Below are 42,405 nucleotides of genomic sequence, written 5' to 3'. Positions count from 1 at the left end.
CTCCGCGATGAACAGCGCGCAGAGCTTCTCAGATCTGCTGCACATGTCGAAGCAGGGGCTGTTCGACCAGCTCACCTCCGAGTATGCGGATCAGTTCTCCGACGAGGCCGCGCAGTACGCCGTGGACAACGTCGACGCGGACTGGAATGCGAACGCGCTGGCCTCCGCCGAGTGCTACTCCGAGACCCTGCACATGTCCAAGGCAGGCATCTATGACCAGCTCACCTCGGAGTACGGCGAGCAGTTCCTGGCCGAGGAGGCGCAGTACGCCATCGACACGATCGAGGCGGACTGGAACGACAACGCTCTGCAGAGCGCCCGCTCGTACCGGGACTCGATGGACATGTCCCCGGAGGCGATCCGCGATCAGCTGACCTCCGAGTACGGGGAGCAGTTCACGCAGGAACAGGCCGACTACGCCGTCGAGCACCTCGACGAGTGATCCGCGGCGGCCCCGGGCCGCACCGAGAACGCGGAGTCCCTGCCACGGCAGAGGCTCCGCGTTCTCGTGTGTCAGCCGAAGGAGTCGACGAACGCCTCGACCTCGGCGCTGACCTCCGTGTCCATCTCCTCGTCGGAGATGCTCGCCGTGCCGTCGCCGTCCTGCGGCCCGTCGTCACCGAAGCTCGCATGGCCCGCGCCCTCAATCTCGACCATGGTCGCCGTCTCGGGCAGCAGGTAGCGTGCGTCGGCGATCTTCTCCGGGGTCGATAAGCGGTCCTCGCTGCCGGCGAGGCTCAGCACGGGCAGTTCCCTCTCGGAGAGATCGTTCGCGCAGTAGGAGCCCAGCAGCAGGAGGGCATCGGCGTCCGGCGCGACCTGGCAGGCGCGCACCCCGCCCGGGGAGTGCCCGCCCACGATCCAGGTGCCCACCTCGGGCAGGTCGGCGGTGAACGTGTCCAGACCGCGCCGATCGAACAGCGACAGGTGCAGCCACGGCTTCACGACCACCACGGTCATGTTCTGTTCGGTCCGGAGGACCCGGTCCCCGCGGGCTGCAGGATCAGTGAGGCACTCGACTCGGTGACTCTGATCCCGGAGTCCTCGAGGACCTGCCCGACCGGCTCCGGCTCCGCCTCCATGATCTCGAACCGGCTCCACACCAGGAGCGCTGCGACGGCGAGCACCACGAGTGCGAGCAGCACGACGAGCAGGCGGAGCGCCCAGCGGCGGGCCGGACGGGCGGTGGTCATGGACCCACGGTAGGGCACCCGCGTCTCGACCACGTTCTCGATCTCGTCCTCGCCGGGCCGGCCCGCCGGATGCCGTCAGCCATCGCTCCCGGAACCCGCGGGCAACGACGGGTCCGGCAGGTACACGGTGCCGCCCGCCTCGCGGAACTCGCGAGCCTTCGCCTCCATACCGGCCCGGGCGATCTCCGCCTGCTCCGCGGCGTCGCCGTAGGTGTCGCGGATGTCCTGGGACAGCCGCATCGAACAGAACTTCGGGCCGCACATCGAGCAGAAGTGCGCGGTCTTCGCGGGTTCCGCCGGCAGGGTCTCGTCGTGGTACTCCTGCGCGAGCTGCGGATCCAGGGACAGCCCGAACTGGTCGCGCCACCGGAACTCGAAACGCGCCTTCGACAGGGCGTCGTCCCGGGCGATCGCCCCGGGATGCCCCTTGGCGACGTCGGCCGCATGGGCCGCGATCTTGTAGGTGATCACCCCGGTCTTCACGTCATCGCGATCCGGCAGCCCCAGATGCTCCTTGGGAGTGACGTAGCAGAGCATCGCGGTGCCATAGCGGGCGATCTCCGTGGCGCCGATCGCCGAGGTGATGTGGTCGTACGCCGGGGCGATGTCGGTGACCAGCGGACCCAGCGTGTAGAACGGCGCGCCGTGGCACAGCTCCTGCTGCCGCTCCACGTTCTCGCGCACCAGGTGCAGCGGGATGTGTCCGGGCCCCTCGACCATCACCTGCACATCGTGCTCCCAGGCCCGCTCGGTGAGCTCGGCGAGGGTGTCGAGCTCTGCGAACTGGGCGGCATCGTTCGCGTCGGCGAGGGAGCCCGGCCGCAGCCCGTCGCCCAGCGAGAAGGACACGTCGTAGCGGGCGAAGATCTCGCACAGCTCGTCGAAGTGCTCGTACAGGAAGTTCTCGCGGTGATGGGCCAGGCACCAGCCGGCCAGGATGGACCCGCCACGCGAGACGATCCCGGTGACCCTGTTCGCGGTCAGCGGCACGTACCGCAGCAGCACCCCGGCGTGGATGGTCATGTAGTCCACGCCCTGCTCGCACTGCTCGATCACGGTGTCGCGGAAGATCTCCCAGGTCAGCGCATTCGCCTCCCCGTCGACCTTCTCGAGCGCCTGGTAGATCGGCACCGTCCCGATGGGCACCGGAGAATTGCGCAGCAGCCACTCGCGGGTGGTGTGGATGTCGTCCCCGGTGGACAGGTCCATGACCGTGTCCGCGCCCCAGCGGGTGGCCCATTCGAGCTTGGAGACCTCCTCGGCGATCGACGAGGTCACCGCCGAGTTGCCGATGTTCGCGTTGATCTTCACCAGGAAGGCCTTCCCGATGATCATCGGCTCCGCCTCCGGATGGTTCACGTTCGCCGGGAGGATCGCGCGGCCTGCGGCGAGCTCGCTGCGCACCAGCTCGACGTCGCAGTTCTCCCGCAGGGCGACGTAGCGCATCTCCGGGGTGATCTCGCCGCGCCGGGCATAGTGCATCTGCGTGACCCGGGTGCCGACGGGGGAGCGCAGCGGGGCGCGACGGGCACCGCGCCATTCGGCGCTAGCCTCGCCCCGACGCACGGCGCCGCGGCCGTCATCGGCGAGGGCGCGGTCTCGGCCCGCGTATGCCTGGACGTCACCGCGCTCGGCGATCCAGGTCTCCCGCATCGGCGGCAGCCCCACCTCCGGTACGCAGCCGGGACCGGCAGTGCGGTACACCGCCAGAGGAGGGTTCGCCGTGCCGTCGGGGGCATCGTCCTGGAGGACCCGGGTGATGGGCACACGGATGCCATGGGCAGGATCCTCGAGCACGTCGAGGCGGTGGGTGGGGTAGTTCTCGGGTCGTGCGAACTTCTCAGGGCGTGCGGACATAGCGCTGCGCTCTCCTTCTTCCTTCGCCGGCATTATCCGGGGCAGGTTCATTCGGTACTCGGACAGCGACAGTCCGATCTCAGCCCGTTGCATCGGGCACCCGAGGGATCGGCGACGATAGTAGCACCCGTCTCGACCGTGAGGATGCTCGAGCGGCTCGCCGCTGCCTCCCCTCGCGGTCGCCGGCCGCGAGGGGAGGCAGTGGATCTGGTGTGGCGCGTGCGAACGGTCCGGACTGCGATCCCGGAGTGGGGGAGGTGGGCCTGGTCGGCGACGAGGTGCCCTGCCCGTCGGCCTGGAGCGTCAGGACGGTCGAGCGTCCGCGCAGGCAGTGTTGGCTACGCTGGGAGTCGCGGCGCTGCCACCCCGGCGCGACCCTCCGTGGAAGGCGGCCCCATGACCCTCACCGACCTGCTGGACGCCCTCGATTCCGGCCAGGCCATCCCGGCGAACTCCCCGTTGCACGCGGTCATGCACGCCACCAGCCAGGAGGCGCTGAAGGTCACCGGAGAGCTCAACGGCGGCTATCACGAACCCTCCCGGGTGCGAGAGCTGCTCGCCGAGCTCACCGGCCGTGAGATCGACGAGAGCGTCACCCTGTTCCCGCCCTTCACCTCCGACTTCGGCAAGAACATCCACCTGGGCAAGCGCGTGTTCCTCAACGCCGGCTGCCGCTTCCAGGACCAGGGCGGGCTGCACATCGGCGACGACTGCCTCATCGGGCACAACACCGTGATCGCCACCCTGAACCACGATCTCGCCCCGAGCCGCCGCGGCGACCTCCACCCGGCCCCCGTGACGATCGGGAACAACGTGTGGATCGGCGCGAACGTGACGATCCTGCCCGGCGTCACCATCGGGGACGACGCCGTCATCGCCGCCGCCTCCGTCGTCACCAAGGACGTGCCGGCGAAAGCGCTCGTCGTCGGTTCGCCGGCCCGGGTGATCAGGACCGTCGAGGACTGAGAGCTACGCGCCGAAGGCCGTCGCCTCGCAGCGACGGGATGGCACCCATCAATTGGCGGGTGCCCCGCTACCTTGGGGCTTATGGCTCTTGAATTCCAGCGTTCGACGATCGCGGCTGTGCGCGCCGCGCTGCCCGAGCACCAGGTGATCGAGAAGCCACCCACACCGGCGTGGCTGAACCGGCCCGGATCGACCGACTGCGGAGACGCGTGGCCCCTGGTGAGAACGATCTACCGCCAATTGGCTGCGGCGGACCTCCCGGAAGTCATGCCCCCACGGGAACGGCGCAGCCTCGATGCAGTCATTCTCGGCCCCGACGGGCACAGCCGCATTCTCGAGGTCGACGAGACACAGCATTTCAATGAATTCCGTGCGCTCACCCTTCAGCCCTACCCGGCCTCTGCACGGACCGCGTTCGATCGACAGGACTGGATCGATCGCTCGCGGGCCAAGACGCGGCTCGAGGGCGGCGGTTTCGGGGCGCGGAAGCCTCCGCTCTTTCCTGGCCAGCACGGCCGTCATCGGCAGCGGGCGTTCCGTGATGCGCTTGCTGATCTGCTTCCGCCCCTCCATGGCTGGGAGCCGACGCTGCGCATCCACCACGGCGAAGCACAGAGCTGGATAGACGACGTGGACGCCCCGGGGCGGATGCGAGAGCTGCTCGCCGAGAAGCTGCCTCGGGAACAGAACTCCTAGGAAGCACCCCGGGCGTTGACTGCGGCGTCGCCATCGGTGGACGACACTGAGGGAACCCACCGCCTGCCACCGAGAGAAGGACCGCACCATGCCCGTCGAAATGGGACTCTGGCGAATCGATGGAGATCGACCCCGTCGACTTCCGGCTGCGACCCTGCCCAGCGAGGCGACCCTCGAGGACTTCCTGGAACATGACCCATCCCTGCTCGGAACACCGCTGCTGGTCATCGGCCGACAGGTGCGCACCCCGTACGGAAAGTTCATCGATCTGCTCGCGATCGACGTCGACGGCAACCTGCACGTCCTGGAGCTGAAAAGGGACAGGAGCCCGCGGGACGTCGTCGCCCAGGTTCTCGACTACGGATCCTGGGTGACCACCTTGACCCGAGAGGAGGTCATCGATCTTGCGAACGATCACCTCGAGGCTCCGTTCGAAGCGGCATTCGCCGACACTTTCGGCGACTCGCTCCCGGACGAGGTCAACGTCGAGCTGCAACTCACCGTGGTTGCGACAGAACTGGATTCCAGCTCCGAGCGGATCGTGAACTACCTGCGCGACTTCGGCGTCCCGATCAACGCGGTGTTCTTCTCCTACCTCCAGGACGAGGATCGCCACTATCTCGCCCGCTCCTGGCTGGTCAGCCGCGAGGAGGGCCCATCGCTCGCTGTCGGTAGCGGACGAAAGAGCAAGCGGGCGGACTGGAATGGTCTGGACTGGTTCGTCGCTTTCGGAGAGGAGTCCGGGAGCCGCAACTGGGAAGACGCACGCCACTATGGATTCATCTCTGCGGGAGGCGGCGTCTGGTACTCGCGAACACTGCGGGCGCTTCCGCTCGGAGCGCGGGTCAACGTGCATATACCCGAATCCGGGTATGTCGGCATCGGAACCGTCATCGGGGAGGCGGAAAGATTCGACCGCGCGAAGACCACGATCGAAGGAGAGCAGGTGCTCCTCTCTGATCTCCAGCTCGCAGGCCGCTACTCCCATGGCCCAGGTACGGAGCAGGACGACGACATGGCCGAATGGGTCGTGCCCGTGCGCTGGCAGACCGCGGTGCCCCGTGAACAGGCCTACTGGACCAAGGGCATGTTCGCCAACCAGAACAGCGCCTGCAAGCTCCGCCAGGAGTTCACACTGGAGCGCCTCGCCGAGCACTTCGGCGTGGAGGACGCATAACGGCTGCCATCTGCGACATGGATCGGGTACGCCGAGACGACGTGGGCTCACGTCCATCGGGGCGGGCCGACAGCGCGGCGTGCACTCCTTATCGCCCCGCCTGCCCTGCCTGCTGCCGGTACTGCCGCGGCGGCATACCGCACGCGGCGGTCACGTGGGCGTAGAAGCTGCTGAGCGACCCGAATCCACTGCGCTCGGCGATGTCGGCGGTGGGCAGCGCGGTGGTGATCAGCAGGCGCTGCGCCTCCGCGACGCGGCACATCGTGAGGTACTCGCCGATGGTGGCGCCGACGGTGTCCCGGAAGACGGTCATCGCATGCGAGGGCGTCAGATTGGCGGCGCGCGCCACGTCCTCCACACTGAGCGCGGAGCGGTAGTTCTCGATCACGAACTGCGCCATCGCCATCATGTGGTCGATGCGCTCCGGCGGCACCCGACGGGAGCCGCCCTCACGGAACGCGCTGGCCACGGGACTGATCTGGGTGCCGGGCGAATCCGGATCGTCGGAGGAGCACGGGATCCCTGGGGAGCGAGGCCCCTCGTCGGCCCCTGCGCCGTCCCGCGCCGGTGCCGCCTGCAGGATCCTGCGCAGCATCGCCTGGATCTCCAGCAGCGCGACCGCGGAGCCGCCTGCCGTCTCGTACTCTGCGAGCCAGGAGGGGATCATCGATTCCATCCGCGCCCGCACCAGCGCCGAATCGGTGACCACCGGCCAGGGCTGCAGCAGCGCGCCGAGCTCCGCCTCCGGCAGGTTCCAGCCCATCACCGTGCTCACCGGGACGTGCACCCAGCACACGTCCCCGGCGCGGGAGTCGACCAGGCCGTGAGGCTGCGCCGCCCAGAACATCGCGACCTGCCCCTCGCGCACCACGAACGGCCGGCCCGCGAACACATAGCGCAGCTCGCCGCGCAGCACCACGTTGATCTCGACGTCGTTGTGACGATGCATCGACTGCATCGTGGGCGGATCGCCACGACGGCACCACAGGGCGGGCGCCATCGTCTCGACAACGGGTTCGGTGAGGGAATGGGCGGGCATGGGCCCACAGTAGGCGCAGATCGAAGGATCCTGGAAGAACATCGCAGAATCAGGCGAGACGTCCTGGTGCCTGGCTACCTAGCGTGGACCCATGACCCAGAGCGCCTTCCTCACCCACCCCAAGATCACGATCATCGGAGCCGGCGGCTTCGTGTTCCCGTTCCGCCTGATCGGCGACATCCTCAGCTTCCCCGCCCTGCGCGACGCGACACTCACCCTGATGGACGTGCGCCCCGAGAAGCTCGGCCCTGTCGCCGCCGCCACCCGTGAGCTGATCGCCCACCACGGTTTCGGCGCGACCGTCGAGGAGACCGGCGACCGCCGCGCGGCGCTGGACGGCGCCGACATCGTCATCATCACCTTCCAGGTGGGCGGCCTGGAGTCCTACGAGCACGACGTGATGATCCCGCGGAAGTACGGCATCGACCAGGCCGTCGGTGACACCGTGGGCCCCGGCGGGGTGTTCCGCTTCCTGCGCTCCGTGGGCGCCTACGACGCGATCATCGACGACGCTCTCGAGGTGTGCCCGGAGGCCACCTTCATCAACTACGCCAACCCCATGGCGATGGCCACCAGCTATCTCAACGCCCGGGGTCTGCACGCCGTGGGTCTGTGCCACAGCGTGCAGGGCACCACCCGCATGCTCGCCCGCACCCTCGATGTGCCCTATGACGAGGTGCGCTACCGCTGCGCCGGCATCAACCACCAGGCCTGGGTGCTGGAGTTCTCCCGCGGCCGCGAGGATCTCTACCCGCAGCTCCGCGAGGCGATGAACGCACGCCACCTCCGAGGCCGCGGCGCCGCGGACCTCGCAGGGGACGACGGCGACCACAGCGAGGCCGCCGAGCAGTCCAACGTCTACGAGGGCGGCAACGAGCAGGTGCGCACCACTCTCATGAACGCCTTCGGCTACTTCGAGACCGAGTCCAGCCACCACGCCTCGGAGTACCTGCCCTACTTCCGTAGGACCCCCGAGCTCACCGAGTCCTACATCCCCGAGCGCTGGGACTACTTCGAGATCTGCTCCGCGCACGACGACCAGGGGGACATCGACACGCAGCTGCAGCAGCTGAAGGCCGAGCTCGCCCCGTCGGTCGAGTACGGCGCCAGCATCATCAACTCGATCGTCACCGGGGTGCCCAGCGTGGTGCACGGCAACGTGCCCAACAACGGTTCCCTGATCACGAACCTCCCGGCCGACGCCTGTGTGGAGGTGCCCTGCCTGGTCGACGCCAACGGCGTGCAGCCCACCGCGGTCGGCGAGCTGCCGCTGCAGCTGGCCGCACTGAACCGCACCAACGTCAACGTGCAGACCCTCGCCGTGCAGGCCGCGCTGACCGGGAACCTCGAGAACGTCTATCACGCCGTCGCGATGGACCCGCTGACCGCCGCCCAGGTGACCCTCGAGGACGCTCGCGCCATGACCGACGAGCTGCTCGCCGCCCACGCGGATCTGCTGCCGGAGTCCTTGCGGGCCTGAGCACCCGCAGTCGCACGGTGCGATCAACTGCGGACTGACCGTCATAGCCAGCTGGACGGCTCAGCGTGTGACCGGTGCGGACTCTGCGGACTGGCGGTCGAACTCCTCGAACGTGCTGGTCAAGGGTCCGGGGGAGTCATCACAGAAGAGCAGGTCCAGGCTCCCGGCCGACTCGCGGGCAGAGTCGGCAGAACGCGGGAAGAGATCGGCCTCGTACGCGGCGAGGGCTTCCTCCGTGCTGCCGGCGTTCTCCGTGATCGCCAGGGCGAGCTGAGCGCCGTCGTACATGGCGAGGTTGGCGCCCTCGCCGGCGAACGGGGACATCACGTGCGCCGCGTCGCCCAGGAGCGTGGTGCCGGGTGTCCGCTCCCAGGAGTGGCCGACGGGAAGGGCGTGGATGCGGCGCGGCGTCAGCGGGGTGTCCGCGTGGGCGATCAGGCCGCGCAGCGCGTCGTCCCAGCCGTCGATCCGGGCGAGGAGAGCCGTCTTGGAGGCCGCGATGTCGGCGAAGTCGATCGTGTCGATCCAGCTCTCCGAGACGCGCAGGCCCAGATAGACGTGCAGGGTGTCATCGATCTCGCGGTGGCCGAGCACGCCGGTCGGGCCGTTGAAGGCGAACAGCATGCCCCGGCCCATCGCCGCAGCTTCGGCGGGGTGTCGCTCGTCGGCGTCGAACAGGTCGGCCTCGACGAAGGAGATCCCGGTGTAGACGGGGTGGGCGCCGGACATCAGCGGACGGACCATGGACCAGGCGCCGTCCGCGCCGATGAGCAGGTCGGTGGTGATCGCCTCGCCGTCCGTGAACTCGACCTCGTGCCGCCCGGGGAAGCCGTCCACCGTTCGCACCGCGCAGACCTTGCGACCCCAGTGAACAGTACGGGCGGGCAGGGAGTCGAGGAGGATGTCGCGCAGCTGGCCGCGGTCGACCTCCGGGCGGATGAGCTGACCATCGTCCGCCTCGTCACGCAGCACCGTCCCACGGTGGTCGAGGATGCGCATGGCTTCCCCACCGCGATGGATGAGCGGGGTGAACTGCTCCCATAGGTCGGCGGCATGGAGTGCCCGCTGCCCGGTGTCGTCGTGGATGTCGAGCATGCCTCCCTGAGTGCGGGCGTATCGGCTGGCTTCCAGCTCGAACACCGCAGCCTCGATCCCTCGGGCGTGCAGGACACGGGCTGCGGTCAGGCCGCCGAGACCGCCACCGATGATGGCGATCGGGAAATGCGTTGTCATGGTGAGTCCTTCGTGGTCCGGGTGCGAGTGATGTCGGGTGCAGCGATTCAGGCGTGGTCGCCCGTGCCGTCGGTGGTGGGAGTTGCGGTGATGCCGGCGACCAGCGCACGGATGGCCCAGGTGGTGCGCTGGCTCGGCGTGCCCGAGATGACCGTCTCGGCGTGCGCGGCGAGGTGAGGGGTCACCTGCGGATCGGCCGACGCGACGGCTGCGGCCAACGCGTTCTCATCGTCCGCTTCGCGCTCGTCACCTCCGATGTCCTTCGGCGCAGGCGGGCTGTGCTCGGCGGCCGAGGACGTGACGTACTGCAGCAGCAGGTCCACACCCCAGGCCGCTCGGCTCGGAGCGATCGAGCCTTCCAGCAGCAGGCCCAGGAGCTGGTCGTACAGCCGCAGGGCATGGGGGCCGGTCGGGCGCAGCATCAGTGCGGACCGGGCCAGGCCCGGGTAGGCGTACAGCACCTCGGAGTACCCGGCGAGCAGCGACTCGAGCCGGGTTCGCCAGTCCCCGTGTGCACCGGGTGCCAGCGTCCCGATCAGCTCGTCCAGGACGGCTGAGTGCAGGTCTGCGGTGTTCGCGACGTACACGTACAGCGACGCAGGGCCCGTGTCGAGGGCTTTCGCGACGCGTCGCATCGTCGCTTTCTCCAAACCCTCGCGACGCATGATCTCGATCGTCTCCGCGACGGCCCACTCGCGGGACAGGGCGGGCTTGGCCGGGCGCTCTCGTCGGCTGTTGTTCAGTGTCATGCACCCACTGTAACGAACATGTTCGCGACGAACATGATCGGGTGGTGTGGTGCCGGACTCCTGAGCGGCCGATCACCCGATCGCCTGATCGACGGAGGGGCTGACCGGGGCGGCCAGGGTGTGATGCACTGCAGGAGGAGACCGTACCGCCGCTCCCTCCCCATCGAACGGATCAGTCGTGACCGCACCGAACATCCTCCTGCTGTGCACCGACCAGCAGCGATATGACGCCCTGGGCGCGGCGGGCAATCCCCACATCAGCACCCCGAACCTCGACCGGCTGGCCGGTGACGGGGCGCGCTTCACCCGCTGCTACACGCAGTCGACGGTATGCGCCCCATCGCGCGCGAGCCTCATGACAGGGGTCTACCCGCGCCACCACGGCCTGTGGGCCAACGGAGTGGATCTCGACCCTGCCCAGCAGCTGTTCACGAAGGTCCTCGCCGACGGCGGGTACGACTGCGCCCTGGCGGGGAAGTTCCATCTCGGATCCGCCTTCGGAGGCCGGATCGAACCGCGCCTGGACGACGGGTTCCGGATCTTCCGCTGGGCCCACGACCCCTACGTGCGATCCCCGGGGAACGAGTACCACCACTGGTTGCGCCGCACCCATCCTGAGCTGTACGAGCAGGCCGTGGTGCGGAGGGAGCGCTCGATCGACGCCCTCCCGCAGCAGGCCCACTACAGCCGCTGGATCGCCGAGGAGACCATCGAGTTCCTCTCCGAGACCCGCGACAAGAACCGGCCGTTCTGCATGGTCGCGAACTTCTTCGATCCCCACCACGGGTTCGAGGCACCGTCGGAATTCCGTGCCCTGTACGACGCCGGCTCCCTTCCCGCCCCGGTCACCACGCCGGACGAGCTCGCCACGAAGCCCCCGGTCTACACGCAGGAATCGCAGCGGTCCTACGCCGGGCAGATGGCGGGCTTCGCGGAGCACACCGCGGCGCAGATCCAGGAGATCAAGGCCCAGTACTACGCGATGGTCAGCCTCGTGGACCACGAGGTGGGACGGGTGCTCGACGCGCTCGAGCGCGAGGGTCTCGCGGAGGAGACCCTGGTGGTGTTCTCCAGCGACCACGGCGAGATGCTCGGTGATCACCAGATGCTCCTCAAGGGCCCCATGATGTTCGACTGCTCCGTGCGGGTGCCCCTGCTGATCCGCTGGCCCGGCCGCATCGCCCCGGGCACCGTCCGGGAGGAGCTCGTGGACTGGCTGGACCTCACCCGCACACTCATGGCCGCTGCCGGGAGCGACGGCCTCGTCCGAGCCCAGGGCCGTGACCTGATGCCGCTGGTGAGCGGACAGGACTGGGAGGACCGGGACTGGATCCTCACCGAGTACCGGGACAGCTGCTGGGAGTACGACCCGCCGGTGCACTGCACGATGGTGCGGCGCGCCGACGTGAAGATCGTCGTGCACCACGGGTCACCGGCCACCGCGCGAGAGCGCACCGGTGAGCTCTACGACCTCGCAGCCGATCCCGACGAGCTCGTGAACCTGTGGGATCTGCCGGAGCATCGCGAGCTGCGCGCGGACATGGAGGGCTTCCTGCTCGATGCCCTGGTCGCGACGGAGATGCGGGAGCGGCCGCGCCTCGCCCCGTTCTGAGGAGACGGTCCGCGGCTCTCGCGGTGGGGCACGATGATCCGCGGGTCTAAGGTCGGGGTCACACACCCCACGCTGTCGACGAAGGAGACACCATGGCCCCCTGGGTGCTTGCCCTGCTCGCCGGACTCGTCGCCGGCGGCGCGCTGCTGCTGGGCAGCGCGATCGCCTGGTTCGTGAAGGTCCCGCCGGCCGTGGTCGCCGGGATCATGGCCTTCGGTGCCGGGGTGCTGATCTCCGCGCTCACCCTCGAGCTCGTCTCCGACGCCATGGATCAGGGCGGGCTGCTGGCCACGAGCGGCGGGTTCCTTGCCGGGGCCGTCATCTACGTGGGCTTGAACATTCTGCTGGCCCGCCGCGGCGCCCGGGACCGCAAGCGCTCCGGGGACCAGCAGACCTCCGAAGGTGAACAGAGCGGCAGCGGGGGAGCGATCGCGATCGGCGCCCTGCTCGACGGCGTCCCCGAATCCATGGTGCTCGGGCTGAGCGTGCTCGCCGGGCCAGGATTGAGCGTGCCGATGTTCGCCGCCGTGTTCATCTCCAACGTCCCCGAGGGCCTGTCCAGCAGCGCCGGCTGGAAGACGGCCGGCCGCAGCCGCCGCTATGTGTTCGGGATCTGGAGCACGATCGCGCTGGTCTCCGGGCTCGCCTCGCTGGCCGGCTACGTGCTGCTGGACGGGGCGGCGCCGGCCACTCTCGCCGTCGTCAACGCCCTGGCGGCCGGGGCGATCCTCGCCATGATCACCGACACCATGATCCCCGAGGCCTTCGCGAAGGACTCCCTGTACACCGGGCTCCTCGCGACGCTCGGTTTCCTCGCGGCGCTGACGCTGCACGCGATGGGGTGAACCGCCCGGCTCGAGGTCATGACCCTGGCCTGAGAATGACCGGCCGGCGATGACCGGCTCCCGGCGGATCCGTGAACATCCGCTGCTGAACGGGCAGAACGTCGGTTGCGACGTCGTGGGGTCCCTAGGGTGATCGCGGCCCTTTCCCTGATCCCAGGAGCATCTCCATGTCCTCGTCGTTGAACCGTCGCACCCTGTTCGCCACGACGGCGGCGGTCGGCACAGCTGCCGCAGCAGCCGCTGCCCTCGCCGCACCGGCGTCGGCCGCGCCCGCTCGTCCCTCCGGCGCAGGAGGCGGCCGGGCTCTGATCGGCAGGGCGAAGCGCGATCAGCTGCACGTGATGACCTTCAACATCCGCATGGAGAACGAGGCGAACACGGAGCCCGGCGAGCCGGACCACTGGTCGGACCGCGAGCCGCTCCTCATCGCACTCCTCGAGCGGGAGCAGCCCACCCTGCTGGGCATCCAGGAGGGCAAGTACGGGCAGCTCGGCGCGATCGACGAGGCGCTGCCGAGGCACCGGATGGTCGGCTACGGGCGCCAGGGCGGCAGCAAGGACGAGTACTCGGCGATCTACTACGACACCACCCGCCTCGAGGTGCTGTCCTGGGACCAGTTCTGGCTGTCCGATACTCCCGACGAGATCGGCTCCGCCACCTGGGGCAACAGCGTCACGCGGATCGTGGTGTGGGCGAGGCTGCGCGATAAGGCCAGCGGCACCGAGTTCGCGTTCATCAACACCCACTTCGATCATCAGTCCGAGCCCGCGCGCATCAAGAGCGGCGAGGCGATGATCGACCTGTTCGAGGGCGGCGAGCTCGACGAGCTGCCCACGATCGTCACCGGCGACTTCAACTCGGTGGCCCACGATTCCGGCGCGTACACGACGCTGGTCACCGACGGTCCCACGCTCGACACCTGGGACGTCGCGGAGGAGCAGGTGACCCCGGCGTGGGGCACCTTCCCCGGCTACGACGACCCGGTCGACGGCGGTACCCGCATCGACTGGGTGCTGGTCACCGAGGAGTTCACCACCGACAAGGCCGCGATCAACGTCTGGCGCGACGAGGTGGGCGCCTACCCGTCGGACCACGCCCCGGTGCAGGCGCTGATCTCCCTGCCCTGAGGGCGACCCGGCGCGGATCAGCGCTTGTGGTAGAGCGACTTCCGCTGGAAGCGGGGCTCCGAGGTCACGAAGATCCCGAGATTGCGGAAGATGTCCTCGTCCACGGTGCCCAGGATGGTCGTGGTGTGCACATCGCAGCCGGAGAGGTTCCGCAGCTCGTCCAGCGCACGCCGGGCGTGCTCGTCGGAGGAGGCGGAGACGGACAGGGCGATGAGCACCTCGTCGGTGTGCAGGCGCGGATTGCGCGAGCCCAGGTGCTCCGTCTTGAGGGTCTGGATCGGCTCGATCGAGCTGGGGGAGAGCAGGTGCACGGTGTCGTCGATCCCGGCCAGGTGCTTCAGCGCGTTGAGGACCATCGCGGCCGAGCAGCCCAGCAGGGGTGAGGTCTTCCCGGTGATGATGGTGCCGTCGTGCAGCTGGAGCGCGGAGCCCGGCTCTTCGGTGGCCTCCTCGATCGCGAGCGCGGGGCCCACGACGGACCGGTCCTCGACCCGGCAGCCGGCCTTGCTCATCACCATGGCCACGCGCTGGGAGACCACGTCGTCGTGGTCGTTGATGCGCTCGTCCACAGCGGCCTTGTAGTAGCGCCGGATGATCTCCTGCCGCGAGGCCTCGCGGCACACCTCGTCGTCCACGATGCAGTTCCCGGCCATGTTGACCCCCATGTCCGTGGGGGAGGCGTAGGGCGAGGCGCCGGTGAGCTTCTCCAGCAGCGTGCGCAGCAGCGGGAACACCTCGACGTCGCGGTTGTAGCTGGTGACCTGCTTGCCGTAGGCGGCCAGGTGGAACGGGTCGATGAGGTTGATGTCGTCCAGATCCGCGGTGGCGGACTCATAGGCGAGGTTCACCGGATGCTCGAGCGGGAGGTTCCAGATCGGGAAGGTCTCGAACTTCGCGTAGCCGGCCGGGATCCCCCGGGCGTGGTCGTGATAGATCTGCGAGAGGCACGTGGCGAGCTTGCCCGAGCCCGGCCCCGGTGCCGTCACTACGATGAGGTCGCGCTGGGTGGTCGAGTACTCGTTCGCGCCGAGCCCCTGCTCGGAGACGATCCGGGCGGTGTCCTGCGGGTAGCCGGGGATCACGCCGTGGCGGGCCACCTTCAGCCCCAGCCGCTGCAGGCGCTCGATGAAGGCGTGGGCGACGTGGTTGGACTGCTCGAGCTGGGTGAGCACGACGTTCTCGACCAGGAAGCCGTGCTCGCGGAAGACGTCGATGAGGCGCAGCACGTCGTCCTCGTAGGTGATGCCCAGATCGGCGCGCACTTTCTGCCGCTCGAGGTCCTTGGCGTTCAGGCACACCAGGATCTCCAGCTCGTCCTTGAGCCTCTCGAGCATCGCGATCTTGTTGTCCGGGGTGAAGCCCGGCAGCACCCGAGCGGCATGGTGGTCGTCGAAGAGCTTGCCGCCCATCTCGAGGTACAGCTTGCCGCCGATCTGCTCTCGGCGCTCCTGGATGTGGCGCGACTGCAGCGCGATGTACTGCTCCGGGTCGAAGCCGACGCTCCCGCCTCCGCGGCCCTCCGGGGTGGAGGAGGTGGACAGGGCGGGAGGGCGAGATTCCGAGACGGTCACCCCGGCACGCTAGCACCGAAGGGTGCCGGCGCAGCGGCGGCGCGGCCCGTCTGTGAGGGGAGCCGCCCGCGTCAGACGGGACTCCTCGACGTCTGCGGCGCCTGGCGAGGTCCAGGTGATACGAATCGACATGTTCTCTCCGTGGGCCTTGCGCCTCCCGGGAACGTGCGCCATGATGGCTCGACCTCGCCGCACGAGACCCGCACCACAGCCGATGTGTGGAGCGTGCGGATATCCCGACCGACAATCCGCCCGCCACTGACGGCGACCGCGCACCGGTATCGATTCGAATCGACAGCCGGGCGTCCCCAGGAAGCAGGACGACGATGCCCACGACACCGACGACATCGCTACGAGACATTCCCGGACAGGGAGCCTCCGACACCCTCTTTCCCGGAGTGGGGCGACAGCTGACCCGTCGATCTCTCGGACGGGGCGCGATCGCTGCCCCTGGCCTTCTGGCGCTGGCCGGCTGCGGCGGTTCCGAAGGGAACGGTGACCCGTCCGCGATCCGGATCGTGGACTACTACAACACCCCGGCCGACGACGTCGCGATCAACGGCACCTTCACGAAGTGCGCCGAGGAGCTGGGACTGACCTTCTCCCGGGAGCGGGTCCCCGGCGACCAGCTCATCGCCAGGGTGCTCCAGATGGGCTCCTCACGAACCCTTCCCGACCTGCTCATGCTCGACAACCCGAACGTCCAGCAGGTCGCAGATTCCGGGGCCCTGGCACCGCTGGAGCAGTACGGGATCAGCACCGAGGGCCTCACCCCGGCCGTCGCCGACCTGGGCATGTACGACGGGACGCTCTACGGGATCGCCCCCACCGTGAACACGATCGCCCTGTTCTACAACGTCGACATGCTCGAGGAGGCCGGCGTCGAGCCCCCGAGCACCTGGGACGAGCTGCGCACCGCAGCCGAGGCGCTGACCACCGAGGACCACTACGGCTTCGCCTTCTCCGCGATCGCGAGCTACGAGGGGACCTGGCAGTTCATGCCGTTCATGTGGTCCAACGGAGGAGACGAGACCGACCTCGACTCCGAGGGCGTGCTCGGCGCCGCCCAGCTCTGGTCAGATTTCGTGGCCGACGGGCTCACCTCGCGCTCGGTCGTGAACTGGGGACAGGGCGACGTCATGGACCAGTTCAAAGCGGGCAACGCCGCCATGGTCATCAACGGCCCCTGGAACATCGCCGGGCTCGAAGCAGACACCCCGGACCTGCACTGGGACGTGGTCACCATCCCCGTGCCGACCGCCGGCGCGGACTCCGTCGCGCCGCTGGGCGGGGAGGTCTGGACCGTCCCGATCACCGGCGACGAGGAGAAGCAGGCCAAGGCCGCCGAGCTCCTGAAGATGTTCGTCGCCCCGGAGAACCAGCTGTACATGGCCGGCGAGCGCTCCACGATCCCCGGAGACGTGGAGGCCGCGACGCAGTTCGCGAGCGAGAACCCGGACCTGGGCACTTTCGTCGACCAGGTCTCCACCGCCCGCTCCCGCACCGCGAAGCTCGGCCCGGACTGGCCGCGCACCGCGAAAGCGATCTACACCGCCAACCAGCGCGTCCTCGTGGACGACACCGACCCGGGAGAGGCCTACGACGAAGCCGCCCGGACCGTCAGCTGAGGCAGGGGAGAGACATGACCACCACCCAGAACCCTGTGGACCTGCAGGCGGCCACCGCGCCGACGGACGTATCCCGTCGTCGGACCCAGCGGCGCAACGACCTGCTGGTGCGCTACGCCTTCATCGCCCCGGCCGCGATCTACATGATCGCGTTCTTCGGCTACCCGATCCTCAAGAACGTCGTCATGAGCTTCCAGGCCTACGACTTCGCGACCTTCTTCAACGGCCATGCGCCGTTCGTCGGCCTGGACAACTACGCCGCGACCCTCAGCGATCCGATCTTCCTGCGCGCACTGGGCAACACCGGGCTGTTCACGATCGGGTCGATCATCGGCCAGTTCGTGATCGGCATGGGCCTGGCGCTCTACTTCCGCAAGCGGTTCCCGCTCTCGGGCTTCCTGCGCTCGCTGCTCCTGCTGCCGTGGCTGCTGCCGATGATCGTCTCGGCGGCCGTGTGGCGATGGATCCTCGAGCAGGACAACGGGGCGCTGAACGAGTTCCTCTCCGGCATCGGCCTGATCTCCGACCCCATCCCGTGGCTGAACAGCTCCGACACCGCTCTGATCGCCGTGATCATGGTGAACATCTGGCTGGGCATCCCGTTCAACGTGGTGCTGCTCTACAGCGGGCTGCAGTCCATCCCCGACGAGCTCTACGAGGCCGGCCAGCTCGACGGCGCCACCGGCTGGAAGTCCTTCTGGCACATCACGCTGCCGATGCTGCGCCCCGTGGTCTCCGTGGTGCTGCTGCTCGGGGTGATCTACACGATCAAGGTCCTGGACCTCATCATCGGCCTCACCGGCGGCGGTCCCGCCAACGCCACCCAGACCCTCGCCACGCGCAGCTACGAGATGAGCTTCATCGAGTTCGACTTCGGCCAGGGAGCCGCGCTGAGCAACATCCTGATCCTCATCGCCCTCGCCTTCAGCCTCGTCTACCTGCGTGCCAACGCCCGCGCCGCGAAGAACGGATGACCCCGATGAGCACCGCCACCACCGCACCCGCCACATCGATCGCACCCGTCCCCGTCCCCCGGCGCCGCACCAAGACGAAGAGCCGCTCCTGGCTGCACACCGTGATCGGCATCGTCCTGGTCGCGATCATGCTGTTCCCCGTCTACTGGATGCTCAACGCCTCGCTCGCGCCGGCGGGCAACAGCCTGAACACCCAGTGGCTGCCGCTGAACCCTGACTTCTCCGGCTACTCCCGGGCGATCGCCGACCAGGGCAAGAATCTCATCACCTCCCTGATCGTGGCGGTCGGCGCCTGCCTGCTCTCGATCGTGATCGCCGCGCCGTGCGCCTACGCGCTGGCGCAGTTCAAGATCAAGGGGACTGCCGTGCTCCTCTTCGTCGTGCTGATCAGCCAGATGATCCCCGGCATCGTGATCGCGAACGCCCTGTACACCGTGTACACCCCGCTGGGCCTGATCAACTCGATCCCCGGGCTGATCCTCGCCGACGCCTCCCAGGGCATCCCCTTCGCGATCCTCATCATGCGGGCCTACCTCGAGACCTTCCCGACCTCGATCGTCGAGGCCGCCCGCGTGGACGGCTGCGGCCACGTGCGGGCGTTCTGGTCGATCGTGCTGCCGGTCTCGAAGAACTCGCTGATCACCGCCGGGATCTTCTCGTTCCTCTTCGCCTGGAGCGACTTCCTGATGGCCCTGACGCTCACCACCGGCGAGTCCATCCGACCCGTCACCCTGGGCCTGTACACCTATATCGGCACCAACGACACGGACTGGAGCGCCGTGATGTCCACGGCGGTCCTCTCCTCCCTGCCCGCGGTGGTCCTCATGATCGTCGCCCAGAAGTACGTCGCCGCCGGGGCCACCGGCGGAGCCGTCAAGTGACCACCGTGCCCGCCCCTGATCCCTCCCTCGACCCCGAACCCTCCGTCGGACCGGCCCTCGCCGGCCCGTCCCTCTCCGAAAGGACCACTCTCATGACCAGCACCCCCGCCGCAGCCTCGCTGCGCGTCACCGTCTGGGGCGAGAACCGCCACGAGCAGCGCGACCAGCGCGTGCGCGACCACTATCCCGAGGGCATGCACGCCGCGATCCGCGACGGCATCGTCGAGAACCTCGGGGACGACGTCACCACTCACATCGCGCTGCTGGATGATCCCGAGCACGGGCTCACCGAGGAGGTCCTCGCCCGGACCGACGTGCTCACCTGGTGGGGTCACATGGCCCACGACGAGGTCTCCGACGAGGTCGCCGAGCGCGTCCAGAAGCACGTGCTCGCCGGCATGGGCCTGGTGGTGCTGCACTCCGGGCACTGGTCCAAGCCGTTCACCCGCCTGATGGGCACCACCTGCACGCTGCGCTGGCGCAACGAGGCCGACCGCGAGCTGGTGTGGACCGTGAACCCCAGCCATCCGATCGCCGAGGGCGTTCCCCACCCGATCGTCATCCCCGAGCAGGAGATGTACGGCGAGCACTTCGACATCCCCGTGCCCGACGAGCTGGTGTTCGTCTCATCCTTCAGTGGGGGAGAGGTGTTCCGTTCGGGCTGCACCTTCCGGCGCGGCAAGGGCAAGATCTTCTACTTCAGCCCCGGTGACCAGGACTACCCCGTCTATCAGCACACCGATGTGCGCCGCGTGATCGCCAACGGCGTGAGCTGGGCGCGCCCGGCCACGGGCGACCGCACGGTGCCCTTCCTGGACCGCTACGAGGCCGACTGGTTCCTCACCGGCTCCGGCGGCCAGGGCCTGGGCGACGCCGAGGCGGCGGGCAAGAGCGCATGAGCACCACCGCCTCGAACCCCACCGAACGGACCTCCGTGCCGGTCGTCGTGGTCGGCGCCGGCGGCATGGGCCGGGCGTGGATGGGCACCGTGCTCCGCAGCGCCGACGCCCTGCTCGTCGGCGTGGTCGACGTGATCGACGGCGCCGCCGCCCGGGCAGTCCAGGAGGTGGTCCCGGACGGCCGCCGCGACGGGATCATCACCGGCACCGATGCGGTCACCGTCGCCCGGGAGGCCGGCGCCGAGGCCGTCATCGACGTGACGATCCCCGCCGCCCACCACGCCGTCACGGCCGACGCGCTCCACGCCGGGTTCCCGGTGCTGGGCGAGAAGCCCTGCGCGGCGACCCTCGCCGAGGCCCTCTCCCTGGCGGGTCACGCCGAGGCGACGGGGAGGCTGTTCATGGTCTCCCAGTCCCGCCGCAACAACCCCCACCTGCACGAGACGAGGCGGCTCGCCGACGAGCTCGGCGGTGCCGGGATCGTGGACACCCGGTTCTACAAGGCGCCCCGCTTCGGCGGATTCCGGGACGAGATGGACCATCCCCTGATCGTCGACATGGCGATCCATGCCTTCGACGCCGGGAGGGTGCTGCTGGACGGCAACCCCGTCTCCGTCACCGCCAGCTCCTCCAACCCGCCCTGGAGCTGGTATGCGGGTGACGCGGCGGCGACCGTCGCGATCACGTACGACACCGGCGCGGTGCACACCTTCTCCGGCTCCTGGGCCGCTCCCGGCGCCGAGACCAGCTGGAACGGCGACTGGCTGCTCAGCTGCGCGACGGGCACCGTGAGCTGGGACGGGGAGACTCCTCCCACCGCCAGCCCCGAGGGAGGCGAGGAGTCCGCGGGTCGGGCCCCCGCCGCCGACGAGCTCTGGGAGCTCGACGCCTCCCTGGCGGGTTTCTGCGACGCCCTGCGCGGCGGGGACGTCCCCGCCTCCGAGGTGCACGGCAACGTGTGGACCCAGGCGATCGTCGAGGCCGCGGTGCGCGCCGCGGACACCGGAGCACGTGTGGAGCTCGCGGCGATCCTCGACGAAGCCCTTCAGAGCGCCCGCACCCTGGATATCGCCGACGGGCGCAGTCAGGCGCTGGCCGCATGGAAGACTGGGACATCTGGTCTGACCGCCGTGTGAGTGGTGGCCCGAAGGAAGGGTGGAGGCACGGTGAGGAAGAAAGCACCGACGAGCCAGGACGTCGCCCGGCTGGCAGGGGTCTCCCAGTCCACCGTGAGCTATGTGCTCACGGGATCCCGACCGATCTCCGACGCCACCCGGGCGCGGGTGGAGGACGCCATCGAGAAGCTCGGCTACCACCCCAACTCCGGGGCCCGCACCCTGCGTTCCCAGCGCAGCGGTGTGATCGGTCTGATGGTCCCGGAGGCGGAGTCCGATGACGGTGTGCTCATGGTGTTCATCGGCGCCATCGCCCGGGAGGCCCGTCGCTACGGCTACGACATCCTGCTGGTCACCGCCCAGGAAGGGGCGCAGGGCATCCGCCGCGTGGTGCGCACCGGCGTGTGCGAGGCGCTGATCCTCATGGAGCTGGGACGGCACGACGAACGGGTGGCCCCGGTGATCGACTCCGGGCTCCCCTTCGTGACCATCGGCAAGCCCGACGAGTTCCCTCAGGGATCCGTCGTGGATCTCGACTTCGAGATGCTGGGCGGGATGATCGTCGAGCGCGCTGTCGAGGAGCAGTGCGACCGGCTGCTGCTGTTCGGCGAGCCCGGGCGCAAGCGCTCTCGCAACGATGTCGCCCGCTTCCTCGCCGGGGTGGAGGATGCCGCCTCGGAGGAGGATCTCGAGGTGGTGCTGGACGCCGTCCCGCTGGCCGACGTGCCGGATCAGGCGCTGCGCATGACGCTGCCGAATCAGCGCACCGCCCTGTTCGGGATCACCGGGGTGCGCCAGGTGCTGTTCGCGATGGCGGCGACCGGCGCCCTCGTGGACGATTCCCGGTTGTTCATCGCCCTCAGCGGGGAGGATCTCGTGGACGTCAGCCCGCTGCTCGCCTCGGTCCCGCAGGTCGACCCGCGGCGGGTCGAGATCAGCGAGCTCGCCGTCACGGAGCTCGTGCGGCTGCTGCAGGTCGAGGGCGCCGCGCCTCGTGTCACCCTCGTCGAGCCCCGCTGGCTCGAGGGCTGACCACGGGCCGTCACCTTCGGGGTGTTCCTCTCAGGACGGCTCGAGTCCCGCTTCGTGCTCCCGTACATCGGCACCCAGATCGTGGGTGGCCTGATCGCCGCGGGTCGCCCTGTTCGTGATCGCCAGTGGCCAGGCGGATTTCGCGATCGACCTCTCCGCCGCCGGCTCCTTCGCCACCAACGGGCACGGGGATCACTCGCCCGGCGGGTACAGCCTGCTCTCGGCGCTGTTCATCGAGGTGATCCTGACTGCGGTGTTTCTCTGGGGGATCCTTGGAGCGACCGACGGCCGCGCCCCGGTCGGCTTCGCGCCGATCGCCGGGCTCAGCTGTACATTCCTCTTCGCCGCGAAGAGCTGACCACCTCGTGCGCACGACAGGCCTCGCTGCTGGCTATGGCCGCTGCAGGCTCCGATCGAGCCTCAGCACGATCGTGCGGACCACGCCGTCGGGATCGATCGTGAGGGCGACGCTCGCTGCACCGTTGCCCCAGGTTCCCTCCCGGGGAAGCGGCTCGTAGCCCTCCTCCGTGAGCGGGGGAGCGGTGACCGTGTCCCGATCGATCGACACGATCCACTCCTCGATCCGTTCCTCGGCCGCGCCGCCGTCCTCATACGACGTGGCCGGGTGGTCAGTGCGGGCCATGGACGCGGAGAGCCTGCCGCACCCGATGTGCGCAGAGGTGCCCAGCAGAGTCAGGGAACTGAGACGGAAGTCCGTGGTGACCTCGGGAGAGATCCAGAAGAGCAGCTCCCCGAGATCGACGGACAGGCTGTGGTCCTGAGGCTCGGAGGCGCTCTCGGTCACCTCGACGGTGAGCTGGCCGTGGCCGCCTCCATCGACCTCGTCCTGGGGCATCGAGGCATCTGCCGAGGGATCTCCCGAATCGACCGAGAACCTGGCGGCGAGGGGTGGCGGCGATGGCATGGGACGACTCTAGAGGTGACGGAGTGCGAACGGGCGCCGACGAGGCATTCCGCTGTGAGCGTGCAGCGATGCGGGCCTGATTCCGGAGACCGGCACCGTTCGGCCCGGACTCCCTGCAGATCAGCGCACCACAGCAGCAGAAGCCCAGGCCGCAGGTGACTGACCGGTCACCGGACGGGTGACCACTGACACCTCACCCTTCCGCAAAGGTGATCTTGGGTCGTGCATAAGATGTCCTCATGTCCGACGTGATGATGTCCCTCGACGCCCATCAGATCCTCACCGCTGTCCTCACGGATGCCCCGGAAGATCGTGAGGCGCTCACGGTTTTGCGACCCGAGGTCCTCGCCCACACCCGGGAGGCCTACGACGCGCTGTACCGCAGCGAGCAGCCTCTTCCCGCTTCCGTGCTGCACGCCCTGGCCGCCGTCACCGCGGACTGGCAGGGCAGCGGCCCACTCGCCCAGTGGCACCGTGCCCAGGGCGCCGACGCACAGCTCACCGCCGCCGATCCGGTCGCCACCGACCTCCGGGGTCCGAGCGGCGCGACCCTCGATGCCGCGACGCTCAACGCCCTGCGGGATCACGTCGACCTGCTGTCGATCTCTCCGGCGCTGACCACCCGCGCCGACCAGCAGCGACTGCTCGACGCCGGTGTCGGCTCGTCGGTCGCCGTGCTCATCAGTCAGCTCGTCTCCTTCGAGAGCTACCTCCAGCGCCTGGTCGCCGGCCTCGCCGCGCTCCGTGGCCTCGAGGTCCCGTCGGCCGACGCCCCCGTGCGCCTCCCGCGCACCCACGGCCGCACCGCCGAGCACGGCGGGACCACTGTCACCGGCCGCACCCGCCCGTCGGCCTTCACCCGCGAGCAGCTGCAGTGGGAGCCCTGGGTGGCGGTGCCCGCCGAGGACGAGCTGACCGAGCTCCAGCGCGACTCCTTCGCCTCCAAGGCCAGCACCAACAGCGTCTACTTCCGGATGCTCTCCCAGACCCCCGGCATCACGAAGGCCCGCAGCGCCCTGGACAATGCGATCTTCCTGCCGCGGGATGGCGCGCCCAAGGCCGAGCGCGAGCTCGCCGCCGCCGTGACCAGCAAGGTCAACGACTGCATCTACTGCGCCTCCGTCCACGCGAGGAAGTCCGCCGGCTTCTCCAAGCGCCCGGAGGACGTCGACGCCCTGCTCGCCGCCGCCCTCGATCGCGACGCGAACTGGATCTCCACGGACCTCGACCCGCTGGTCGCCGAGCAGGACGAGCGCTGGAGCGCGGTGGTCACCGCGGCCGCCGAGCTCTCCCGTCCGCGCGCCCACGTCACCGCTGAGGCGATCCACGCGCTGCGCCGCCTGGAGCTCACCGACCCCCAGATCGCCGATGTGCTCACCGCCGCCGCCTTCTTCGCCTGGGCGAACCGCCTCATGCTCAGCCTCGGGGAGCCTTCGCTGCCCGACGCCGAGCAGGCCGCCGCCTGACCCCGCCGCACCCCTCCCCGTCCTCCCGCCGCACCCCTCCCCGTCCTCCCGCCGACCCCTCGAGGAACCCCCATGACCCCCACGCGTTCAACCCACTCCACGGGCCGCGCACTTCGCCGTCGCACCCTGCTCGGCGCCGCTGTCGCCACCCTGCCCGTCCTCGGCCTCGCCGCCTGCGGCGAGGTCACCGTGGAGGGGGAGTCCGCCGTGAGCGACGAGGACACGTCGATCACCATCACCGATGACCAGGACCGAGAGGTCGTGCTGCCCGGCCCCGCGCGGAAGGCCGTGGTGCTGAACAGCTACACCAACGAGTTCGTTCGCGCCATCGGCGCGGGCGACAGGGTGGTGGGCGTGGACCGTGCCTCGCTGGACCGCCTGCCCTACCTGCCGCTCGAGGAGAGCCAGGTCATCGCCGAGGGATTGGACCAGCTCAACTACGAGGCGATCGCGAAGCTCTCGCCGGACGTCGTGATCCTGCCCCGCAACGCCGTCTGGCAGGAGGCCGCCGAGCAGCTCGAACCCTTCGGCATCCCGCTGGTCGTCGCGACCGCCTGGGACACCGAGGTCGTCGACGCCACCATCACCCTGCTCGGCCAGGTTTTCGGGGCCGACGACGCAGCTCGGACCGTGCTGTCCTTCAAGGACGAGATCTCGGGCCTGCTCACCGAGCGCCTCGCGGACGTCGAGCCCGTCCCGGTCTACTTCGAGACCGTCGAGCCGTACCTCACCACCCTGCCCGGCTCCGGCTTCCACGCCATGATCCTCGCCGGCGGCGGCAGCAACATCTTCGACGACGCCTCCGGCAGCGACGCCCAGGAGGAGCTGACCGTCGACCCCAGCGAGGTCGTGCTGCGCGACCCCGAGTTCGTGATCCATGAGTTCGAGCCCTCCGCCGAGCCCGTGGACCGCTTCGAGGACCTCCGCGCCGATCTCGCCGCCCGCCCCGGCTGGAGCGGGATGACCGCCCTCGCCGAGGGGAACGTCGCGATCGCCAACGGCTGGGCCACCAGCGCGCTGGGCAAGTCCATCGGCGCCCTCTACCTCGGCGTCTGGCTGCACCCCCAGGAGATGGCCGACGTGGACCCCGATGAGTACCTCACCCGCTGGGTCACCGAGTTCCAGGACACCGAGCTCTCCGACCCGGCCGACTACGTGCAGGGGCCGCAGTCATGACCACGACCCTCGCGACGAAGCCCGCTCCGGCTCCCGCCGCTGCGGCGGCATCGGCCCCCGCCCGCCGCCATGAGCTGCGCAAGCGCCTGGTCATCGCTGCCGGCCTCGTGGTCTCCGTGCTCGCCCTGATCACCTCGGTGACCATCGGCACCGCCGGTGTGGGCTTCACCGACGTGGTCCGCTCGATCCAGGTGAGCATCGTCGGCGGCACCATCAGCGCCGATTTCGCGTCCTCCTACGCGGTGATCACCCAGCTGCGTCTGCCGCGGGTGCTGCTCGCCTTCACCGCCGGCGCCGCGCTGTCCGTCTCCGGCGTGCTCATGCAGGGGCTGCTGCGCAATCCCCTGGTCAGCCCTTTCACCCTGGGCGTCTCCCCGGCGGCGGCCTTCGGTGCCGCCCTCGTGATCACCCTCGCCGGCACCAACCAGCTCCCGGCCTGGGCCACGATCGCCGGCGCGATGGTCATGTCGCTCATGGTCTCCGCGCTCGTGCTCGGCATCGCGACCGCCCGCCGCATGGCCGTCGCCACGCTGCTGCTGCTCGGCATCGCCATGACCCAGATCTTCGAGGCCCTCACCTCGGCGCTGCAGTTCACCGCGAACGAGAACACCCTGCAGGCGATCATCCGCTGGACCTTCGGGTCGGTGAACGACGCCAGCTGGCAGGACGTGCTCATCGTCGGCGCCGTCACCGTGCTCGCCCTCCCGCTGACGATGTGGTTCTCCAAGGACCTCAACGCGATCGCCTTCGCGGGCGACGACGCCGCCCGCAGCTTCGGCGTGAACGTGGGCCCGCTGCGCGTGGGCCTGATCGCCCTGTCGGTCACGCTCGCCGCGATCGTGGTCAGCTTCTGCGGGATCATCGGCTTCGTGGGCCTCGTCGGCCCGCACATCGCACGCCTCGCCATCGGTGCCGACCACCGTCACCTGCTGCCCTTCGCGGCACTCTCCGGCGGGCTGCTCCTGCTGGTCGCCGACGCCGTGGGGCGTACGGTGATCGCTCCCGCCGTCGTGCCCGTCGGCATCGTGGTCGCCTTCATCGGCGGCCCCGTGTTCATCTATCTCATCCTCACGCGAAGGAACACCCTGAAGTGAGCCTCTCCGTCGACCACCTCTCCTTCGCCTACGGCAAGCGCAGGATCCTCGAGGACATCTCCTTCGAGGTCGCACCGGGAGCGTTCTGCGCCCTGCTGGGCCCCAACGGCTCCGGGAAGTCAACGCTGGTCAAGGCCATCGCCGGGGTGCACCGGGCGAAGGCCGGCCGAGTCACCGTCGAGGGCCGGGACACCTCCTCGCTCGGTCGCCGTGAGCTCGCCAAGGTCGTCGGCTACGTGCCGCAGGCCGGCGACGCCCCCTTCGACCTCACCGTGCGCGAGGCCGTGATGCTGGGCCGCACCCCGCACTTCGGGATCGCCCCGCGCCAGGAGGACCGGGCGACGGTCGAGGACGCGATCGTGCGCATGGGTCTGATGGACCTCGCCGAGCGCAGCATGTCCGAGCTCTCCGGCGGTCAGGCCCAGCGCGCGCTGATCGCTCGGGCGCTGGCCCAGGAGACCCGCGTGCTGCTGCTGGACGAGCCCACCAGCGCCCTCGACCTGCGCTACCAGATCGAGACCCTGCAGCTGGTCCGCCAGATCACCCGCGAGGAGGGCATCAGCGCCCTGATCGCCATCCACGACCTCAACCACGCCGCCCGCTACTGCGACCAGGTGATCGTGCTGCACGACGGGCGCATCACCGCCGACGGCAGCCCCGCGAGCGCCCTGCAGGCGCAGACCCTGCGCACCGTCTACGAGGTGGACGTCGAGGTCGGCATCAGCGACGGCACGGTCGAGGTGCGGCCCCGGGTGGACGAGCACGGTGTAACCCGCACCGGCTCCCGGCTCGACGAGCTCGTCGCCGACGCCCGATGAGCACCCTCGACGCGATCATCGTCGGCGGCGGACCGCGCGGCGTCGCGACCGTGCTGCGCGCCGCAGCCCGCGCGGAGGCCGACGGCGCGCCGCCCGCTCGCCTGGCCGTCATCGACGCGACGTCCGTGGGCGCCGGCGCCACCTGGCGGATCGACCAGCCCGGTGAGTACCTCAACAACACGCAGGCCGACGCGACCACCATCCATCCCGACGACTGCACCCCGATGAGCGGCCCGGCCGCCCCCGGTCCGGACCTCGTGCAGTGGGCCCGCACCGTCACCGCCTCCGGTGGCCATCCGCAGGGATCCTGGGTGCTCGAGGAGGCCCGCACCCTGGTCGGGGCGAGCTTCCCGACCCGCCGGCTGCAGGGCGTCTACTTCCGCGATCAGCTCGACGCCGCGATCGCCGCCGGGCACGTCGAGGTCCAGGAGATCCACGGACTCGTCGTGGACCTCGCGCGCGACGGGCAGGAGACCGTGGTGGTGCTGGCCGACGGCCGCCGTCTCGCCGCCCCCACCGTGGTCCTCGCCCAGGGGATGGTCCAGGCGCGTCGCGACCCAGAGGTCACCGCCTTGATCGAGGCGGCCGACCGCCACGGCCTGCGCTGCGCAGAACCCGGCATGCCCGCCGAGCGCCGCTACACGGGACTGCCCGCCGGGGAGACCGTGCTGGTGCGCGGCCTCGGAGCGAACTTCTTCGACGTGATCGGACAGCTGGTCGACGACTGGGGCGGCGCCGCGCGGCGCATCCCCGGCGATCCGACCGGCCGCCTGCGCTATGCACCCAGCGGACGCGAGCCCCGCCTCGTCGTCGGCTCCCGCCGCGGTGTGCCCTACCGGTCCAAGCCCGACGGCGGCCGCTCCGTGCGACCCTTCACCGCCCGCTGGGCCACCCGTGCATGGTTCGGCGAGCTGGCAGAACGCTCCGACGTTGACTTCGCCGCCGAGGTGTGGCCCGTGCTCTGCCGGGAGTTCGCGCGCGCCTACCTCGACGCCCTCACGGACCACGTGCCCGGCGCCGTGCGCGGAGGCTGGCTGCCCGCCCTCGACGCCTCAACCACGCAGGACGCGGTCGACGCAGTGCTCAGCGCGGCGATCACCGACCCCCGCTGGACCTGGACGCTCGACGAGCTGCACCGCCCCACCCACGGCCGGCCCGTCACCGGCGAGGCCTGGGACGCCCTGGTCGCCCGCCTGATCGAGGACGAGCTCGGCTCGCTCTCCGACCCCGCCCACCACCCCCGCGCTGCGGTCAACGGGGCGATGGGCGCCCTGCGCCGGCACGTCGGCCGTCTCACCGGGCTCGGCGCCTTCCACGGCGAGTCCCTGGCCCGGGATGTGCTGGGCTGGTTCGACGGCGACTCCCTCGCGCTCGCCTCGGGTCCTCCTGCGGACCGGGTCCGCCTGGTCCTCGCCCTGATCGAGGCCGGGGTGATCGAGCTGCTGGGGCCCGAGCTGAGCATCGGGGTCGACGAGACCCGCGGCCGGTTCTTCGGCCGGTCGGCGATCACCGGCCGCTCCGCGTCCTCACGCGTGCTGCTGGAGACACGGATGTCCAAGGGACGGATCCCGCAGACCGACGACCCGCTGCTGCGGGAGCTGCTCCGCACCGGGCGCGCCCGCATCCACACCGTCGACGGTGTCCCCACCCAGAGCCTCGAGGCCACACGGGCGGACGCCGCGGAGTCCGCCCGCGGAGGGCACAACCTGGTCGCCGCCGATGGCACCGAGGATCCCGCCGTGATCGTGCTCGGCATCCCCGCTGCGAGCACCCAGCCCGGCAGCGCTATCGGGGCCAGCCCGGGCGTGCCGTCACCCCTGCTCGCCGGCGCCGACGTGGCCGCGCGGCAGATCATGGCCCGTCGACGGGTCGCCCTCAGGAACTGACATCCTCGTCGTCGGCGTCCTCGCCGCTGGTGCGCAGCATGACCCGGTCCACGCCGTCGAGCTCCATGAACTGGGGGATCAGGTCGCGCACCGGGGGCCTGCCGTGGAACCGGACGTCCATCACCACGAATCGATGACCGTCCCGCTCGGTGCGGCGGCTGTGCTCGATCGAGCTGGTGAACCCCATCGCGGTCGCGAGAGCGAGCAGGTCCCGCAGCACGCCGGCGCCGTCGGCGTAGGTGATCCGCAGCAGGCGCTTCGCATCGGGGGAGGGGAGCCGGCGCAGCAGCGGTGCGACCACGAACAGCGTCAGCAGGTGCAGCGCCGTGAGCAGCACGGCCAGCGACAGCATGCCGGCTCCGCAGGCCATGCCCACGGCGGCGGCGACCCAGATCGTGGCGGCCGTGGTCAGCCCCCGCACCACATTGCGTCCTTTGAAGATGACGCCCGCGCCGAGGAAGCCGATGCCGGAGACGATCTGTGCGGCGATGCGCGACGGGTCCAGTCGCACGTCGTCCCCGAGCACGGCGGCGAAGCCGTAGACCGAGACCAGGGTGAAGGCGCACGAGCCGAGGCCGACGAGCACGTGGGTGCGGAAGCCGGCGGCCTTCTGCCGGAACTGGCGCTCGAGCCCGATCAGCGAGCACAGCACGAAGGCGACGAGGAGCAGCTGGCTCTCCACGAGCGACGTGCTCGTGATCGCGCCGACCAAGGGATCCATGCGGGCGCCTGCCTCCGTCGTTCCTGTCGTGGCTCTGGCCTGCACCGGGGATCCGCGCAGGCGGTCGTGCCGATGCCAAGTTAGCAGAATCACGCCCGGGCGCCGGGAGGCCGGGAGGGCCGGTCGACAACGGGGCAGGCCAGAGCCTCTTTGTCACCTCAACGTTTTACGCCGTGAAGCTCGCCACAATCGTTATCGGACCGTAACGCCTACCAGTGGATGTTTTCTGGCGGGGGAGGGTTCAATCAGTGTCATGGATCACTGATGATCCGACGCTCCAATGGGGGAGCGCGAACAGAGAGGCAGGTCTGCCATGACCGAACTTGGATCCCGTCGACTCCCCGGCGGAACATCCCGCCGCCGCTTCATGGCGGGTACCGGTGCCCTCGGCGGCGCCGCGGCACTGGCCGCCTGCGGCGGTGCGACCGGTGGTGGAGGCAAGAGCGGCGGTGGCGGCGGCGAGGAGCTCGTCGGCGTCGGCAACAACGGCAAGGCCGGGAAGGGGCGCAGCGGCGACGGCGCCGACCAGCTCTTCATCGCCGGCTTCCAGTGGAGCCCGCCCACCAACTTCAACACCTTCGCGGCCGCCCCGGCGTGGCCGGCCTCCAACAACGTCGCCCAGTACGTCTACGAGACCCTGCTGCGCTTCGACATCGTCTCCGGCGAGCTCCTCGCGGGCCTCGCCGCCAAGCACGAGGTCTCCGGGAACGAGTCCATCACCCTGACCCTCCAGGACGGCATCACCTGGCACGACGGCTCTGAGTTCACGGCGGACGACGTGCTCTACACCTTCGAGCTGGGCAAGATCGACGAGGGTCTCGGCGTCGCGTCGTTCTGGACCGAGGTCGACGAGATGACCGCGGACGGCAACACCATCAGCATCGCGATCAACAAGGAGCGCAAGAACGTCGGCTCCGTGCTGACCTCGCTCGCCCAGCAGTTCATCGTGCCCAAGGCCGTGTTCGAGAAGGTCGCGAAGGAGACCGGGAACAAGATCGCCTCCTGGGAGACCGACACCGCGATCGGCACCGGTCCCTTCAGCCTCGAGCTCGCGGACCAGACCCAGATCATCCTCGCGCGCAACGAGGACTACTGGGGCAAGGACTTCTACGAGGGCCTGCCGGCGATGACGAAGATCATCCACCCGATCTTCAAGTCCAACGAGGACGGCAACCTCAAGTTCCAGAACGGCGAGCTCGATGTCATGCAGCAGTTCGTGCCGCAGATCTGGAAGATGTGGGAGGCGGACAAGCCTGTGGGCACGTACCTGCAGGACAAGCCGTACTTCTCGCCCGGCTCCATGCCGATGTTCATGATCAACACCACCAAGCCCGGGCTCGATGACGTCGAGGTCCGCAAGGCCCTCGCCCACGCCGTGGACTACGCCTCGATCGCCGAGACCGCCATGTCCGGCTACTCCTCCCAGGTGCTCGCCTCGCTCGTCGTCCCGGACGGCGCCGAGGACGCCTGGCTGGATCGGGACAAGGCCAAGGCCGATGGCTGGACCTTCGACGCCGCGAAGGCCGAGGAGATCCTCCAGGGCGCCGGCTATGCCAAGGGCGACGACGGCTTCTACGCCAAGGACGGCGTGAAGCTCGGTCCCTGGAAGCTCATCACCCCGCAGGGCTGGACGGACTGGAACGCGGCGCTCGAGATCGTGGCCAAGAACTTCCAGGCCATCGGTGTCGATGCCGCGACCAACTTCCCGCAGCAGGCCCAGACCTCGACCGCCTTCCAGAACGGCGACTTCGACATGGGCTGCTGGTCGGTGGCCGGCACGAACCCTGCCGCCCCGTGGCAGCGTTTCAGCGACGTCATGAGCAACGTCGACATGGCACCGCTGGGTCAGACCGCCTACCGCAACTTCGGTCGCTGGGAGAACGACAAGGTCAACGACCTCCTCGAGACGGCTGCCGCCGCACCCGACGACGCCTCCAAGAAGGACGCGATCACCGCGCTCGACGATCTGTACCGTGCGGAGGTCCCTGCCTTCCCGCTCATGTACCGCCCTGATGAGTTCTTCGAGTTCAACGCCTCGAACTGGTCGAACTGGCCCACCGAGGACAACGACTACGCCCCGCCGATGTTCCGCGGCGCCGGCAACGAGTGGATCTTCCAGCTCAAGAAGATCGGCGGCTGAGGGAACCTGTGAATCTCGGCCGCTACATCGCCCAGAAGACGGTGTGGTACCTGGTCGCGCTGGTGGCAGCAGTAGGTCTCAACTTCCTGCTGCCCCGGCTCGTCCCGGGCAACCCCGTCGACGTCATCGTCTCGAACCTGTCCCGCGGCGGCTCCGTCACCAGCGAGCAGCAGAAGCAGGTCTATGAGAGCTACGTCCAGGAGTTCGGTCTCGACCAGCCCCTGTGGCAGCAGTTCTTCACGTATCTCGGGAACGTGTTCACCGGTGATCTGGGGACGTCCTTCGCGTACTACCCGGCATCGGTCAACGACCTCGTGGGCCAGGCGCTGCCCTGGTCGATCGCCGTGCAGCTGCCGGCGATCCTCATCGGCTGGATCCTCGGCAACGTCGTCGGCGCGATCGCCGCGTTCCGCGGCGGCAACTGGGACCGCAGCGTGTTCACCTCGTCGCTGTTCCTCTCGGCCATGCCGTACTACTGCCTCTCGATCCTGCTGCTGTACGGACTCGCCGTCGTCGCCGGGGTGTTCCCCGTCGGCGGGGCGTACTCGCTCGGGCTGACACCGGAGTTCAGCCTCGCGTTCCTCTGGGATGCGGTCAGCTACTACTGGCTGCCCTTCCTCTCGCTCGTGGTCGTCTTCATCGGCGGCCAGGCCGTGGGCATGCGCTCGATGGCCATCTACGAGCTGGGCGGCGACTACGTGAACTACGCCCGGGCCATGGGCATCCGGGACAACAAGATCACGCAGTACATCTTCCGCAACGCGATGCTCCCGCAGATCACCGGCCTCGCTCTGGCGATCGGCACCCTCGTCGGAGGCGCGCTCATCACCGAGCTGGTCTTCAGCTATCCGGGCGTCGGTCTGCTGCTGTTCAACGCGATCTCCGCGAATGACTATCCCGTCATCCAGGCGGTGACGCTCATCATCACCGTCGCCGTGCTGGTGGCGAACTTCGCCGTGGAGATCGTCTACGGAATCGTCGACCCGCGCATCCGCGCGGCCAAGTCCGGGGAGAAGTGATATGTCGACGGTGAACACCTCCATGGCCGAGGAGACGGCCGCTCCGCGCGCGAACACCCTGCGCTCCTTCAACTTCTCCGGACGCTTCTGGATCTCCCTCGTGCTGGTGGTCTTCGTGGTCGCCCTGGGCCTGGCCGGGTACATCTACCCGACCACCGCCGGGGAGAAGGTCGGCTCGCTCTACGATGCGCCAGGTGCCGGCCTGCTGCTGGGCACCGACAACTTCGGGCACGACGTCCTGGCCGTCCTGATGGCCGGCACACGCACCTCGCTGATCATCGGCCTGGTCGCCGGGACCGTCGCGACGACCATCGGCGTGGGCGTCGGGCTGCTGGCCGGTTATGTCGGCGGCTGGTTCGAGGAACTGCTCATGGGCGTCACCAACGTGGTGCTCGCGATCCCCTCGATCGTCGTGCTGATCCTCATCTCGATGTCGCTGCCCGAGAGCACCATCTGGTCCCTCGCCATCGTCATCGGGATCACCTCCTGGCCCTGGACGGCCAGGGCGGTGCGCGCGCAGGCGTCCTCGGTCGCCACCCGCGAGCACATCGACGTGGCCCGGCTCTCCGGGGCGCGGCTGGCCGGGATCCTGCTCAAGGACGTCCTGCCGTACATCCTGTCCTACGCCGTGATGGCGTTCGTGCTGCAGGTCGCCGGCGCCATCCTCGCCGAGGCCGCGCTCTCGATGCTGGGCCTGGGCCCGTCGGGCGCGAACTCCCTGGGCACCCAGCTCCACTGGGCGCTCGCGTTCCAGGCCGTCGCCAGCGGCGCCTGGTGGGCATTCCTCCCGCCGACGATCATCCTGACCCTCGTCTCCTTCGGCTTCCTGCTGCTGCAGGCCAGCCTCGACGAGGTGTTCAACCCGCGCCTGCGCCGCGGCAAGCGCAAGCAGATGAAGCAGGCCGCCAACCGGCGGATCGAGGAGGCCCGGCAGCTCGCCGAGCAGGCCGGCCCCGACCGAGCGAGAGCAGGTGAGAAGGCATGAGTACGAACGACACGAACGGCACGACCGGCGCGACCGGCGCGGCGTCATCCCCCTCGCGGTCAGGCATCCTCGCCCGCGCCGAGAACATCCGCTGTGTCTACGGCGGCGGCGAGGAGGACTTCACCGCCGTCGACGGAGTCTCGATCGAGCTCGGCGAGGGCGAGATCCTGGGGCTGGCCGGGGAGTCCGGCTGTGGGAAGACCACGCTGGGCAACGCGCTCGCGATGATCGCCACCCCGCCGCTGTACGTCCTGTCCGGGACCCTGGAGATCGACGGGGAGACGATCGATCTGTCGACCCTCCAGCCGTCGGATCTCACGCGGCATCGGCCCTACCGGGGGCGCACCGTCTCGATGCTCCCGCAGGGCGCGATGAACTCCATCAGCCCCACGCTGCGGATCAGCAGCCTGGTCAGGGACGTGATGCGGGCCCACGACCCGAAGATCACCAAGGACGAGGCCCTGGACCTCGCCCAGGACCGGCTGAAGATGCTGGACATGCCCGTGCGGGTGCTGGACTCCTATGCGCACCAGCTCTCCGGCGGCATGAAGCAGCGCATGATCACCGTGATCTCGACGCTGCAGAACCCGCGCCTGCTCATCGCCGACGAGCCGACGTCGGCCCTGGACGTCTCCAGCCAGCGCATGCTGGTGGAGATGCTGCTGGAGATGGTCCAGCAGGGGATCATGTCGGGCGTGGTCTTCGTGACCCACGATCTGCCGGTCCTCTCCCAGGTCTCCGACAAGCTGGCGATCATGAACGCCGGGAGCATCGTCGAGTCCGGCCCGACCCGGCAGCTCGTCGAGAACGCCCAGCACCCGTACACGCGCAAGCTGCTGTCCTCGGTGCTCGATCCCAGCCAGGAGACGCGGAGGCGCGGCGTCGCCCGTCGCACGAGAGGCTCCACGACGCCCACGACCACCGAGGAGGTGGGGACGCCATGAGCGAGTCCACCGCAGCTGCTGCGCAGAACGCCCCGCAGGACGACATGATCACCCGCAGCACGACCGATGCCGAAGTCCTGCTGTCCTGCCAGAACGTCACCAAGGAGTTCAGCGTCGCGGGGTCGAAGATCACCGCGGTCGACGATGTCAGCCTCGAGTTCCCCGAGTCCAGCGTGCTGGCCGTGGTGGGGGAGTCCGGCTCCGGGAAGTCGACCCTGGCGCGGATGCTGCTGCGCCTGATGCCGGTGACCTCGGGGACGATCACCTACCGCGGGCAGGACGTCACCCATCTCCGGGGCGGCGACCTGCGGGAGTACTGGACGGACGTGCAGGCGGTCTTCCAGGACCCCTTCTCCTCGTTCAACCAGTTCTTCACCGTGGGGTCCCTGCTGCGGCGCGGCCTCGCCCTCGCGAAGGTCCCCAAGGACGAGGCCGACTCCTTGATCGAGGAGTGCCTCGGCTATGTCGACCTGCGGCCCAAGGAGGTGCTGCACAAGTTCCCGCACCAGATGTCCGGCGGTCAGCGCCAGCGCGTCATGGTGGCCCGTGCCCTGATGATGCGCCCCAAGGTGCTGCTCGCGGACGAGGCGACGAGCATGCTCGACGCGACCCTGCGCGTGAACGTGCTCAACGTGCTGCACGATCTGAAGAACGACCTGGGCCTGACGGTCCTGTTCATCACGCACGACATCGGCCAGGCGTGCTATCTCGCCGACCGGGTCGCGGTCATGGAGCACGGCAAGGTCGTCGAGCGGGGCACGACGGAGGAGGTCATCTTCTCCCCCCAGGGCGACTACACCCGGCGGCTGCTCTCGGACGTGCCCGACCTGCGCGGCAGCCTCAAGACGTAGGGGCGAACAGCACCGCGAAGGTCTCCAGTGTGCGCTCGAGCTCCACGGTGGGCTCGAGCAGCCACTGGACCTGCAGGCCGTCGGACGCCGCGATGAGGAGGGCCGCCATATCGGCGGGATCCACATCCTGACGCACGCTGCCGGCGGCCTGCCCGGCCGCCAGGCGCTGCGTGAGATCTTCTCGGATCCGCGCGAATCGTGAGCTGAAGAAGGTGTTCGACGGTGAGCCGTCCACCGCGAGGGCGGTGGCGACGAGCGTCGTGTACAGCTCCACCATGCCCGGCACGCCGATGTTGATCACGGCCGCCGTGACCAGCACGTCGAGCGCGGATCTGTCCTCGTACATCTTCGCGGTGTCGCGCTGGGACTCCGCGTGCTCGTAGACCGCGACCAGGAGCTGCTCACGGGAATCGAAGTAGTGCAGCAGCGCGGCATGCGAGACCCCGATGGCCGTGGCGATGCGACGCAGCGAGGTGCCGTCGGCCCCTCGCTCGCGGAACACCTCGATCGCTCGATCGAGGATCTCCTGGCGTCGAGCCACGCCTTTCGAATACGAACCGGCGCGGCCGATGACGGTGGGCTCGGCGGCGGCGCTGGCTTCATCGGTGCACATGTCCAGATGCTACCCGGACAAAACCTCCATGTGGAGGATTTGCGTGCTAGCGTTTCCCCCACGCCCCCACCGTGACGTGCGGAACAGCGGGTGATAACCGCCAGAAAGAAGGTTCGTCGTGGCCCTGCCCATCGCTTCCATCCAGCTCTATTCCTTGGCCTCCGAGTTCTCGGCGGACATGGACGGATCCCTCGACAAGCTCGCCGGCATCGGTCTGCGCACGGTCGAGGCCTTCGACTTCGTGCGTCGCCCCGCGGAGATCCGCGCCGCCCTCGACAAGGCCGGCCTGACCTCCCCGACCGGCCACGCCCCGCTGCTCTCCGACGAGCTGTGGACCCCGGACGGCTCGATCCTCACCCCGGCCAACGAGATCGTGTTCGAGGCCGCCGCCGAGATCGGCATGAAGACCGTCATCGAGCCGATGGTCGCCGCGGACCGCTGGCTCACCGAGGACGGCGTGAAGGACATCGCCGAGCGGCTCAACGCCGCGTCCGAGAAGGCCAAGGAATTCGGCCTCACCGTCGGCTACCACAACCACGCGCAGGAGTTCGTCGCCTCGTTCGACGGACAGACCGCCTACGAGCGCTTCCTCGATCTGGTCGACCCGACCGTCGTGATCGAGCTGGATCTGTTCTGGGCCCTCGCCGGCCAGCAGGACGCCGTGGGCCTCGTGAAGAAGCTCGGCGACCGCCTCGTCGCGATCCATGTCAAGGACGGCGTCGCGCCGGCCTCGAACCCGTTCGCGCCCGACGCCCCCAAGTTCGACTCCTCGAGCCTGGACCAGCGCCACGCCGGGGACGGCGAGGTGCCCACCATCGACGCCCTGAAGGCCGCGACCGCCCTGGAGTACGCCGTCATCGAGTACGACAACGCCCCCGGCGACGTCTTCGAGGACATCGCGGACAGCTACACCTTCCTCATCGAGAACGGCCTCGCAGCATGAGCGCCTCCACCGGGCCCGTCGGCGTCGGCTTCATCGGCGTCGGCGTCATCTCCGACACCTACCTCGAGAACCTCGGCTCCTTCCCGGACGTCGACGTGCTCGTGCTCGGCGACATCGACACCGATCGTGCCCGCAGCCAGGCCGAGAAGCACGGCATCGCCACCTGGGGAACCGCACAGGACGTGCTGGACCACCCGGGCGTGCAGGTCGTCGTGAACCTGACGATCCCCGCCGTGCACGCCGAGATCTCCGCCTCGGCGATCGCCGCCGGCAAGCATGTCTGGACCGAGAAGCCGCTGGGCCTGGACCGCGAGTCCACGTCGGCGCTGCTGAAGGCCGCCGGCGAGGCCGGGCTGCGGGTGGGCTGCGCGCCCGACACCGTGCTCGGCCCGGGCGTCCAGACCGCCAAGCGCGAGATCGCCAAGGGGACCATCGGTCGCCCGCTGTTCGCGCAGACCTCGATGCAGTACCAGGGCCCCGAGGTGTTCCACCCGAACCCCGGCTTCCTGTTCGCCCAGGGCGCCGGCCCGCTGCTCGACATCGGCCCGTACTACTTCACCACTCTGGTGAGCCTGTTCGGCACCGTCGAGAAGGTCGCAGCCGTGGGCCTGAGGGCCACGAAGGAGCGTGCGATCCAGGTGGGTCCGAACGCGGGGGAGACCTTCCCCGTCGAGGTGCCCTCCACGATCTCGGTGCTCACCCAGTTCGAGGCCGGCCAGACGGGCACGTCGCTGGTCAGCTTCGACTCGCCGCTCGCGCGCCAGGGCGTCGTGGAGATCCACGGCACCGAGGGGTCGCTCGTGGTCCCCGACCCGAACATGTTCGAGGGTCGCATCGCCTACGTGAAGCCCTTCGACTCCTTCGGCGAGCAGCCCCCGGAGCAGGAGTGGATCGAGGTCCCGCAGGAAGGCATCGTCGCAGGCCGCGGCACCGGCCTGCTGGACATGGTCCGCGCGATCGCCGAGGGCCGCCCGCACGTGGCCAGCGGCGAGCTCGGCTATCACGTGCTCGACGTGATGCTCTCCGCCGAGGAGTCCGCAGCCTCCGGCGAGTTCGTCACCGTGAACAGCTCCGTCGGCGAGGTCCCGCTGGTGCAGGAGGGCTTCGACCCCTTCGCCAGCACCCTGTGAGCTGACCGGCGAGGTGTTCTCGACCTCGTCATGGACAGGCCCCTGTCACCCCCGCCGTCGGCGGGAAGAGGCAGGGGTCTTGTCGCCTGCGGGCGCCCTCGGAAGGCTCCGGTCTGCGCCGACGGCTGGGCGCCGGGCCCCGGTCAGAGCGCGGCGAACATACCGCGCCCCAGAGCGAGGAGGGCTCCGGCCATCGCGATCAGGACGACGACGCGCATCGCGGCGGCGCCGTCGATGCGACGCGAGAGACGATCTCCCACCAGGAGGCCTACGAGCAGCGAGACCAGCAGTGCGATCCAGCCCGAGGGCTCGAAGGACGGCAGAGCACGCTTGGCGGCGAGCGAGACGATGCCGAGCGCCACTCCGTGCAGCTGTGCGGTGGCGGCGAAATGGCGATGCTCCCAGCCCGTGGCGCGTGCATAGACCACCACGCCGGGCCCAGCCACACCTGCGGTGACGCCCATGAAGCCCGAGGTGAAGCCGCCCGCCGCTCCCAGCACGGCCGACGGGGGCACCGTGCGGCCCCGCAGCAGGTTAGTGACGCCGAGCCCGAGCACGACCAGGAGGCTGACCACGATGGTTAGCGGCGCCTCCGGCAGCAGCTCGACGGCGACGGCGCCGGGCAGGACGCCCACCACCCCCATCGGGACCAGCAGCTTCGCGCGCGGCCAGTCCACGTCCCTCCACACCTGCACCAGGATCAGCGAGTTGGCGAGGACGGAGGCGGCGTTGACCGCGAGCATTCCCTGCAGCGGTCCCAGCACGAGCACGAGGAACGGGGCGGACAGCAGCGCGAAACCCATCCCGTTGGCACGCTGGGAGACGGCGCCGATGAACACGCTCAGCGCCATGCTGAGAGTGAGGAGCAGACCGGGATCGTCCACTCCGCACCTCGCTCTCCGATGTCAGGGATCCGTCGCTCGTCGGCGGCACCGCCGACCGGGCTCGCACACCGCGCATCGCTCTGCACGGCGGCTCGCGGGACTGCCCGCTGTCGGGCGGGTGCCGCGTACCGGATGGCCGGACGGTTCCCAGCGCACGAATTCCGAGACCGATCGATGGTCCATTCGGAGAACTCCGCACCTAGGGGGAGCGCTCCCCCTAGTGTGGATCTCCCATGACGACAACCTTCAGGAGAAGACCATGGACATGTCGATCGCCCGCCGCACCTTCGCGACCGGAATCGGGGCAGCCGCCCTCGGAGGAGCTGCCGCAGCGCTTGCCGCTCCCGCCTCGGCTGCACCCGTGAGAGCCGACGGCGACAGTGCTCGACCGCTGATCGGCAGGGCAGGCCGCGACCGCCTGCATGTAATGTCGTTCAACATCCGCCAGGACACCACCCCCGAGACAGAACCAGGGGACCCGGATCATTGGCCGGACCGTGAACCGGTGCTGATCGATCTGCTGGCCCGTGAGGAGCCGACCCTTCTGGGCGTGCAGGAGGCGCAGTACACCCAGATGAGCGCGATCGACTCCGCCCTGCCCCGGCATCGGATGATCGGCTACGGGCGCAAGGGCGGCAGCAAGGACGAGCACTCGGCGATCTTCTACGACACGACCCGCCTCGAGGTCCTGGCCTGGGACCAGTTCTGGCTCTCGGACACCCCGGAGGTCATCGGCTCCGCGACCTGGGGGAACCGCATCACCCGCATCGTGGTGTGGGCGCGGCTGCGGGACCTCGCCAGCGGGGCCGAGTTCGCGATGATCAACACCCATTTCGACCACGAGTCCGAGCAGGCACGGATCAAGAGCGGCCAGGCGATGATCGACCTCTTCGACGGTGGTGAGCTCGACCAGCTCCCCACCATCGTCACCGGCGACTACAACTCACCCGCCCACGACTCCGGCGCCTACACGACCCTCGTCACGGACGGCCCCACCGTGGATTCCTGGGATGCCGCGGCCGAGCAGCTCACCCCGGCCTGGGAGACCTGCCCCGGATATGCAGAGGCAGTCGAGGGCGGCGACCGGATCGACTGGGTGCTGACCACGGAAGACATCACCACGCATCAGGCCGCGATCAACGACTACCGCGATCCCAGCGGTGCCTTCGCGTCCGATCATCTGCCGATGCAGGCGTTGCTCTCCCTGCCCTGAGAGTCCTCGCGCAGGCACGGCCCGCCGCCCCGGGGGAACCGGGGAGGCGGGCCGTGCCGTGCCGGGGTCCGACCGAGTGAGCTCAGCCGTCGGCGCGCAGATCGGTCCCGTACGTCGCGCCCGGATCGGCGACCGCGACGGCGAGCGTGGTGTCGGACTGGCCGTAGTAGGCGAACCACGTCCCGCGGAACTTCACGAGCCCCTCCACGAAGGTCACGTTCGAGACCAGCCCGTGCGTGTCCTCGAAGGTCTGCGGGCGCAGCCACGGCTCCTGGAGGCGGGCGAGGACCGTCGTCGGGTTCGCGGGGTCGATGACGATCTGGCCGCAGCGGTAGTCGACCTCCCGCGTGCCGTCCTTCAGGTAGCGCCGGGTGGCGCCGTTGGTGAGCATCAGCAGGAGCCCGTCGTCCGTCAGCACCGGAGAGGTGCCGATCTCCACGAGGGCCTCGTCCCAGGTGCCCGGGGTGGGGGAGTACATCGGCTCCTCGTCGCTCGTGCCGGGGGTCCAGTGGATGAGGTCGTCGCTGGTCGCCCAGTAGATCCCGCCCTCTCCGAAGTACATCCACCACTTCCCGTCGATCTGCTGAGGGACGATCACGCCAGCCTTGGACCAGTTGAAGCCGCGCGGGTCCATGGTCTTGAAGGTGTCGAAGTCCTCGAAGAGCGGGCCGTGCTTGGTCCACGTGCGCAGGTCGGGAGAGGTCGCCAGGCACAGCTGCGCGGAGCGTCGGTCCCAGCCCGTGTAGGTGAGGTAGTAGGTGCCCTCGATGTATGCGATGCGCGGGTCCTCGCAGCCGAAGCGCTCGTAGTCGTGCTCGGGCGAGAGGATCGGAGCGTTCTCCCGCTCGAAGTGGTAGCCGTCGTCGCTGAACGCGATGCCGACGTGGGAGACGATGTCCTCCGCGTGGGCCCGATACAGCAGCACCACCTGGTCATCGACGACCAGCGCCGCCGGGTTGTAGAGGTTCGAGGACTCCCAGGAGTCGCCCTTGGGCCGCAGGATCGGGTTGTTCTCGTAGGGGGTGAAGGGGCCCAGCGGGAAGCGGGCGTCGCCGAAGAGGCTGGTGGTGGTCATGGGGAGGTCCTTTGCAGTGGGGGTCGAGGAGGAGAGCAGCGGCGGCTCGGCGCGGTGGCGCCGATCGCCTCCGCTGCTGCGGTCGCTTCAGCTGCGGCCGTATCAGTCGTATCGGTGGCGTCAGATGCGTCGGTCGTGTCGGCCGATCACCCCTTCACCCCGGCGCCGATGTCGGAGGCCGTGAAGTACTTCTGGAACAGGCAGAACAGGATCACGACGGGCAGCGCGAGGGCGCAGGCTCCGGCGAGGATCGCGCCATTGGGGTTCGCGACGGTCTGGGCGATGTTGGCGATGTAGTTCGCCAGCGCCACCGCGAGGGGCTGCATCGAGGCGTCCTTCGTGATGAGGAACGGCCAGAGGAATTCGTTCCACGGGCCGATGAAGGTGATCAGCACGACCGTCGCGATCGCCGGGCGCACCAGCGGGATCGCGATGGCCCACAGCACCC

At 69.3% G+C, this 42,405-nt stretch carries 41 protein-coding genes and 1 riboswitch (1 of these 42 cut by a window edge); of the genes, 28 read left to right on the top strand and 13 right to left on the bottom strand.

Annotation, left to right across the window (positions count from 1 at the left end; genetic code table 11):
* The coding region (locus ACT3UL_RS14575; protein WP_444578989.1) for an Ltp family lipoprotein at window positions 1-442 on the top strand (442 nt) is incomplete at its 5' end.
* A gap of 71 nt (window positions 443-513) precedes the next feature.
* Here the strand turns inward: ACT3UL_RS14575 and ACT3UL_RS14570 are convergent.
* The 3 genes from ACT3UL_RS14570 to thiC all read right to left on the bottom strand — a co-directional run bounded on the left by ACT3UL_RS14570 (window position 514) and on the right by thiC (window position 3,050).
* Window positions 514-960 carry an alpha/beta hydrolase gene (locus ACT3UL_RS14570; RefSeq protein ID WP_444578988.1) on the bottom strand — a complete coding sequence of 149 codons (447 nt, stop codon included), beginning with the start codon at window positions 958-960 and terminating at the stop codon, window positions 514-516.
* A complete protein-coding gene (locus ACT3UL_RS14565) occupies window positions 957-1,193 on the bottom strand; it encodes a hypothetical protein (protein ID WP_444578986.1) in 237 nt (78 codons plus the stop codon). The genes ACT3UL_RS14570 and ACT3UL_RS14565 overlap by 4 nt, the downstream gene beginning before the upstream one ends.
* Window positions 1,194-1,268: 75 nt before the next feature.
* On the bottom strand, window positions 1,269-3,050 hold the full coding sequence (gene thiC / locus ACT3UL_RS14560) for a phosphomethylpyrimidine synthase ThiC (protein WP_444578985.1): 1,782 nt from the start codon (window positions 3,048-3,050) through the stop codon (window positions 1,269-1,271).
* Between the two features lies 1 nt (window position 3,051).
* A riboswitch (TPP riboswitch) is annotated at window positions 3,052-3,162 on the bottom strand.
* Between the two features lie 284 nt (window positions 3,163-3,446).
* Between thiC and ACT3UL_RS14555 the strand changes: the two genes are divergently transcribed.
* The 3 genes from ACT3UL_RS14555 to ACT3UL_RS14545 all read left to right on the top strand — a co-directional run bounded on the left by ACT3UL_RS14555 (window position 3,447) and on the right by ACT3UL_RS14545 (window position 5,889).
* A complete protein-coding gene (locus ACT3UL_RS14555) occupies window positions 3,447-4,016 on the top strand; it encodes a sugar O-acetyltransferase (RefSeq protein WP_193115906.1) in 570 nt (189 codons plus the stop codon).
* 81 nt (window positions 4,017-4,097) lie between these two features.
* On the top strand, window positions 4,098-4,712 hold the full coding sequence (locus tag ACT3UL_RS14550; protein WP_444578983.1) for a hypothetical protein: 615 nt from the start codon (window positions 4,098-4,100) through the stop codon (window positions 4,710-4,712).
* Between the two features lie 88 nt (window positions 4,713-4,800).
* Window positions 4,801-5,889: a hypothetical protein gene (locus ACT3UL_RS14545; protein WP_444578981.1), complete on the top strand. Its 1,089-nt coding sequence runs from the start codon at window positions 4,801-4,803 to the stop codon at window positions 5,887-5,889.
* 88 nt (window positions 5,890-5,977) lie between these two features.
* Here ACT3UL_RS14545 and ACT3UL_RS14540 read toward each other — a convergent pair whose 3' ends face one another.
* Window positions 5,978-6,928: a helix-turn-helix domain-containing protein gene (locus ACT3UL_RS14540; protein WP_444578979.1), complete on the bottom strand. Its 951-nt coding sequence runs from the start codon at window positions 6,926-6,928 to the stop codon at window positions 5,978-5,980.
* Window positions 6,929-7,019: 91 nt separating this feature from the next.
* Here ACT3UL_RS14540 and melA point away from each other — a divergent pair, with 91 nt between their 5' ends.
* Entirely contained in the window at window positions 7,020-8,408 is a 1,389-nt protein-coding gene (gene melA, locus ACT3UL_RS14535) for an alpha-galactosidase (RefSeq protein ID WP_444578977.1), read from the top strand.
* Window positions 8,409-8,468: 60 nt separating this feature from the next.
* Here melA and ACT3UL_RS14530 read toward each other — a convergent pair whose 3' ends face one another.
* The gene (locus ACT3UL_RS14530) at window positions 8,469-9,641 is read right to left on the bottom strand and encodes an FAD-dependent oxidoreductase (RefSeq protein ID WP_444578976.1); all 1,173 of its coding nucleotides are present in this window, start codon (window positions 9,639-9,641) and stop codon (window positions 8,469-8,471) included.
* A gap of 47 nt (window positions 9,642-9,688) precedes the next feature.
* The gene (locus ACT3UL_RS14525; protein WP_444578975.1) at window positions 9,689-10,390 is read right to left on the bottom strand and encodes a TetR/AcrR family transcriptional regulator; all 702 of its coding nucleotides are present in this window, start codon (window positions 10,388-10,390) and stop codon (window positions 9,689-9,691) included.
* Between the two features lie 178 nt (window positions 10,391-10,568).
* Between ACT3UL_RS14525 and ACT3UL_RS14520 the strand changes: the two genes are divergently transcribed.
* From ACT3UL_RS14520 to ACT3UL_RS14510, 3 genes are all read left to right on the top strand, one after another.
* Complete coding sequence (locus tag ACT3UL_RS14520) at window positions 10,569-12,002, top strand: sulfatase-like hydrolase/transferase (RefSeq protein ID WP_444578973.1); 1,434 nt, start codon at window positions 10,569-10,571, stop codon at window positions 12,000-12,002.
* A 92-nt stretch (window positions 12,003-12,094) separates the two neighbouring features.
* Complete coding sequence (locus ACT3UL_RS14515) at window positions 12,095-12,847, top strand: ZIP family metal transporter (RefSeq protein WP_444578972.1); 753 nt, start codon at window positions 12,095-12,097, stop codon at window positions 12,845-12,847.
* Between the two features lie 167 nt (window positions 12,848-13,014).
* Window positions 13,015-13,974: an endonuclease/exonuclease/phosphatase family protein gene (locus ACT3UL_RS14510; protein ID WP_444578970.1), complete on the top strand. Its 960-nt coding sequence runs from the start codon at window positions 13,015-13,017 to the stop codon at window positions 13,972-13,974.
* A 17-nt stretch (window positions 13,975-13,991) separates the two neighbouring features.
* On the opposite strand, the gene ACT3UL_RS14505 is transcribed toward ACT3UL_RS14510, so the two are convergent.
* Window positions 13,992-15,515 (bottom strand): DUF1846 domain-containing protein, encoded by a 1,524-nt coding sequence (locus ACT3UL_RS14505; protein ID WP_444578992.1) that lies wholly within the window; start codon window positions 15,513-15,515, stop codon window positions 13,992-13,994.
* Window positions 15,516-15,871: 356 nt separating this feature from the next.
* Here ACT3UL_RS14505 and ACT3UL_RS14500 point away from each other — a divergent pair, with 356 nt between their 5' ends.
* The 7 genes from ACT3UL_RS14500 (at window position 15,872) to ACT3UL_RS14470 (ending at window position 22,432) form a co-directional block, all read left to right on the top strand.
* Window positions 15,872-17,173, top strand: coding sequence for a sugar ABC transporter substrate-binding protein (locus tag ACT3UL_RS14500; protein WP_444578969.1), 1,302 nt, complete (start codon window positions 15,872-15,874; stop codon window positions 17,171-17,173).
* 14 nt (window positions 17,174-17,187) lie between these two features.
* Window positions 17,188-18,147: a carbohydrate ABC transporter permease gene (locus tag ACT3UL_RS14495; protein ID WP_444578967.1), complete on the top strand. Its 960-nt coding sequence runs from the start codon at window positions 17,188-17,190 to the stop codon at window positions 18,145-18,147.
* 5 nt (window positions 18,148-18,152) lie between these two features.
* Window positions 18,153-19,028, top strand: coding sequence for a carbohydrate ABC transporter permease (locus ACT3UL_RS14490; RefSeq protein WP_444578966.1), 876 nt, complete (start codon window positions 18,153-18,155; stop codon window positions 19,026-19,028).
* Window positions 19,029-19,120: 92 nt separating this feature from the next.
* Window positions 19,121-19,927, top strand: coding sequence for a ThuA domain-containing protein (locus ACT3UL_RS14485; RefSeq protein WP_444578964.1), 807 nt, complete (start codon window positions 19,121-19,123; stop codon window positions 19,925-19,927).
* A complete protein-coding gene (locus tag ACT3UL_RS14480) occupies window positions 19,924-21,063 on the top strand; it encodes a Gfo/Idh/MocA family protein (RefSeq protein ID WP_444578963.1) in 1,140 nt (379 codons plus the stop codon). Before ACT3UL_RS14485 ends, ACT3UL_RS14480 begins: the two co-directional genes overlap by 4 nt.
* Before the next feature lie 30 nt (window positions 21,064-21,093).
* Entirely contained in the window at window positions 21,094-22,074 is a 981-nt protein-coding gene (locus ACT3UL_RS14475) for a LacI family DNA-binding transcriptional regulator (RefSeq protein WP_444578962.1), read from the top strand.
* 115 nt (window positions 22,075-22,189) lie between these two features.
* The gene (locus ACT3UL_RS14470) at window positions 22,190-22,432 is read left to right on the top strand and encodes a hypothetical protein (RefSeq protein ID WP_444578961.1); all 243 of its coding nucleotides are present in this window, start codon (window positions 22,190-22,192) and stop codon (window positions 22,430-22,432) included.
* Between the two features lie 33 nt (window positions 22,433-22,465).
* Here ACT3UL_RS14470 and ACT3UL_RS14465 read toward each other — a convergent pair whose 3' ends face one another.
* Window positions 22,466-22,999, bottom strand: coding sequence for a hypothetical protein (locus ACT3UL_RS14465; RefSeq protein WP_444578960.1), 534 nt, complete (start codon window positions 22,997-22,999; stop codon window positions 22,466-22,468).
* 239 nt (window positions 23,000-23,238) lie between these two features.
* On the opposite strand from ACT3UL_RS14465, the gene ACT3UL_RS14460 reads away from it, so the two are divergent.
* The 5 genes from ACT3UL_RS14460 to ACT3UL_RS14440 all read left to right on the top strand — a co-directional run bounded on the left by ACT3UL_RS14460 (window position 23,239) and on the right by ACT3UL_RS14440 (window position 29,439).
* Complete coding sequence (locus ACT3UL_RS14460) at window positions 23,239-24,465, top strand: peroxidase-related enzyme (protein WP_444578958.1); 1,227 nt, start codon at window positions 23,239-23,241, stop codon at window positions 24,463-24,465.
* A gap of 72 nt (window positions 24,466-24,537) precedes the next feature.
* Entirely contained in the window at window positions 24,538-25,641 is a 1,104-nt protein-coding gene (locus ACT3UL_RS14455) for an ABC transporter substrate-binding protein (RefSeq protein ID WP_444578957.1), read from the top strand.
* Complete coding sequence (locus tag ACT3UL_RS14450; protein ID WP_444578955.1) at window positions 25,638-26,735, top strand: FecCD family ABC transporter permease; 1,098 nt, start codon at window positions 25,638-25,640, stop codon at window positions 26,733-26,735. The genes ACT3UL_RS14455 and ACT3UL_RS14450 overlap by 4 nt, the downstream gene beginning before the upstream one ends.
* The gene (locus ACT3UL_RS14445; RefSeq protein ID WP_444578953.1) at window positions 26,732-27,553 is read left to right on the top strand and encodes an ABC transporter ATP-binding protein; all 822 of its coding nucleotides are present in this window, start codon (window positions 26,732-26,734) and stop codon (window positions 27,551-27,553) included. Before ACT3UL_RS14450 ends, ACT3UL_RS14445 begins: the two co-directional genes overlap by 4 nt.
* The gene (locus tag ACT3UL_RS14440) at window positions 27,550-29,439 is read left to right on the top strand and encodes an FAD/NAD(P)-binding protein (protein ID WP_444578951.1); all 1,890 of its coding nucleotides are present in this window, start codon (window positions 27,550-27,552) and stop codon (window positions 29,437-29,439) included. Before ACT3UL_RS14445 ends, ACT3UL_RS14440 begins: the two co-directional genes overlap by 4 nt.
* Here the strand turns inward: ACT3UL_RS14440 and ACT3UL_RS14435 are convergent.
* Window positions 29,429-30,160, bottom strand: coding sequence for an MgtC/SapB family protein (locus ACT3UL_RS14435; protein ID WP_343926526.1), 732 nt, complete (start codon window positions 30,158-30,160; stop codon window positions 29,429-29,431). The genes ACT3UL_RS14440 and ACT3UL_RS14435 overlap by 11 nt on opposite strands.
* 313 nt (window positions 30,161-30,473) lie before the next feature.
* On the opposite strand from ACT3UL_RS14435, the gene ACT3UL_RS14430 reads away from it, so the two are divergent.
* Genes ACT3UL_RS14430 through ACT3UL_RS14410 form a run of 5 tightly spaced genes read left to right on the top strand, consistent with a single transcriptional unit; the run spans window position 30,474 to window position 36,099 of the window.
* A complete protein-coding gene (locus tag ACT3UL_RS14430) occupies window positions 30,474-32,300 on the top strand; it encodes an ABC transporter substrate-binding protein (protein WP_444578949.1) in 1,827 nt (608 codons plus the stop codon).
* A gap of 8 nt (window positions 32,301-32,308) precedes the next feature.
* Window positions 32,309-33,319, top strand: coding sequence for an ABC transporter permease (locus ACT3UL_RS14425; protein WP_441449071.1), 1,011 nt, complete (start codon window positions 32,309-32,311; stop codon window positions 33,317-33,319).
* A gap of 1 nt (window position 33,320) precedes the next feature.
* Window positions 33,321-34,304: an ABC transporter permease gene (locus ACT3UL_RS14420; RefSeq protein ID WP_444578947.1), complete on the top strand. Its 984-nt coding sequence runs from the start codon at window positions 33,321-33,323 to the stop codon at window positions 34,302-34,304.
* Window positions 34,301-35,248 (top strand): ATP-binding cassette domain-containing protein, encoded by a 948-nt coding sequence (locus ACT3UL_RS14415; protein WP_444578945.1) that lies wholly within the window; start codon window positions 34,301-34,303, stop codon window positions 35,246-35,248. Before ACT3UL_RS14420 ends, ACT3UL_RS14415 begins: the two co-directional genes overlap by 4 nt.
* Entirely contained in the window at window positions 35,245-36,099 is an 855-nt protein-coding gene (locus tag ACT3UL_RS14410; RefSeq protein WP_444578944.1) for an ABC transporter ATP-binding protein, read from the top strand. Before ACT3UL_RS14415 ends, ACT3UL_RS14410 begins: the two co-directional genes overlap by 4 nt.
* Here ACT3UL_RS14410 and ACT3UL_RS14405 read toward each other — a convergent pair.
* Window positions 36,089-36,712, bottom strand: a complete 624-nt coding sequence (locus tag ACT3UL_RS14405) for a TetR/AcrR family transcriptional regulator (protein WP_444578943.1) — start codon at window positions 36,710-36,712, stop codon at window positions 36,089-36,091. The two genes, ACT3UL_RS14410 and ACT3UL_RS14405, sit on opposite strands and share 11 nt — an antisense overlap.
* Window positions 36,713-36,830: 118 nt before the next feature.
* Here ACT3UL_RS14405 and ACT3UL_RS14400 point away from each other — a divergent pair, with 118 nt between their 5' ends.
* Together ACT3UL_RS14400 and ACT3UL_RS14395 are read left to right on the top strand one after the other, a co-directional pair.
* On the top strand, window positions 36,831-37,655 hold the full coding sequence (locus tag ACT3UL_RS14400) for a sugar phosphate isomerase/epimerase family protein (RefSeq protein ID WP_444578941.1): 825 nt from the start codon (window positions 36,831-36,833) through the stop codon (window positions 37,653-37,655).
* Window positions 37,652-38,785 carry a Gfo/Idh/MocA family protein gene (locus ACT3UL_RS14395; protein WP_444578939.1) on the top strand — a complete coding sequence of 378 codons (1,134 nt, stop codon included), beginning with the start codon at window positions 37,652-37,654 and terminating at the stop codon, window positions 38,783-38,785. Before ACT3UL_RS14400 ends, ACT3UL_RS14395 begins: the two co-directional genes overlap by 4 nt.
* Before the next feature lie 143 nt (window positions 38,786-38,928).
* Here ACT3UL_RS14395 and ACT3UL_RS14390 read toward each other — a convergent pair whose 3' ends face one another.
* Complete coding sequence (locus ACT3UL_RS14390; protein ID WP_444578937.1) at window positions 38,929-39,669, bottom strand: sulfite exporter TauE/SafE family protein; 741 nt, start codon at window positions 39,667-39,669, stop codon at window positions 38,929-38,931.
* Window positions 39,670-39,928: 259 nt separating this feature from the next.
* Between ACT3UL_RS14390 and ACT3UL_RS14385 the strand changes: the two genes are divergently transcribed.
* Window positions 39,929-40,882, top strand: a complete 954-nt coding sequence (locus ACT3UL_RS14385) for an endonuclease/exonuclease/phosphatase family protein (RefSeq protein ID WP_443360417.1) — start codon at window positions 39,929-39,931, stop codon at window positions 40,880-40,882.
* A gap of 82 nt (window positions 40,883-40,964) precedes the next feature.
* Here the strand turns inward: ACT3UL_RS14385 and ACT3UL_RS14380 are convergent, their stop codons facing one another.
* Together ACT3UL_RS14380 and ACT3UL_RS14375 are read right to left on the bottom strand one after the other, a co-directional pair.
* Entirely contained in the window at window positions 40,965-41,957 is a 993-nt protein-coding gene (locus tag ACT3UL_RS14380) for a glycoside hydrolase family 130 protein (protein WP_096166039.1), read from the bottom strand.
* A gap of 146 nt (window positions 41,958-42,103) precedes the next feature.
* A protein-coding gene (locus tag ACT3UL_RS14375) for a carbohydrate ABC transporter permease (protein WP_114306161.1) crosses the window boundary here: on the bottom strand, window positions 42,104-42,405 show its final stretch. Its footprint extends 535 nt past the window's final position; the window shows 302 of its 837 coding nt (coding positions 536-837); its start codon lies off the right edge, out of view — the gene reads right to left on this strand; it ends in the stop codon at window positions 42,104-42,106.

The sequence above is a fragment of the Brachybacterium sp. 107 genome (assembly GCF_052379725.1).
In the GTDB taxonomy this organism is placed as follows: domain Bacteria; phylum Actinomycetota; class Actinomycetes; order Actinomycetales; family Dermabacteraceae; genus Brachybacterium.
Note: the sequence above shows the minus strand (reverse complement) of the source record. Positions and strands in the feature narration are given on the sequence as shown.

Coding starts and splice junctions, on each gene's coding strand:
- ACT3UL_RS14460 (WP_444578958.1), top strand. CDS start 23,239: ATGTCCGACGTGATGATGTCCCTCGACGCCCATCAGATCCTCACCGCT.
- ACT3UL_RS14410 (WP_444578944.1), top strand. CDS start 35,245: ATGAGCGAGTCCACCGCAGCTGCTGCGCAGAACGCCCCGCAGGACGAC.
- ACT3UL_RS14415 (WP_444578945.1), top strand. CDS start 34,301: ATGAGTACGAACGACACGAACGGCACGACCGGCGCGACCGGCGCGGCG.
- ACT3UL_RS14430 (WP_444578949.1), top strand. CDS start 30,474: ATGACCGAACTTGGATCCCGTCGACTCCCCGGCGGAACATCCCGCCGC.
- ACT3UL_RS14450 (WP_444578955.1), top strand. CDS start 25,638: ATGACCACGACCCTCGCGACGAAGCCCGCTCCGGCTCCCGCCGCTGCG.
- ACT3UL_RS14555 (WP_193115906.1), top strand. CDS start 3,447: ATGACCCTCACCGACCTGCTGGACGCCCTCGATTCCGGCCAGGCCATC.
- thiC (WP_444578985.1), bottom strand. CDS start 3,050: ATGTCCGCACGCCCTGAGAAGTTCGCACGACCCGAGAACTACCCCACC.
- ACT3UL_RS14515 (WP_444578972.1), top strand. CDS start 12,095: ATGGCCCCCTGGGTGCTTGCCCTGCTCGCCGGACTCGTCGCCGGCGGC.
- ACT3UL_RS14540 (WP_444578979.1), bottom strand. CDS start 6,928: ATGCCCGCCCATTCCCTCACCGAACCCGTTGTCGAGACGATGGCGCCC.
- ACT3UL_RS14465 (WP_444578960.1), bottom strand. CDS start 22,999: ATGCCATCGCCGCCACCCCTCGCCGCCAGGTTCTCGGTCGATTCGGGA.
- ACT3UL_RS14525 (WP_444578975.1), bottom strand. CDS start 10,390: ATGACACTGAACAACAGCCGACGAGAGCGCCCGGCCAAGCCCGCCCTG.
- ACT3UL_RS14565 (WP_444578986.1), bottom strand. CDS start 1,193: ATGACCACCGCCCGTCCGGCCCGCCGCTGGGCGCTCCGCCTGCTCGTC.
- ACT3UL_RS14405 (WP_444578943.1), bottom strand. CDS start 36,712: ATGTGCACCGATGAAGCCAGCGCCGCCGCCGAGCCCACCGTCATCGGC.
- ACT3UL_RS14385 (WP_443360417.1), top strand. CDS start 39,929: ATGGACATGTCGATCGCCCGCCGCACCTTCGCGACCGGAATCGGGGCA.
- ACT3UL_RS14485 (WP_444578964.1), top strand. CDS start 19,121: ATGACCAGCACCCCCGCCGCAGCCTCGCTGCGCGTCACCGTCTGGGGC.
- melA (WP_444578977.1), top strand. CDS start 7,020: ATGACCCAGAGCGCCTTCCTCACCCACCCCAAGATCACGATCATCGGA.
- ACT3UL_RS14550 (WP_444578983.1), top strand. CDS start 4,098: ATGGCTCTTGAATTCCAGCGTTCGACGATCGCGGCTGTGCGCGCCGCG.
- ACT3UL_RS14570 (WP_444578988.1), bottom strand. CDS start 960: ATGACCGTGGTGGTCGTGAAGCCGTGGCTGCACCTGTCGCTGTTCGAT.
- ACT3UL_RS14545 (WP_444578981.1), top strand. CDS start 4,801: ATGCCCGTCGAAATGGGACTCTGGCGAATCGATGGAGATCGACCCCGT.
- ACT3UL_RS14395 (WP_444578939.1), top strand. CDS start 37,652: ATGAGCGCCTCCACCGGGCCCGTCGGCGTCGGCTTCATCGGCGTCGGC.
- ACT3UL_RS14510 (WP_444578970.1), top strand. CDS start 13,015: ATGTCCTCGTCGTTGAACCGTCGCACCCTGTTCGCCACGACGGCGGCG.
- ACT3UL_RS14435 (WP_343926526.1), bottom strand. CDS start 30,160: ATGGATCCCTTGGTCGGCGCGATCACGAGCACGTCGCTCGTGGAGAGC.
- ACT3UL_RS14440 (WP_444578951.1), top strand. CDS start 27,550: ATGAGCACCCTCGACGCGATCATCGTCGGCGGCGGACCGCGCGGCGTC.
- ACT3UL_RS14420 (WP_444578947.1), top strand. CDS start 33,321: ATGTCGACGGTGAACACCTCCATGGCCGAGGAGACGGCCGCTCCGCGC.
- ACT3UL_RS14495 (WP_444578967.1), top strand. CDS start 17,188: ATGACCACCACCCAGAACCCTGTGGACCTGCAGGCGGCCACCGCGCCG.
- ACT3UL_RS14490 (WP_444578966.1), top strand. CDS start 18,153: ATGAGCACCGCCACCACCGCACCCGCCACATCGATCGCACCCGTCCCC.
- ACT3UL_RS14500 (WP_444578969.1), top strand. CDS start 15,872: ATGCCCACGACACCGACGACATCGCTACGAGACATTCCCGGACAGGGA.
- ACT3UL_RS14530 (WP_444578976.1), bottom strand. CDS start 9,641: ATGACAACGCATTTCCCGATCGCCATCATCGGTGGCGGTCTCGGCGGC.
- ACT3UL_RS14480 (WP_444578963.1), top strand. CDS start 19,924: ATGAGCACCACCGCCTCGAACCCCACCGAACGGACCTCCGTGCCGGTC.
- ACT3UL_RS14455 (WP_444578957.1), top strand. CDS start 24,538: ATGACCCCCACGCGTTCAACCCACTCCACGGGCCGCGCACTTCGCCGT.
- ACT3UL_RS14380 (WP_096166039.1), bottom strand. CDS start 41,957: ATGACCACCACCAGCCTCTTCGGCGACGCCCGCTTCCCGCTGGGCCCC.